52 protein-coding genes and 1 pseudogene are annotated in these 57,671 nt (G+C 62.5%); 24 read left to right on the forward strand and 29 right to left on the reverse strand.

The features are described 5' to 3' along the window. Positions 1–2 precede the first annotated feature (2 nt). The 7 genes from hslV to DK261_RS22330 all read left to right on the forward strand — a co-directional run bounded on the left by hslV (position 3) and on the right by DK261_RS22330 (position 7,669). Positions 3–455, forward strand: a complete 453-nt coding sequence (hslV, locus tag DK261_RS22300; RefSeq protein ID WP_256597595.1) for an ATP-dependent protease subunit HslV — start codon at positions 3–5, stop codon at positions 453–455. Positions 456–512: 57 nt separating this feature from the next. Then, positions 513–1,853: an ATP-dependent protease ATPase subunit HslU gene (hslU, locus tag DK261_RS22305; protein WP_009046589.1), complete on the forward strand. Its 1,341-nt coding sequence runs from the start codon at positions 513–515 to the stop codon at positions 1,851–1,853. Positions 1,854–1,932: 79 nt separating this feature from the next. Beyond that, positions 1,933–2,310 (forward strand): gamma-butyrobetaine hydroxylase-like domain-containing protein, encoded by a 378-nt coding sequence (locus tag DK261_RS22310; RefSeq protein ID WP_007925870.1) that lies wholly within the window; start codon positions 1,933–1,935, stop codon positions 2,308–2,310. A 258-nt stretch (positions 2,311–2,568) separates the two neighbouring features. Next, positions 2,569–4,248, forward strand: a complete 1,680-nt coding sequence (phaC, locus tag DK261_RS22315; protein WP_009046588.1) for a class II poly(R)-hydroxyalkanoic acid synthase — start codon at positions 2,569–2,571, stop codon at positions 4,246–4,248. Positions 4,249–4,344: 96 nt separating this feature from the next. Further along, positions 4,345–5,202: a poly(3-hydroxyalkanoate) depolymerase gene (gene phaZ / locus DK261_RS22320; protein ID WP_009046587.1), complete on the forward strand. Its 858-nt coding sequence runs from the start codon at positions 4,345–4,347 to the stop codon at positions 5,200–5,202. Positions 5,203–5,308: 106 nt separating this feature from the next. After that, positions 5,309–6,991 (forward strand): class II poly(R)-hydroxyalkanoic acid synthase, encoded by a 1,683-nt coding sequence (gene phaC, locus DK261_RS22325; protein ID WP_009046586.1) that lies wholly within the window; start codon positions 5,309–5,311, stop codon positions 6,989–6,991. 57 nt (positions 6,992–7,048) lie between these two features. Then, complete coding sequence (locus tag DK261_RS22330; protein ID WP_009046585.1) at positions 7,049–7,669, forward strand: TetR/AcrR family transcriptional regulator; 621 nt, start codon at positions 7,049–7,051, stop codon at positions 7,667–7,669. Between the two features lie 75 nt (positions 7,670–7,744). Here the strand turns inward: DK261_RS22330 and DK261_RS22335 are convergent, their stop codons facing one another. The 3 genes from DK261_RS22335 to DK261_RS22345 form a co-directional block, all read right to left on the reverse strand. Next, on the reverse strand, positions 7,745–8,572 hold the full coding sequence (locus DK261_RS22335) for a phasin family protein (protein ID WP_110176413.1): 828 nt from the start codon (positions 8,570–8,572) through the stop codon (positions 7,745–7,747). Between the two features lie 10 nt (positions 8,573–8,582). Then, positions 8,583–9,005 carry a phasin family protein gene (locus DK261_RS22340; RefSeq protein ID WP_009046583.1) on the reverse strand — a complete coding sequence of 141 codons (423 nt, stop codon included), beginning with the start codon at positions 9,003–9,005 and terminating at the stop codon, positions 8,583–8,585. Between the two features lie 208 nt (positions 9,006–9,213). Next, entirely contained in the window at positions 9,214–9,489 is a 276-nt protein-coding gene (locus DK261_RS22345; RefSeq protein WP_007925878.1) for a polyhydroxyalkanoic acid system family protein, read from the reverse strand. Between the two features lie 156 nt (positions 9,490–9,645). Between DK261_RS22345 and ubiE the strand changes: the two genes are divergently transcribed. From ubiE to DK261_RS33955, 11 genes and pseudogenes are all read left to right on the forward strand, one after another. Further along, entirely contained in the window at positions 9,646–10,416 is a 771-nt protein-coding gene (ubiE, locus tag DK261_RS22350; RefSeq protein WP_007925879.1) for a bifunctional demethylmenaquinone methyltransferase/2-methoxy-6-polyprenyl-1,4-benzoquinol methylase UbiE, read from the forward strand. Continuing rightward, a complete protein-coding gene (locus DK261_RS22355; RefSeq protein WP_009046582.1) occupies positions 10,416–11,039 on the forward strand; it encodes an SCP2 domain-containing protein in 624 nt (207 codons plus the stop codon). The genes ubiE and DK261_RS22355 overlap by 1 nt, the downstream gene beginning before the upstream one ends. After that, positions 11,036–12,640: a ubiquinone biosynthesis regulatory protein kinase UbiB gene (gene ubiB, locus DK261_RS22360; RefSeq protein WP_110176416.1), complete on the forward strand. Its 1,605-nt coding sequence runs from the start codon at positions 11,036–11,038 to the stop codon at positions 12,638–12,640. Before DK261_RS22355 ends, ubiB begins: the two co-directional genes overlap by 4 nt. A gap of 81 nt (positions 12,641–12,721) precedes the next feature. Next, entirely contained in the window at positions 12,722–13,114 is a 393-nt protein-coding gene (gene hisI, locus DK261_RS22365; protein WP_007925882.1) for a phosphoribosyl-AMP cyclohydrolase, read from the forward strand. 2 nt (positions 13,115–13,116) lie between these two features. After that, a complete protein-coding gene (locus DK261_RS22370) occupies positions 13,117–13,449 on the forward strand; it encodes a phosphoribosyl-ATP diphosphatase (RefSeq protein WP_007925883.1) in 333 nt (110 codons plus the stop codon). 25 nt (positions 13,450–13,474) lie between these two features. After that, entirely contained in the window at positions 13,475–13,753 is a 279-nt protein-coding gene (locus DK261_RS22375) for a twin-arginine translocase TatA/TatE family subunit (RefSeq protein ID WP_007925884.1), read from the forward strand. A gap of 10 nt (positions 13,754–13,763) precedes the next feature. Next, positions 13,764–14,204 (forward strand): Sec-independent protein translocase protein TatB, encoded by a 441-nt coding sequence (tatB, locus tag DK261_RS22380; protein ID WP_016704437.1) that lies wholly within the window; start codon positions 13,764–13,766, stop codon positions 14,202–14,204. Beyond that, on the forward strand, positions 14,201–14,995 hold the full coding sequence (gene tatC / locus DK261_RS22385; RefSeq protein WP_009046579.1) for a twin-arginine translocase subunit TatC: 795 nt from the start codon (positions 14,201–14,203) through the stop codon (positions 14,993–14,995). Before tatB ends, tatC begins: the two co-directional genes overlap by 4 nt. Then, positions 14,992–15,699 carry a 16S rRNA (uracil(1498)-N(3))-methyltransferase gene (locus tag DK261_RS22390; protein ID WP_016704436.1) on the forward strand — a complete coding sequence of 236 codons (708 nt, stop codon included), beginning with the start codon at positions 14,992–14,994 and terminating at the stop codon, positions 15,697–15,699. The genes tatC and DK261_RS22390 overlap by 4 nt, the downstream gene beginning before the upstream one ends. 167 nt (positions 15,700–15,866) lie before the next feature. Further along, positions 15,867–16,928 (forward strand): annotated as a pseudogene (locus DK261_RS33950) (methyl-accepting chemotaxis protein); the annotation flags it as partial. Between the two features lie 141 nt (positions 16,929–17,069). After that, complete coding sequence (locus DK261_RS33955) at positions 17,070–17,783, forward strand: methyl-accepting chemotaxis protein (RefSeq protein WP_371923112.1); 714 nt, start codon at positions 17,070–17,072, stop codon at positions 17,781–17,783. A gap of 119 nt (positions 17,784–17,902) precedes the next feature. Here DK261_RS33955 and DK261_RS22400 read toward each other — a convergent pair whose 3' ends face one another. The 19 genes from DK261_RS22400 to hutC form a co-directional block, all read right to left on the reverse strand. Further along, positions 17,903–18,637 (reverse strand): amino acid ABC transporter ATP-binding protein, encoded by a 735-nt coding sequence (locus DK261_RS22400; RefSeq protein WP_009046576.1) that lies wholly within the window; start codon positions 18,635–18,637, stop codon positions 17,903–17,905. Beyond that, positions 18,630–19,589 carry an amino acid ABC transporter permease gene (locus tag DK261_RS22405; protein WP_371923113.1) on the reverse strand — a complete coding sequence of 320 codons (960 nt, stop codon included), beginning with the start codon at positions 19,587–19,589 and terminating at the stop codon, positions 18,630–18,632. Before DK261_RS22405 ends, DK261_RS22400 begins: the two co-directional genes overlap by 8 nt. Before the next feature lie 152 nt (positions 19,590–19,741). Continuing rightward, positions 19,742–20,539 carry a transporter substrate-binding domain-containing protein gene (locus DK261_RS22410; RefSeq protein WP_016704434.1) on the reverse strand — a complete coding sequence of 266 codons (798 nt, stop codon included), beginning with the start codon at positions 20,537–20,539 and terminating at the stop codon, positions 19,742–19,744. A 234-nt stretch (positions 20,540–20,773) separates the two neighbouring features. After that, the gene (gene mdoH / locus DK261_RS22415) at positions 20,774–23,344 is read right to left on the reverse strand and encodes a glucans biosynthesis glucosyltransferase MdoH (protein ID WP_016704433.1); all 2,571 of its coding nucleotides are present in this window, start codon (positions 23,342–23,344) and stop codon (positions 20,774–20,776) included. Further along, entirely contained in the window at positions 23,337–25,130 is a 1,794-nt protein-coding gene (locus DK261_RS22420; RefSeq protein ID WP_028683785.1) for a glucan biosynthesis protein G, read from the reverse strand. Before DK261_RS22420 ends, mdoH begins: the two co-directional genes overlap by 8 nt. 277 nt (positions 25,131–25,407) lie before the next feature. Continuing rightward, positions 25,408–25,845, reverse strand: a complete 438-nt coding sequence (gene dtd / locus DK261_RS22425; RefSeq protein ID WP_016704431.1) for a D-aminoacyl-tRNA deacylase — start codon at positions 25,843–25,845, stop codon at positions 25,408–25,410. Then, positions 25,842–26,813, reverse strand: a complete 972-nt coding sequence (gene pip, locus DK261_RS22430; RefSeq protein ID WP_038582775.1) for a prolyl aminopeptidase — start codon at positions 26,811–26,813, stop codon at positions 25,842–25,844. The genes dtd and pip overlap by 4 nt, the downstream gene beginning before the upstream one ends. A gap of 255 nt (positions 26,814–27,068) precedes the next feature. Further along, complete coding sequence (gene hutG / locus DK261_RS22435) at positions 27,069–27,872, reverse strand: N-formylglutamate deformylase (RefSeq protein ID WP_038630409.1); 804 nt, start codon at positions 27,870–27,872, stop codon at positions 27,069–27,071. 10 nt (positions 27,873–27,882) lie between these two features. Continuing rightward, positions 27,883–29,088, reverse strand: a complete 1,206-nt coding sequence (gene hutI, locus DK261_RS22440; protein ID WP_110176420.1) for an imidazolonepropionase — start codon at positions 29,086–29,088, stop codon at positions 27,883–27,885. Between the two features lie 16 nt (positions 29,089–29,104). Next, positions 29,105–30,514 carry an amino acid permease gene (locus DK261_RS22445; RefSeq protein WP_009046568.1) on the reverse strand — a complete coding sequence of 470 codons (1,410 nt, stop codon included), beginning with the start codon at positions 30,512–30,514 and terminating at the stop codon, positions 29,105–29,107. A gap of 154 nt (positions 30,515–30,668) precedes the next feature. Further along, the gene (gene hutH, locus DK261_RS22450; RefSeq protein ID WP_110176422.1) at positions 30,669–32,201 is read right to left on the reverse strand and encodes a histidine ammonia-lyase; all 1,533 of its coding nucleotides are present in this window, start codon (positions 32,199–32,201) and stop codon (positions 30,669–30,671) included. Between the two features lie 158 nt (positions 32,202–32,359). After that, complete coding sequence (gene hutH / locus DK261_RS22455; protein ID WP_110176424.1) at positions 32,360–33,883, reverse strand: histidine ammonia-lyase; 1,524 nt, start codon at positions 33,881–33,883, stop codon at positions 32,360–32,362. A gap of 99 nt (positions 33,884–33,982) precedes the next feature. Further along, complete coding sequence (locus DK261_RS22460) at positions 33,983–34,813, reverse strand: glycine betaine/L-proline ABC transporter ATP-binding protein (protein ID WP_051519229.1); 831 nt, start codon at positions 34,811–34,813, stop codon at positions 33,983–33,985. Further along, the gene (locus tag DK261_RS22465) at positions 34,810–35,661 is read right to left on the reverse strand and encodes a proline/glycine betaine ABC transporter permease (RefSeq protein WP_009046564.1); all 852 of its coding nucleotides are present in this window, start codon (positions 35,659–35,661) and stop codon (positions 34,810–34,812) included. Before DK261_RS22465 ends, DK261_RS22460 begins: the two co-directional genes overlap by 4 nt. A 71-nt stretch (positions 35,662–35,732) precedes the next feature. After that, positions 35,733–36,701, reverse strand: coding sequence for an ABC transporter substrate-binding protein (locus DK261_RS22470; protein ID WP_009046563.1), 969 nt, complete (start codon positions 36,699–36,701; stop codon positions 35,733–35,735). A gap of 74 nt (positions 36,702–36,775) precedes the next feature. Continuing rightward, on the reverse strand, positions 36,776–38,239 hold the full coding sequence (locus tag DK261_RS22475) for a cytosine permease (RefSeq protein ID WP_025808238.1): 1,464 nt from the start codon (positions 38,237–38,239) through the stop codon (positions 36,776–36,778). A gap of 117 nt (positions 38,240–38,356) precedes the next feature. Further along, positions 38,357–40,039: a urocanate hydratase gene (hutU, locus tag DK261_RS22480; RefSeq protein WP_016704424.1), complete on the reverse strand. Its 1,683-nt coding sequence runs from the start codon at positions 40,037–40,039 to the stop codon at positions 38,357–38,359. A 482-nt stretch (positions 40,040–40,521) separates the two neighbouring features. Continuing rightward, positions 40,522–41,094: a HutD family protein gene (locus DK261_RS22485; RefSeq protein WP_009046560.1), complete on the reverse strand. Its 573-nt coding sequence runs from the start codon at positions 41,092–41,094 to the stop codon at positions 40,522–40,524. A gap of 9 nt (positions 41,095–41,103) precedes the next feature. Continuing rightward, positions 41,104–41,772 (reverse strand): histidine utilization repressor, encoded by a 669-nt coding sequence (gene hutC / locus DK261_RS22490; protein WP_231999351.1) that lies wholly within the window; start codon positions 41,770–41,772, stop codon positions 41,104–41,106. A gap of 188 nt (positions 41,773–41,960) precedes the next feature. On the opposite strand from hutC, the gene DK261_RS22495 reads away from it, so the two are divergent. Further along, positions 41,961–43,325 (forward strand): formimidoylglutamate deiminase, encoded by a 1,365-nt coding sequence (locus DK261_RS22495; RefSeq protein WP_101281684.1) that lies wholly within the window; start codon positions 41,961–41,963, stop codon positions 43,323–43,325. A gap of 42 nt (positions 43,326–43,367) precedes the next feature. Here DK261_RS22495 and DK261_RS22500 read toward each other — a convergent pair whose 3' ends face one another. Further along, on the reverse strand, positions 43,368–43,937 hold the full coding sequence (locus DK261_RS22500; RefSeq protein ID WP_009046557.1) for a lipocalin family protein: 570 nt from the start codon (positions 43,935–43,937) through the stop codon (positions 43,368–43,370). A gap of 35 nt (positions 43,938–43,972) precedes the next feature. After that, positions 43,973–44,227, reverse strand: a complete 255-nt coding sequence (locus DK261_RS22505; RefSeq protein WP_007925924.1) for a hypothetical protein — start codon at positions 44,225–44,227, stop codon at positions 43,973–43,975. A 283-nt stretch (positions 44,228–44,510) separates the two neighbouring features. On the opposite strand from DK261_RS22505, the gene DK261_RS22510 reads away from it, so the two are divergent. The 3 genes from DK261_RS22510 to DK261_RS22520 all read left to right on the forward strand — a co-directional run bounded on the left by DK261_RS22510 (position 44,511) and on the right by DK261_RS22520 (position 47,095). Next, positions 44,511–46,403 (forward strand): methyl-accepting chemotaxis protein, encoded by a 1,893-nt coding sequence (locus DK261_RS22510; RefSeq protein WP_218278184.1) that lies wholly within the window; start codon positions 44,511–44,513, stop codon positions 46,401–46,403. A gap of 90 nt (positions 46,404–46,493) precedes the next feature. Next, on the forward strand, positions 46,494–46,766 hold the full coding sequence (locus DK261_RS22515) for a type II toxin-antitoxin system Phd/YefM family antitoxin (RefSeq protein WP_110176428.1): 273 nt from the start codon (positions 46,494–46,496) through the stop codon (positions 46,764–46,766). Next, complete coding sequence (locus DK261_RS22520) at positions 46,763–47,095, forward strand: type II toxin-antitoxin system RelE/ParE family toxin (protein ID WP_009046554.1); 333 nt, start codon at positions 46,763–46,765, stop codon at positions 47,093–47,095. Before DK261_RS22515 ends, DK261_RS22520 begins: the two co-directional genes overlap by 4 nt. A 139-nt stretch (positions 47,096–47,234) precedes the next feature. On the opposite strand, the gene DK261_RS22525 is transcribed toward DK261_RS22520, so the two are convergent. The 3 genes from DK261_RS22525 to DK261_RS22535 form a co-directional block, all read right to left on the reverse strand. Beyond that, positions 47,235–47,837, reverse strand: coding sequence for a DUF924 family protein (locus DK261_RS22525; RefSeq protein ID WP_028683791.1), 603 nt, complete (start codon positions 47,835–47,837; stop codon positions 47,235–47,237). Positions 47,838–47,840: 3 nt separating this feature from the next. Further along, complete coding sequence (locus tag DK261_RS22530; protein ID WP_009046552.1) at positions 47,841–48,851, reverse strand: class 1 fructose-bisphosphatase; 1,011 nt, start codon at positions 48,849–48,851, stop codon at positions 47,841–47,843. Positions 48,852–49,049: 198 nt separating this feature from the next. Then, complete coding sequence (locus DK261_RS22535; RefSeq protein ID WP_009046551.1) at positions 49,050–51,500, reverse strand: glycogen/starch/alpha-glucan phosphorylase; 2,451 nt, start codon at positions 51,498–51,500, stop codon at positions 49,050–49,052. Between the two features lie 265 nt (positions 51,501–51,765). Between DK261_RS22535 and DK261_RS22540 the strand changes: the two genes are divergently transcribed. After that, positions 51,766–52,209: a YkgJ family cysteine cluster protein gene (locus DK261_RS22540; RefSeq protein WP_028683793.1), complete on the forward strand. Its 444-nt coding sequence runs from the start codon at positions 51,766–51,768 to the stop codon at positions 52,207–52,209. A 272-nt stretch (positions 52,210–52,481) separates the two neighbouring features. On the opposite strand, the gene typA is transcribed toward DK261_RS22540, so the two are convergent. Together typA and thiI are read right to left on the reverse strand one after the other, a co-directional pair. Next, a complete protein-coding gene (typA, locus tag DK261_RS22545; RefSeq protein ID WP_009046549.1) occupies positions 52,482–54,302 on the reverse strand; it encodes a translational GTPase TypA in 1,821 nt (606 codons plus the stop codon). Positions 54,303–54,441: 139 nt separating this feature from the next. Beyond that, positions 54,442–55,896 (reverse strand): tRNA uracil 4-sulfurtransferase ThiI, encoded by a 1,455-nt coding sequence (gene thiI, locus DK261_RS22550; protein WP_016702616.1) that lies wholly within the window; start codon positions 55,894–55,896, stop codon positions 54,442–54,444. A gap of 330 nt (positions 55,897–56,226) precedes the next feature. Between thiI and glnA the strand changes: the two genes are divergently transcribed. Continuing rightward, a complete protein-coding gene (gene glnA / locus DK261_RS22560; protein ID WP_007929953.1) occupies positions 56,227–57,633 on the forward strand; it encodes a glutamate--ammonia ligase in 1,407 nt (468 codons plus the stop codon). Positions 57,634–57,671: the final 38 nt, after the last annotated feature.

Below are 57,671 nucleotides of genomic sequence, written 5' to 3' on the forward strand. Positions count from 1 at the left end.
CCGTGATGAAAGGCAACGCGAAAAAGGTTCGTCGCCTGTATCACGGCCAGGTTATCGCCGGCTTTGCCGGGGCCACGGCTGACGCCTTCACCCTGTTCGAACGTTTCGAAGGCCAGCTTGAGAAACATCAGGGGCACCTGGTACGCGCCGCCGTCGAACTGGCCAAGGAATGGCGCACCGACCGCTCCCTCAGCCGTCTCGAAGCCATGCTCGCAGTCGCCAACAAGGACGCTTCCCTGATCATCACCGGCAACGGTGACGTGGTCGAGCCGGAAGACGGCCTGATCGCCATGGGCTCCGGCGGCGCCTATGCCCAGGCCGCAGCCAGCGCCCTGCTGAAGAAAACCGACCTGTCGGCCCGCGAAATCGTCGAAACCGCCTTGGGCATCGCCGGCGACATCTGCGTATTCACCAACCACACCCAGACCATTGAGGAGCAGGATCTCGCGGAATAAGCCTGTTTCGGCCATCGCGCCACGGCATTCATTCTTGCTTGAGGACCGCCAATTACTATGCCCATGACTCCCCGCGAAATCGTCCACGAACTCAACCGCCATATCATCGGCCAGGACGATGCCAAGCGCGCCGTCGCCATTGCACTGCGTAACCGCTGGCGCCGCATGCAGCTGCCTGAAGAGCTGCGTGTCGAAGTGACCCCGAAGAACATCCTGATGATCGGCCCGACCGGCGTCGGCAAGACCGAGATCGCCCGGCGCCTGGCCAAGCTGGCCAACGCTCCGTTCATCAAGGTCGAAGCGACCAAGTTCACCGAAGTCGGTTATGTCGGCCGTGACGTTGAGTCCATCATCCGCGACCTGGCCGATGCCGCGATCAAACTGTTCCGCGAACAGGAAATGACCCGCGTGCGCCACCGCGCCGAAGACGCTGCCGAAGAGCGCATCCTCGATGCCCTGCTGCCACCGGCGCGCATGGGTTTCAGCAACGAGGACGCCGCCCCGGCCCAGGACTCCAACACCCGCCAGCTGTTCCGCAAGCGCCTGCGCGAAGGCCAGCTGGACGACAAGGAAATCGAGATCGAAGTGGCTGAAGTCAGCGGCGTCGACATTTCCGCGCCACCGGGCATGGAAGAGATGACCAACCAGTTGCAGAGCCTCTTCGCCAATATGGGCAAGGGCCAGCGCAAGAACCGCAAGCTCAAGGTCAAGGACGCGCTCAAGCTGATCCGCGACGAAGAAGCCAGCCGCCTGGTCAACGATGAAGAACTCAAGGCCAAGGCCCTGGAAGCGGTCGAACAGCACGGCATCGTGTTCATCGACGAAATCGACAAGGTTGCCAAGCGTGGCAACTCCGGCGGCGTCGACGTCTCTCGCGAAGGCGTGCAGCGCGACCTGCTGCCGCTGATCGAAGGCTGCACCGTCAACACCAAGCTGGGCATGGTCAAGACCGACCACATCCTGTTCATCGCTTCCGGCGCGTTCCACCTGAGCAAGCCGAGCGACCTGGTGCCCGAGCTGCAAGGCCGCTTGCCGATCCGTGTCGAACTCAAGGCGCTGTCGCCGGAAGACTTCGAGCGCATTCTCAGCGAGCCTCACGCCTCCCTGACCGAGCAATACCGCGAGCTGCTGAAAACCGAAGGCCTGGTCATCGAGTTCCAGGCGGACGGTATCAAGCGCCTGGCGGAGATCGCCTGGCAGGTCAACGAGAAGACCGAGAACATCGGTGCCCGTCGCCTGCACACCCTGCTCGAGCGCTTGCTCGAAGAGGTGTCGTTCAGCGCCGGCGACCTGGCCAGCGCCCACAACGAAGAGCCGATCCGCATCGACGCCGCCTACGTCAACAGTCACCTGGGCGAATTGGCGCAGAACGAAGACCTGTCCCGTTATATCCTCTAAGCGACAAGCCATAAGCTTCAAGCTGCAAGTTGACCGTAGTCATCTTGTAGCTTGGGGCTTGCAGCTTTAAGCTGCCCCCATGACCAGACTTCCCACCGCCATCAACCTGCACAAAGCCTCGAAGACCCTGACGCTGACCTATGCGCCAGACGAGGTCTATCACCTGCCCGCCGAATTCCTGCGGGTGCACTCCCCCTCCGCCGAGGTCCAGGGCCACGGCAAACCCATCCTGCAATTTGGCAAGATCGGAGTCGGCCTGACCAAGGTCGAACCGGCGGGCCAGTACGCACTGAAATTGACCTTCGACGACGGGCATGACAGCGGCCTGTTCACCTGGGACTACCTGTACCAGTTGGCGGTGCGCCAGGACGATCTGTGGAAGGATTATCTTGCCGAACTTCAAGCCGCCGGAAAGTCCCGCGACCCGAATGAGTCTATCGTCAAGCTGATGCTCTAGATCAGACCTCTGACGCTTTAGAGGGCATTTTCTAGATTCATCTGTTTGAATGCTGGGCTGCATGGCCAACGATTGGCCTGCTTGCGAAAAAAATTAAACTCGGGTAACCAATGGAGCTGGCAAGTTCCCTGCAGTGTTCTCTGAACAAAAAAGCAGTAATGCAGAATCAACGGTCACCCGAGCAGTAGTACCTGGCATCTTTGCTGTGTGACTACACAGCAGGTCCGGTACTCGTCTCAGGACAATGGAGCGTCGTAGATGAGTAACAAGAATAACGATGACCTGAAACGCCAAGCCTCGGAAAACACTCTGGGCCTGAATCCTGTCATCGGTTTACGTCGGAAAGATCTGCTTACCTCTGCTCGTATGGTGCTGACCCAGGCCATCAAACAACCGCTGCACAGCGCCAAACATGTGGCCCATTTCGGCGTCGAACTGAAGAACGTGATGTTCGGCAAATCGACGCTGCAACCGGAGAGCGATGACCGTCGCTTCAACGATCCGGCCTGGAGCCAGAACCCGCTGTACAAGCGTTACCTGCAAACCTACCTGGCGTGGCGCAAGGAGCTTCACGACTGGATCGGCCACAGCAACCTCTCCGAACAGGACATCAGTCGCGCCCACTTCGTCATCAACCTGATGACCGAAGCCATGGCGCCGACCAACACCGCCGCCAACCCCGCGGCGGTCAAACGCTTCTTCGAGACCGGCGGCAAAAGCCTGCTCGATGGCCTCTCCCATCTGGCCAAGGACCTGGTGCACAACGGCGGCATGCCGAGCCAGGTCAACATGGACGCCTTCGAGATCGGCAAGAACCTGGGCACCAGTGAAGGCGCGGTGGTATTTCGCAACGACGTGCTGGAACTGATCCAGTACCGCCCGGTGACCGAGCAGGTGCACGAACGCCCGCTGCTGGTGGTCCCGCCACAGATCAACAAGTTCTACGTCTTCGACCTCAGCCCGGACAAGAGCCTGGCGCGTTTCTGCCTGCGCAACGGCGTGCAGACCTTTATCGTCAGTTGGCGCAACCCGACCAAGGCGCAGCGCGAGTGGGGCCTGTCGACCTACATCGAAGCGCTGAAAGAAGCGGTCGACGTGGTCACCGCCATCACCGGCAGCAAAGACGTGAACATGCTCGGCGCCTGCTCCGGTGGCATCACCTGCACAGCGCTGCTGGGGCACTACGCGGCCCTGGGCGAGAAGAAGGTCAACGCCCTGACCCTGCTGGTCAGCGTGCTCGATACCACCCTCGACACCCAGGTGGCGCTGTTCGTCGACGAGCAGACCCTGGAAGCCGCCAAGCGTCATTCCTATCAGGCTGGCGTGCTGGAAGGCCGCGACATGGCCAAGGTCTTCGCCTGGATGCGGCCCAACGACCTGATCTGGAACTACTGGGTGAACAACTACCTGCTGGGCAACGAGCCGCCGGTGTTCGACATCCTGTTCTGGAACAACGACACCACCCGGTTGCCCGCGGCCTTCCACGGCGACCTGATCGAAATGTTCAAAAACAATCCACTGATCCGCCCCAACGCACTGGAAGTGTGCGGTACGCCGATCGACCTGAAACAGGTCACCGCCGACATCTTCTCTCTGGCCGGCACCAACGATCACATCACCCCATGGAAGTCCTGCTACAAGTCGGCCCAACTGTTCGGCGGCAAGGTCGAATTCGTCCTCTCCAGCAGCGGGCATATCCAGAGCATCCTCAACCCGCCGGGCAACCCCAAGTCGCGCTACATGACCAGCGAAGAGATGCCGCCCAGCGCCGACGACTGGCAGGAAAACTCCACCAAGCACACTGACTCCTGGTGGCTGCACTGGCAGGCCTGGCAGGCGGAGCGCTCGGGCAAACTGAAAAAGACGCCGAGCATTCTCGGCAACAAGGCGTATCCAGCGGCCGAGGCGGCGCCGGGTACTTATGTCCATGAACGTTAACCGATAGCAAGCCTGCAGGATCGAGCCGCTTGCGCTGATGCTGCTGCGCAAGCGACTCTCTCTTGCAGGCAACGATTCCACCAACAGGGCCAAGGCATGCCTCAACCGTTCATCTTTCGCACCGTCGACCTGGATGGCCAGACCATCCGCACCGCGGTACGCCCAGGCAAGCCTCACTTGACACCCTTGCTGATTTTCAATGGTATCGGCGCCAACCTGGAGCTGGTGTTTCCATTCGTGCAGGCTCTGGACCCGGACCTGGAAGTCATCGCCTTCGACGTACCGGGCGTTGGTGGCTCCTCGACGCCGAGCCGACCCTACCGTTTTCCCGGACTGGCCAAACTGACCACGCGCATGCTCGATTACCTCGACTATGGGCAGGTCAATGTGGTGGGTGTGTCCTGGGGCGGGGCGCTGGCCCAGCAGTTCGCCTATGACTACCCCGAACGCTGCAAGAAACTGGTGCTGGCCGCCACCGCCGCAGGTGCCTTCATGGTGCCGGGCAAACCCAAGGTGCTGTGGATGATGGCCAGCCCGCGGCGCTATATCCAGCCCTCCCATGTGATCCGCATCGCCCCCCTGATTTATGGCGGCTCGTTCCGCCGCGATCCCAACCTCGCCGCCGAACATGCCAGCAAGGTCCGCTCGGCGGGCAAGCTGGGCTACTACTGGCAGCTGTTCGCTGGCCTCGGCTGGACCAGCATCCACTGGCTACACAAGATCCACCAGCCGACCCTGGTGCTGGCCGGCGACGACGACCCGCTGATCCCGCTGATCAACATGCGCATGCTGGCGTGGCGAATTCCCAACGCCCAGTTGCACATCATCGACGACGGGCATCTGTTCCTGATTACCCGGGCCGAAGCTGTCGCGCCGATCATCATGAAATTCCTCGAGGAGGAACGGCAGCGGGCAGTGATGCACCCGCATCCGACACCGTTCAGCGGTACGTAGCAAAAAGCGTCTGCCGACAGGATCGTCGCGCGCAGGATGGTTCAGGACCGACTATGGTGTTTGTCTTGGTGTGCTTGTTGATGGCTTGACGAAGGAGTGTTGAAGCATGCGAGACAAACCAACGGCGGGCTCGTTGCCCACGCCCGCCACCTACATCACAGCCCAGAGTGCCATCACCGGCCTGCGTGGCCGTGACTTGCTGTCGACCCTGCGCAGCGTGGCCACCTACGGCCTGCGCCACCCGGCGCACAGCGCCCGCCACGCCTTGGCACTGGGAGGCCAATTGGGCCGTGTCCTGCTGGGGGAAACGCTGCACAAACCCAACCCCCAGGACAGCCGGTTCTCCGATCCGACCTGGAGCCTGAACCCGTTTTACCGACGCGGCCTGCAGGCCTATCTCAGCTGGCAGAAACAGATCAGGAGCTGGATCGACGACAGCGGCATGAGCGAGGACGACCGGGCCCGCGCGCACTTTGCCTTCAACCTGCTCAACGATGCGGTGGCACCGTCCAACACCCTGCTCAATCCGCTGGCGATCAAGGAAATCTTCAACTCCGGCGGCAGCAGCGTGATCCGTGGCATCGGTCATCTGGTCGATGACCTGCTGCATAACGATGGCCTGCCCAGCCAGGTCACCAAACAGTCCTTCGAAGTCGGCAGGAACCTGGCCACTACCCCCGGTTCGGTGGTGTTTCGCAACGAACTGCTGGAACTGATCCAGTACAAGCCGATGAGCGAAAAACAGTACGCCCGGCCCCTGCTGGTCGTGCCGCCACAGATCAACAAGTTCTATATCTTCGACCTCAGCCCCACCAACAGCTTCGTGCAGTTCGCCCTGAAAAACGGCCTGCAGACCTTCATCATCAGCTGGCGCAACCCCGATGTCCGGCATCGCGAATGGGGCCTGTCGAGCTATGTCGAGGCCGTGGAGGAAGCCATGAACGTCTGCCGAGCGATCACCGGCAGTCGTGACGTGAACCTGATGGGGGCCTGTGCCGGCGGCCTGACCATTGCCGCCCTGCAAGGCCACCTGCAAGCCAAGCGACAACTGCGCCGGGTCTCCAGCTCCACCTACCTGGTCAGCCTGCTGGATAGTCAGTTGGACAGCCCGGCGACCCTGTTCGCCGACGAGCAGACCCTCGAGGCAGCCAAGCGCCGCTCCTATCAACGCGGCGTGCTCGACGGTCGCGACATGGCCAAGGTGTTCGCCTGGATGCGGCCCAACGACCTGATCTGGAATTACTGGGTCAACAATTACCTGCTGGGCAAGGAGCCGCCGGCGTTCGACATCCTCTACTGGAACAACGACAACACCCGGCTGCCGGCTGCCTTTCATGGCGATCTGCTGGATTTCTTCAAGCACAACCCGATGAGTCATCCCGGTGGCCTGGAAGTCTGCGGCACGCCAATCGACCTGCAAAAAGTCACGGTCGACAGTTTCAGCGTTGCCGGAATCAACGACCACATCACCCCCTGGGATGCGGTGTATCGCTCGACCCTGCTGCTGGGCGGCGAAAAGCGCTTCGTGCTGTCCAACAGCGGGCACGTGCAGAGCATCCTCAACCCGCCGAGCAACCCCAAGGCCAACTACGTCGAAAACGGCAAGCTCAGCAGCGACCCGCGGGCCTGGTACTACGACGCCAAGCACGTCGACGGCAGTTGGTGGACGCAATGGCTGGAATGGATCCAGCAGCGTTCCGGCGCCCAGCGCGAAACCCTGATGACCCTGGGCAACCAGAATTACCCACCGATGGAGGCGGCGCCTGGCACCTACGTGCGCGTCCGCTGAATTTCCCCGAGCCGCGGCCCGAGGGTCGCGGCCTGACTGAACAACCAAGAAGACTGGATGAAAACCCGCGACCGGATACTCGAATGTGCCCTGCAGCTGTTCAACCACAAGGGCGAACCCAATGTCTCGACCATGGAAGTTGCCAACGAAATGGGGATCAGCCCCGGCAACCTCTACTACCACTTTCACGGCAAGGAGCCGCTGGTCCTCGGGCTGTTCGAGCGTTTCCAGAATGAACTGACGCCCCTGCTAGATCCGCCCGCCGATGTGCACCTGGCGCCCGAAGACTACTGGCTGTTCCTGCACCTGATCGTCGAACGCCTGGCGCACTACCGCTTCCTGTTCCAGGACCTGTCCAACCTGGCCGGGCGCCTGCCGAAGCTGGCCAAGGGGATTCGCAACCTGCTCAACGCCCTGAAGCGCACCCTGGCCTCGCTGCTGGCCAGGCTCAAGGCTTCGGGGCAACTGGTCAGCGATACCCAGGCGCTGGGGCAACTGGTGGAACAGATCACCATGACCCTGCTGTTCTCGCTGGACTATCAGCGCATCCTCGATCGCGAGGGCGAGGTACGGGTGGTGGTCTACCAGATCATGATGCTGGTGGCTCCACACCTGTTGCCACCGGCGAAACTGGCCACCGAGCAGATGGCCCTGCGTTACCTCGACGAACACGATTGATCGGTGCCGCAAGAACCCCACAAACAAAAACGCCCGGCCTTTGCAGGCCGGGCGTTTTTGTATGTCCCGAAAAACTCAGGACTGGCTGGTTGGCGTCGCGGGTGCTGGCGCCGCAGCCGGGGTAACGACAGGGCTTGGCGCCACTGCGGAGTTCGCAGGGCTGACCGGTGCTGCCGGCTTGGCGACAACCGCTGGCTTCGGTGCTGCGGCCTTGGGTGCTGCCGGTTTTTTCACTGCTGGTTTTTTCGCCGCCGGTTTCGCCGCCGGTTTCGCAGCGGGCTTGGCCGCTGGTTTTGCCGCGGGCTTGGCGGCTACTGGCTTGGCGGCAGGTTTTGCAGCCGGCTTGGCCGCCGCAGTTTTGGCTGCCGGTTTCGCGGCAGGCTTGGCTGCTGCTTTGGCCGGAGCCTTGGCTGCCGGTTTGGCTGCTGCTTTAGCCAGAGGCTTGGCCGCCGGTTTGGCCGCTGCAGTCTTGGCCGCGATCGGAGCTACCTTGGCGCCTGTGAGTTTCTCGATCTGTTTGGTCAGGGTGTCGACCTTGCTGTGCAGCGCCTTGACTTCATTGCGGCTGGGCACGCCCAGACGCGAAATGGCACTGTTCAAGCGCTTGTCGAATGCACCTTCCAGCTCGTCCCACTTGCCCAGCGCGCGGTCCTTGACGCCACTGATGCGCGATTTTGCCGAGCTCGCGGAGTCCTTGGCGGCATCGACTTTCTTGCCGACAGCGCTTCTGGTGAGCTTCTCGGCTTTCTCGCCATCCTTGACCAGCGACTCGAAAAGCTTGCTGCCGTCAGTGTCGATTTTCGAGTACACGCCTAAACCAGCAAGCCAGATTTTACGGGAGTAGTCTTCGACCTTCCCGATCCACGAGCTGCCTTCTTTTTCAGTATTCTTTTTACCAGCCATCCCGTTCTCCTTAATGTTTACGCGCGACACGTTCGAGCAATGCCGTCAGCTCATCGAGCTTAGCAGAGAGTGTCTCAACGTCATGTTTAGACGGAATGCCGATGCGATTCAAGGCACTTGCGACGCGCGTGTCAAAAGCCCTCTCGACTTTATCCAGTTGCACTTCGACTTTGCCCCTGAGACTGGTGACATCGCTCTTCACGTTATCAATCTGACTGTTGGCGGCCTCAAGTTGTTCAGTCACAACTTTTTTGCCTTTCTTTTCAACAGATTGACCGGCTTTAACGAGCTCTTGAAAGTACTCGCTGCCTTCCTGACCGACCTTGGTGTAGGCACCCAGGCCTGCCAGCCAGATCTTGCGGGCATAGGATTTGACTTCGCTCAGAGTGGTTGATGCGACATCAACTTTTTTCTTCAGAATTGCTTTGGCCATGGTGCACCTCACGCGCAGAAGGTTTGAGGAACTGCCCGCAGGAAAGTGGGCTCAGGCACAAAGTAGTGAGAAAAATTAGAATCGGCACCCTAACCAATGTCATAAAAAAGGTGGCGGGTTATTGGAGATGACCGGCTCGCCAGCGATGTTTTTCCAGGCGTCATGACAACACCCAAATCACCGGCAAGCCGACTTCGGTGAAAGCGGCTCAGACCAGGGCTTTATCCAGCGCCTTTTCGATTTCCGACTTGATCATGCCGCTCATGGCGGACATCAACAGGCCCAGCTCGACATCGACCCTGATCGAATCGTCGCCCACCTGCACCGCACCTTTGACCCCCGAACGCTTGAGGTTCAGGGTATCGCCCGACCACTGCGGCTCCAGGCCATACTGATCGGCCAGTTTCTGCGCCAACTGGTCAGCCTTTTCGCGGGCTGCTTCCTTACCCAGGCCGTGGGCACGCTCAACACTTATACGGGCCATTGAATGACTCCTGCTTTATCGGGACTTGCCTATGAGCGTCTTGAGCTGCGCTGCGTCAAAACGCCCCGGCGCTTCACTATCTTACATTCAGCCTTGCCAAGACAAAGACCGCCACCGGGATTAGAATGTCCCGCATTCTCTTTTGGTGACAGCGATATGACTGATCAGCGCAAAGGCAGCGATGCCGAACCCACCACTCACTTCGGCTTCAAAAACGTTCCGGAAAGCCAGAAGGCGGAAAAAGTCGCTGAGGTGTTCCACTCCGTGGCCGCCAAGTACGACCTGATGAACGACGTACTGTCCGGTGGCATGCATCGCCTGTGGAAACGCTTCACGATCGAATTGTCCGGCGTTCGCCCTGGCAATCGCGTGCTGGACATCGCCGGCGGCACCGGCGACCTGACCCGCAAGTTCTCCCATCTGGTGGGCCCTACTGGCCAGGTGGTGCTGGCGGACATCAACGCCTCCATGCTCAAGGTCGGTCGCGACCGCCTGCTCGACAAGGGCGTGGCCGGCAACATCGAGTTCGTTCAGGCCGACGCGGAAAAGCTGCCGTTCCCGGACAACCATTTCGACGTCGTGACCATCGCCTTCGGCCTGCGCAACGTGACCCACAAGGAAGACGCCCTGCGCTCGATGCTGCGGGTGCTCAAGCCCGGTGGCCGCCTGCTGGTACTGGAGTTCTCCAAGCCGACCAACGCGCTGATGTCCAAGGTCTACGATGCCTACTCGTTCGCCTTCATGCCGCTGGCCGGCAAGCTGATCACCAACGACTCGGAAAGCTATCGCTACCTGGCCGAATCGATCCGCATGCACCCGAACCAGGAAACCCTGAAGTCGATGATGGTCGAGGCCGGCTTCGATCGCGTGACCTACCACAACATGACCGCGGGCATCGTCGCCCTGCACCGCGGCATCAAACCCTGATGTTGTTCAGCGGCCTGCTTGCCAGCGTCGAACACGGCCTCAACCGTGTACTGCGTCTCGACAGCACGGCTTTGCCACGCTTGCAGCATTTGAACGGCAAGGTCATCGCCGTCGATTGCCGCAGCCCGAGCGTGCAGCTGTTCGTCATTCCTGGCGATGAGGGCCTGACCCTCGCCGCGCATTGGACGGCCGACGCCGACTGCACCCTGCGGGCGCCGGCCTCGAGCCTGGTGCGCCTGGCCCTGAGCCAGGACAAGACCTCGGTGCTGCACAGCCCCGAAGTCGAGCTGGAAGGCGACAGCGGCGTGCTGCTGGAACTGGCGGCCATCCTCCAGGACCTCGAACTGGACTGGGAGTACGAACTCTCGCGCTGGCTCGGCCCGGTGGCCACCCAGCTGTTCAGCGGCCATTTACGCAGCCGCGCGCGCTGGTATCGCCAGGGTTTCGCCAGCCTGAACCAGAATCTCGCCGAATACCTGGCCGAAGAGTCGCGCACCCTGGTGGGCCAGCGCGAAGCCGAAGCCCGTTTCAGCGAACTGGACCGGGTCAAGCTCGACCTGGAACGCCTCGAGGCGCGCTTCGAGCGCCTTTCCCGATCCCTTGACCCAAGCGATAACGCATGAAGCTGCTTGCCGTCCGCCGTTTGTTGCGCATCCAGCGCGTCGTGATCCGCTACCGCCTCGATGACCTGCTGTTCGCCCTGCCCCTGCCCTGGTTCCTCCTGGCGCTGCGCTACGCCTTGCCCTGGCGCTGGTTCCCGCGCAAGCAACTGGAGCTGAGCCGCGGTGCGCGCCTGCGCCTGGCCTTGCAGGACCTGGGGCCGATCTTCATCAAGTTCGGACAGATTCTCTCGACCCGCCGCGATCTGCTGCCCGAAGACATCGCCGACGAGCTGATGCTGCTGCAGGACCGCGTGCCGCCCTTCGATTCGAAGAAGTCGGTGGCGCTGATCGAGGAGCAACTGGGCAAGAAGATCAGCGATGTGTTCAGCCGCTTCGATATCGAGCCCCTGGCCTCCGCTTCGGTGGCGCAAGTCCACGCCGCCCAGCTCAAGAGCGGCGAAGAAGTGGTGGTCAAGGTCATCCGCCCGGGCCTCAAGCCGGTCATCGCCCAGGACCTGGCCTGGCTGTTCATCCTTGCCCGCGCCGCCGAAAAGGTTTCGGCCGACGCCCGCCTGCTGCACCCGGTGGATGTGGTCAGCGATTACGAAAAAACCATCTACGACGAACTCGACCTGTTGCGCGAAGCGGCCAACGCCAGCCAGCTCAAGCGCAACTTCGAAGGCTCGCCGCTACTCTACGTGCCGCAGGTCTACTGGGACTGGTGCCGGCCGAAAGTGCTGGTCATGGAGCGCATCTACGGGATCCAGGTGACCGACCTGGCCACCCTGGCCGACCAGCGCACCGACATGAAAATGCTCGCCGAGCGCGGCGTGGAGATCTTCTTCACCCAGGTGTTCCGCGACAGCTTCTTCCACGCCGACATGCACCCGGGCAATATCTTCGTCAGCACCGTGCAGCCGTGGAGCCCGCAGTACATCGCCATCGACTGCGGCATCGTCGGCAGCCTGACCCCGGAAGACCAGGACTACCTGGCGCGCAACCTGTTCGCGTTCTTCAAGCGTGATTACCGGCGCGTGGCGCAGTTGCACATCGATTCGGGCTGGGTGCCGGCAGAGACCAAACTCAACGAATTCGAAGCGGCGATCCGTACCGTGTGCGAGCCGATCTTCGAAAAACCGTTAAAAGATATTTCCTTCGGCCAGGTGCTGATGCGCCTGTTCCAGACCGCTCGCCGCTTCAACATGGAAGTGCAGCCGCAACTGGTGCTGCTGCAAAAGACCCTGCTGAACATCGAAGGCCTGGGCCGCCAGCTGTACCCGGAGCTGGACCTGTGGAACACCGCCCAGCCGTTCCTCGAACGCTGGATGCGCGAGCGCGTCAGCCCCAAAGCCTTGCTGGGCAACCTGCACAGCCAGGTCGAACAACTGCCGCACCTGGCCAACATGACCCGCGACCTGCTCGAACGCATGTCCCAGCCCCATGCCCAGGACCCTTCGCCGCCCTGGAAACGGCGCAAGGACGACTGGTTCCTGCGCCTTCTCGGCGCGGCGCACCTGGCCGGTGGCGCGATCCTCGCGGCCGGCGGACCGCTGAACGAGCTGGGTCACTGGCCGGCCGGCATCATGATGGCCGTGGGCTTGTATCTGGTCGTGCGCCGATAGCCAGCCGGGCTAGCGGCTGGCACACTGTTTCTCATCGCCGAGGCTCGACGAGCGCGTCGGGCCCTGTTGTCGGAGTCGAAGATGAAAGATTGGCTGGACGAGATCAAATGGGACGCTGACGGCCTGGTGCCGGCCATCGCCCAGGATCACAAGACCGGGCGCGTGCTGATGATGGCCTGGATGAATCGCGAGGCGCTGAGCCTGACCGCTGCCGAAAACCGTGCCATCTACTGGTCACGTTCGCGTGGCAAGCTATGGCGCAAGGGAGAAGAGTCCGGGCATGTGCAAAAGCTTCATGAAATGCGCCTGGACTGCGATGCCGACGTCATCATCCTGATGGTCGAACAAATCGGCGACATTGCCTGCCACACAGGCCGCCAGAGCTGCTTCTACCGCGTTTATGAAAACGGCGACTGGAAAACGGTCGATCCGGTACTCAAAGACCCGCACGCGATCTATCAAGCAGGACACTGAACATGAGCGATACCCTGACCCGTCTGGCCCAGGTGCTGGAAGAGCGCAAAGGCGCCGCCGCCGACACTTCCTATGTCGCCAGCCTGTACCACAAGGGCCTGAACAAGATTCTGGAAAAAGTCGGCGAGGAATCGGTGGAAACCATCATTGCCGCCAAGGACGCCGCCCACAGCGGCGACTGCAGCGATGTGATCTACGAAACCGCCGACCTGTGGTTCCACACCATGGTCATGCTCGCCCAGCTGGGGCAGCATCCGCAGGCCGTTCTCGATGAACTGGACCGGCGCTTCGGTTTGTCTGGACACGCCGAGAAAGCCTCGCGTCCGTCCGCCTGAACATCATTTAGAGAGGAAACGCAGCATGGGCATTTTTGACTGGAAACACTGGATCGTCATCCTGGTTGTCGTGGTGCTGGTGTTCGGCACCAAGAAACTGAAAAACCTCGGCACCGATGTCGGCGAATCGATCAAGGGCTTTCGCAAGGCCATGAACGACGACGAAAAACCCGCCGAGCCTGGCGTGCCTCCGACCGCCCAGCCTGCTCCGCCGGTCCAGCCGCAAAGCGCTCCGCTGAACCAGCCGCACACCATCGACGTGCAGGCGCAAAAAGTCGAAGAGCCGACCCGCAAAGACTCGTGAGCACTGACTAATGTTTGGTATCAGCTTCTCTGAACTGCTGCTCGTCGGCCTGGTGGCCCTGCTGGTGCTCGGCCCCGAGCGTCTGCCGGGCGCCGCGCGCACGGCTGGCCTGTGGATCGGCCGCCTGAAGCGCAGCTTCAATGCGATCAAGCAGGAAGTTGAACGGGAAATCGGTGCCGATGAAATTCGTCGGCAACTGCACAACGAACACATTCTGTCGCTGGAACAGGAAGCGCGGAAAATCCTCAATCCGATCCAGCAACAGCCGACACCGGTCGAGCCCGTGGCCGAACAGAGCATTCATGCGCCCGCCGCGGCGCCTGAAGCGCCCGCCAGCGCGACCACGGCGAGCCCTACTGCCGCAACTGCACCGGCCGAACCGGCTGCGCCCGTGACAACGCCTGTCACGCCAGCCCCCCACGACCCTACTTTGCCGCCGCGAGCCCCATGAGCGATATTCCGGAAAACGACCAACATATGCCGCTGGTGTCGCACCTCACCGAGTTGCGCACCCGGTTGCTGCGCTGCGTGGCGGCGATCTTCCTGATCTTCGGCGGGCTGTTCGCCTTCACCCAGCAGATCTACACCATCGTCTCCACGCCGTTGCGCCAGTACCTGCCGGCGGGCGCAACGATGATTGCCACCGACGTGGCGTCGCCGTTCCTGACCCCGCTCAAGCTGACGATGATGGTCTCGCTGTTCCTGGCGATCCCGGTGATCCTGCACCAGATCTGGGGCTTCATCGCCCCCGGCCTGTACAAGCATGAAAAGCGCATCGCCGTACCACTGCTGGTCTCCAGCATCCTGCTGTTCTACATCGGCATGGCCTTCGCCTATTTCCTGGTGTTCCCGCTGATCTTCAAGTTCTTCGCCGCAGCCACCCCAGCCGGCGTGGAAATGATGACCGACATCACCAGCTACCTCGATTTCGTCATGACCCTGTTCTTCGCCTTCGGCGTGGCGTTCGAGATCCCGGTGGCGGTGGTGCTGCTGGTGTGGATCGGCGTGGTCGACGTCGCCTACCTGAAGAAGATCCGCCCGTACGTGATCATCGGCTGCTTCGTGGTCGGCATGATCCTGACCCCGCCGGACATCTTCTCCCAAACCCTGCTGGCGGTACCGATGTGGCTGCTGTTCGAGATCGGCATCCTGTTCGGCAGCCTGATCAGCAAGCGCGGCGACCATCCGGACGACCAGCCGGCGGAAGACCACAACGACCAGCCGCCAGCGACCCAAGCGTGAACCTGCTGCTGCTCGAGGAGGCCGACTTCATCGCGGCCGACCGGGTGATCCTGCGCGATCGCCGCCTGACCCACATGCAGGAAGTCCATCGGGCCGCGGTGGGCGACAGCCTGCGGGTCGGCCGTATCGGCGGGTTGATGGGCTCGGCCGAACTGCTGCGCCTGGAGCCTGGGGAAGCCGAACTGCAAGTCAGCCTCGACCAGCCACCGCCGACCAAGCTGCCCCTGACCCTGGTGCTGGCCCTGCCGCGCCCGAAAATGCTCCGCCGGGTGCTGCAAACCGTCGCGGCCATGGGCGTGCCCCGGCTGGTGCTGGTGAACAGCTACCGGGTCGAGAAAAGCTTCTGGCAAACGCCTTTCCTCGAACCCGAGGCGATTCGCGAGCAACTGATCCTCGGCCTGGAACAGGCCCGCGACAGCGTGCTGCCGGAAGTGGTCATCGAAAAGCGCTTCAAACCCTTCGTCGAAGACCGTCTGCCAGCGCTGGTCGAGGGCACCCTCGGCCTGGTCGGCCATCCTGGCCAGTACCCGGCCTGCCCCCGCGGCCTGGATGAGCCGGTGACCCTGGCCATCGGCCCGGAAGGCGGCTGGATCCCCTACGAAATCGACCTGCTGGGCAAGTCCGGCCTGCAACCGGTGCAACTCGGCGAACGCATCCTGCGGGTCGAAACCGCCGTCACCGCCCTTCTCGCCCGCCTCTTCTAACTAACCCCCACTCCCGTAGGAGCGAGGCTTGCCCGCAATAGCGCGGTGCCTGACACGGCGCCATCGCCGGCAAGCCTCGCTGCTGTTACACGGCTGCTTCAGATTTATCTGACGCAGCCGATAGGCTCTCTACAAAACCTATTTAATAGCCCAAGGGAGTTCGCGGCATGTACCGTTGGTTAGCCCAGAGTCTGGGAAATGTGAGCGTCAACCTCAAACTCGGCGTTGGCTTCGGTCTGGTGCTGCTACTGACCCTGCTGATCACCGCGACCGGCTGGCTGGGCCTGGGCAATGTGATCGAGCGCGGCGACAAGCTGGGCTATATCTCCAGCCTCAACGAGCTGACCAAGGACCTGCGCATCGCGCGCCTGGACTATGAAATGCGCCGTGGCGAGCAGGGACCGGGGGCCGTCAGCGAGCTGCTGAACCAGCTCGACGAAGGCCTGCAACGCGCACGCAAGATGCTGGAAATGCCTGAAAGCATCGCCATGATCGACCAGCAGATCGCCGCCGTCAGCGAGTACAAGCTGGCCTTCGCCGACATGACCCGCGCCACCGCCAGCCGCGAAGCCGCCCGCGCCAAACTGGGCGCCACCGCCGATAACGCCGTGGCCCGGGTGGCCGAAGTGGAGAAATCCATGCTGCAGGGCGACAGCGTGGCGCAGTTCAATAGCGTCATCGACCTGAGCAAACTGATCCAGCAGGCGCGCTTCCAGGTCCGCGGCTACACCTACAGCGGCAAGGCCGAGGCCGAACAGCCGGCGCTGGACGCCATCGACAACGCCCTGAACAACCTCGCCAGCCTGCCGGCCAAGCTGCCGGAACAGCACCTGGCCAACCTGCAACAGGCCACCGACGCCCTCAAGGGCTATCGCTCCGCCGTCAGCGAGTTTCGCGACTCCCAGGTGGCCAGCGCCGCCGCGCTCAAACGCATGGCGGCCCAGGGCGACCGCCTGATGGAAGTCAGCAAGCAACTGACCGCCGCGCAAACCCACAAACGCGACAGCGACGCCGCCCGGGCCAGAAGCACCCTGGCCATCGTCACCGCCCTGGCCCTGCTGTTCGGCCTGGTTGCTGCCTGGAGCATCACCCGGCAGATCGTCATCCCGCTGCGCCAGACCCTCAAGGTGGTCGAGCGTGTCGCCTCGGGCGATCTCAGCGAAAACCTGCAGGTCGAGCGTCGCGACGAGCTCGGCCAGCTGCAACGGGCCATGCAACGCATGACCCTGAGCCTGCGCGAGCTGATCGGCGGCATCAGCGATGGTGTCACCCAGATTGCCAGCGCCGCCGAGCAACTGTCGGCGGTGACCGAGCAGACCAGCGCCGGAGTCAACAGCCAGAAAGTCGAGACCGACCAGGTCGCCACCGCCATGAATGAAATGGCCGCCACGGTCCAGGAAGTCGCGCGCAACGCCGAGGAAGCCTCGGAAGCCGCGGTCGCCGCCGATCAGCAGGCCCGCGAGGGCGACAAGGTAGTTGGCGAGGCGATCGCACAGATCGAACGCCTGGCCGCCGAGGTCGGCAACTCAACCGCCGCCATGGGCCACCTGAAGCAGGAAAGCGACAAGATCGGCAGCGTGCTCGACGTGATCAAGTCGGTCGCCCAGCAGACCAACCTGCTGGCCCTCAACGCCGCCATCGAAGCCGCCCGCGCGGGCGAAGCCGGTCGCGGTTTCGCGGTGGTCGCCGACGAGGTGCGCAGCCTGGCGCAGCGCACCCAGAAGTCCACCGAAGAGATCGAGGAGCTGATCGTCGGCCTGCAGAACGGCACCCAGGAAGTGGCCAACATCATGGACAACAGCCGCAACCTGACCGACAGCAGCGTAGAGCTGACCCGCCGGGCCGGTGGCTCGCTGGAAAACATCACCCGCACCGTCTCGGCGATCCAGGCGATGAACCAGCAGATCGCCGCCGCGGCCGAGCAGCAGAGCGCGGTGGCCGAGGAAATCAACAGAAGCGTGCTGAACGTGCGCGACGTGTCCGAGCAGACCTCGGCAGCCAGTGAGGAAACAGCGGCCTCCAGCGTCGAGCTGGCGCGCCTGGGGACCCATCTGCAGACCCTGGTCGGGCGCTTCCGGGTTTGAGCCGAGCCGGTTTCGCTTGATATCGGGGTGAAACAATCGCGGGCAAGCCTCGCTCCTACAGATAAAGGTCATCTGTAGGAGCGAGGCTTGCCCGCGATGGGTTTCAGCCGGTGGAAAACCTACAGGACCTGACGCAGGAACGCCTGGGCCCGCGGGTCTTGGGGCGCATCGAAGAACGCCGCTGGCGAGGCGTCTTCCAGCAGTTTGCCGTGATCGAAGAACAGCACCCGATCCGCCACTTCCCGGGCAAAGCCCATTTCGTGGGTCACGCAGACCATGGTCATGCCTTCCAGGGCCAGGGTTTTCATCACGTCCAGCACTTCGCCGACCATTTCCGGGTCCAGCGCCGAAGTCGGCTCGTCGAACAGCATGACCTTGGGTTCCATGGCCAGCGCCCGGGCGATGGCGACGCGCTGTTGCTGGCCGCCGGAGAGCCGCGACGGGAACTCGTTGGCCTTCTGCGCGATACCGACCTTCTCCAGCAACGCCAGGGCCTTGGCCTCGCGCTCCTGCTTGCCGCGCTTGCGTACCACCTTCTGCGCCAGGCAGAGGTTTTCCAGCACGGTCATGTGCGGGAACAGGTTGAAATGCTGGAACACCATGCCGACTTCGCGGCGATAGGCATTCACATCGGTCTTCGGATCGGCCAGTTGCAGGCCGTCGATGCTCACCGAGCCGGAATCGAACTGTTCCAGGCCGTTGAGACAACGCAGGAAGGTCGACTTGCCGGAGCCGGACGGGCCGATCACCACCAGCACTTCGCCCTTGGCCACGTTAGTGGTGACGTTATCTACCGCGCGGACCACCTGGCCCCGGGTGTCGAAGACTTTTACCAGATCGCGGACTTCAATCACTTTGCGCGAGCCTCCGCTCAAGCCGGCTGGCCATCTTCGACAGCGGCAGGTTGATCAACAGGTACAGGGCCGCCACGCAGAACAGGATCTCGAACGGCGAAAACGAGGTGGTGATGACTTCACGTCCGCTCTTGAGCAGCTCGGTGATGGCGATCACCGACACCAGCGAGGTGTCTTTCACCAGGCTGATGAACTGCCCGGCCAGCGGCGGCAGCACCCGCTTGAAGGCCTGCGGCAGTACCACATGGCGCATCGACTGGCTGGCGTTCAGGCCCAGGGAGCGGGCCGCTTCATTCTGGCCACGGGCGATCGACTGCACGCCGGCGCGGACGATTTCCGCCACATAGGCACCGGTGAACAGCGACAGCGCGGCGATCCCGGCGAACTCACGGGACAGGTTCAGCACCGTACCGATGAAGAAATAGAAAATGAATATCTGCACCAGCAGCGGCGTGCCGCGCACCAGTTCGACGTAAATGGTCGACAGGTCCCGCAGGGTCGGGTTGTTCGACAGCCGGCAAAGCCCGGTCGCCAAGCCGATGAACAGCCCCAGCACCCCGGACACCAGCGACAGCCACAAGGTGGTCCACAGGCCCAGCAGCAGCGGCCCGGCCGCCCAGTGACGGGTCACGCCGATCACATCGCCTTCGGCCACATCGTCGCCACGGGCGACTTGCAGGCTGTTTTCGTCGACCGTCAGTCGTTGCTCGTCACCCGCGTCGTTGCGCAGCGTGACCTCGGCCTTGCCGCCTTTGCGCACCAGCTCGCTGACGGTGGAGATGTCCGCCGCCCGCTGCGACTCCTCAGCCTGGTAGGCGAAGTACTGCGGTACGCGGTTCCAGCGCCATTCGTAGGACATCAGCGAGGTGGCGTAATACAGCGCGCCGGCCAGGCCGATCAGCACCAGCACGGTCAGTACGTGCCAGGGCCATTGGGCTTTTTTATGTTTGATCACTTTGCAGGTTCCAGCCGTTTGCAGCGGGGAAGTTCGGTATCGCCGATCAGGACGCCATCGCGAGCCGGCTCGCTCCTACAGGGATTGCGTGAATCCGTAGGAGCGAGGCTTGCCCGCGAATGGGGCGACTCGGTCTGTCTGACCGAGTGTTATTCCATGTCCTTGAGCCACTCGGTGCTCTTGAACCACTTGTCATGGATACGATCGTAGGTGCCGTCTTCGTGGATCTGGTGCAGGAAGTTGTTGATGAAGTTGAGGCTGTCGTAGTCACCCTTCTTCAGGCCGAACGCCAGGGGCTCATAGGTGAACGGCTTGTCGAGGAACGTAAGCTTGCCGTTGCCGACCTTGCTCAGTGCCACCACGTTGTACGGGGCGTCGTAGATAAAGGCGTCGGCCTTGCCGTTGACCACGTCGAGCACGGCTTCCTGCTCGTTGTCGTAGCCGTGGTACTTGGCCTTGGCGATCAGCTTCTTGGCGACCATCTCGCCGGTGGTGCCCAGCTTGGAGGTGATGCGGTAGTCGGCGGTGTTCAGGTCTTTATAGGACTTGATGGTGCCTTCCAGTTCCTTGCGGATCAGCAGGGTCTGGCCGACCACGATGAAGGGTTCGCTGAAGTTCAGGCGCAGGTTGCGTTCCTGGGTCAGGGTCATGCCGCTGCCGATCATGTCGAACTTGTCGGTCAGCAGGGCCGGGATGATGCCGTCGTAGCCGGTGGAAACCAGCTCCAGCTTGACGCCCATGGCCTTGGTCATGGCCTTGAGGATATCGACCTCGAAACCGATGATCTCACCGCGCTTGTTGGTCATCTCGAACGGCATGTAGGTCGGGTCCATGCCGACTTTCAGCGTGCCGCGCTTGACCGCATCATCGATGGCGCCAGCCTGGGCTGCATTGACCGCCACCATTGCCGTGACGCCGAGCAGCAGCATCGAGAGATACTTCTTCATCTTCAAGTCCCCTGAACCCATTTTATTGTGAGGCGAACCCGCGACAGGTTTTCCCTGGAAAACCGACGGATACGGGCACCAGGAATGCCCGCTCGCAGCAATTCGGGGTGCGATGCTAACTCACCCGGCCGTTTGCACAAGGGTTTGACCAGGATTTGTTGTTACAGAGGGGACGACAAAAAGCAGATGCCACAAACAACAACGCCCTTGAGAGTGCTCTCAAGGGCGTTGTCATCAGGCCGGTTGGGCGATTGCCGTTTGCGGTCGCAACGGCAACAACGGTGCATGAGGGTCTTCATCCACCGATTGCCGCCAGGCGCTCAGCCAGTCGGCATGGCCTTCGCTCCAGACCTGCTCATGCAGGCGGGCCAGGGCCACCGGGTCGCTCAGCAGCGCCAGGCGCTCGCCATTATTCAGCGCCGCCGGCCCCACTTTCAGGGCATGGCGGACACGTTCGCTACGCAGCCACTCGATCGGCTCGGCCAGGCCGTGCCGGGACGTCGCCAGGGCACAGGCCAGGGCGTTCTGCTGCGGATCGACCACCGCCCGGATGAAGCCGTCGTTCAGCGCATGCCAACGGTTTTCATGGGTGTACTGGTCGGTGGACACCAGCTCCTGTGGCGGCGCGTATTCCTCGGGGATCAGGAACAGGCTTTCGTCACGGGACTTCAGGCCCAGGCCGACGCGGCTGGAAATCACCGACACCGGGATCGACAGCATCAGCGAACCGACGATCGGCACCAGCCACCAGAGGAAGCTCGGGTTCAGCCAGATCACCAGCAGCGCCCAGAAGAAGCCCAGCAAGGTCTGCGGACCATGGCGGCGCACCGCTTCGCTCCACGGCGTGGAATCGTCGTCACGTTGTGGCGAGTTCCAGGTCGCGGCCCAGCCAAGGAACGCGGCCAGCACGAAACGGGTGTGGAAGATCATCCGTACCGGCGCCAGCAGCATGGAGAACAGCATCTCCAGCAGCATCGACAGGGTCACCTTGAACTTGCCGCCAAACTCTTTCGCGCCCTTGGCCCAGATCAGGATGATGCTCAACAGTTTCGGCAGGAACAGCAGCACGATAGTGGTCGAGAACAGCGCGATCGCCTTGTCCGGATGCCATTGTGGCCACAGCGGATACAGCTGGCGCGGCTCCAGGAAGTACTGCGGCTCCATCAGGGTGTTGACCGCCAGCAGGGCCGTCGACAGCACCAGGAAGAAGAACCACAGCGGCGCCGACAGGTAGGACATCACCCCGGTGAGGAACACCGCACGGTGCACCGGGTGCATGCCCTTGACCAGGAACAGGCGGAAGTTCATCAGGTTACCGTGGCACCAGCGACGGTCACGCTTGAGCTCGTCCAGCAGGTTCGGCGGCAGCTCTTCGTAGCTGCCCGGCAGGTCGTAGGCAATCCACACGCCCCAGCCGGCGCGACGCATCAGCGCCGCTTCGACGAAGTCGTGGGACAGGATCGCACCGGCGAAGGCGCCTTTACCGGGCAACGGCGCCAGGGCGCAGTGCTCGATGAACGGCTTCATGCGGATGATCGCGTTGTGGCCCCAGTAGTGGGACTCGCCCAGCTGCCAGAAGTGCAGGCCGGCAGTGAACAGCGGGCCGTAGACGCGGGTGGCGAACTGCTGCATGCGCGCATACAGGGTGTCCATGCCCGAGGCTTTCGGCGCGGTCTGGATAATCCCCGCGTCCGGCGTGGCTTCCATCAGGCGCACCAGGCTGGTCAGGCATTCGCCGCTCATCACGCTGTCGGCGTCGAGCACCACCATGTACTTGTAGTCGCCGCCCCAACGACGGCAGAAGTCGTCGAGGTTACCGCTCTTGCGTTTCACCCGACGGCGACGGCGGCGATAGAAGATCTTGCCGAAACCCTTGGTTTCGCGGCAGACGTCCAGCCAGGCCTGCTGCTCGGCCACGCAGATATCGGTGTCGTTACTGTCGCTGAGCACGAAGAAGTCGAAGCGGTCCAGGTCACCGGTGGCCGCGACCGACTCGAAGGTCGCCCGCAGGCCGGCGAATACCCGCGGCACGTCTTCGTTGCAGATCGGCATCACCAGCGCGGTGCGTGCATCTTGCGGAATCGGCTCGTTGCCGGCGCTTTTACCGGAAATGCGGTATTTGTCATGCCCGGTGAGCAGCTCGAGGAAGCCCATCAGCGCGGTCCAGAAACCGGCCGAAACCCAGCAGAACAGGATGCCGAACATGATCAGGATGCTGGTCTGCAGGGCGTACGGCAGTACCTGGGTGGCGGTCTGCATCAATGGCTGATGCATGACTTCTTCCAGGTCGACGAACGACCAGCCCTGGTACGGCATGATGCCTTTCATGTACCAGCCGGCCACTATGGTCTGGCCGAGCATCAGCACCAGCAGGATGTAACGGCGGATCGAACCCACGGTGCGCCAGCGCGCCGCCGGGAGCACCCGCTCATCCTTCGGCGGTGCCGGCGGGTTGGTGCGCCCGGTCAGGCGCCGCCAGCCACGCACCAGGATATTGGTGCGCCAGGGCTCGGGAACCACCTTGGTCCGCCGGATCGGCGGCGTGGCCTTGAGGCACACGCGACCGCTGGCGTCGAGCGCCAGCATCTCGGCATCGATCAGCTCCTCGGCGGAACTCAGGGTCAGCCGGCGGCCCACCGAGGCCTGGGCGGCATCGGCAGGCGCGTCGAACGTCGAGGACGACAGGCGTTCGTGCAGTTCACTGAAGGACTTGCAGCCCGCGAGTTCCGCGCGCTGCTCATCGGTCATTGGCAGGTGCGCCAGATACTCGGCAAGAGTCTCTGGCTGTACTTGAGGGTTACTCATCGGCAGGCAACTGGTAGCTCCAGGTCTCGGTCAGGACTTGCTCGGTCGGGACAGATTCCGGTGTGGCTGGGGCCGCCTCGGCAGCAGCAGGCTGCTTGGCGTCTTTGTGGTTCTTGGCGTCCTTGGCCGGCTTGGCTTCGGCTTGCTTGGCATCCGCCTCTTTTTTCTCCTGCTGCTTGGCGGCGACTTTGTCGGCCTTGGCGATGGAGGCGCTGGAGGCTGGCGACACGGCCTTGGCCGGCTCGACAGGGGTGGCGTTCTTGACCAGGGCCGCACGCATCTCGGTGGATTTGCTCGGATCCTTGATCTTCATCCGCAGGGTCAGGCGCCAGCCCTTGGTTTCAGGGTTGTAGCGCACGCTGTTTTCCACCAGCTCGGCGTTGTCGCCGACGCTGACCTGGCTGCGCACCTCGGTGTCTTCCGGCAATGCCGCCAGGGATGGACCTTCGAAGTCCACCAGGTAGGCCACGCTGCCGTCCGGCTGGCGGATCAGGTTGGATTGCTTGACGTCACCGGTGGAACGCAGGGTCTGCTCGACCCAGGCGCTGTCTGGCGAATGCAGGGAAGCCTCGTCCATGGTCCAGTGCAGGCGATAGGCGAAATCGAACGCCTGGCCTGGCTCAGGCTGCTTTTCCGGGCTCCAGAACGCCACGATGTTGTCGTTGGTTTCGTCCGCGGTCGGGATCTCTACCAGATCGACGGTGCCTTTGCCCCAGTCGCCCTTCGGCTCGATCCAGGCGCTTGGGCGCTTGTCGTAGCGGTCGTCGAGGTCTTCGTAGTGGCTGAAGTCGCGGCCACGCTGCAGCAGGCCGAAACCACGCGGGTTCTCTACCGAGAAGTTGCTCACGGCCAGGTGTTTCGGGTTGTTCAGCGGACGCCAGATCCACTCGCCGTTGCCGGCATGGATCGACAGGCCGCTGGAGTCGTGCAGCTCGCGGCGGTAGTTGAGGACTTTCGACGGCTGGTTGGCGCCGAACAGGAACATGCTGGTCAGCGGGGCGATGCCCAGCTTGCCAACCTTGTCACGCAGGAACATCTTGGCCTTGACGTCGACGATGGTGTCGCTGCCCGGACGCAGGGTCAGGCGATAGGCGCCAGTGGCCCGCGGCGAGTCCAGCAGGGCGAAGATCACCAGGTGCTTGTCGGTCGGCTTGGGTTGCTGGATCCAGAATTCGGTAAAGCGCGGGAATTCCTCACCGGACGGCAGCGCGGTGTCGATGGCCAGGCCACGGGCCGACAGACCATAGACGTGACCCTTGCCAATGACGCGGAAGTAGCTCGCGCCGAGCATGGTCATGATTTCGTCCTGCTTGTCCGCCTTGTTGATCGGGTACAGGACACGGAAGCCCGCGTAACCGAGCTGTTCGGTGGCCTTGGGATCGAACTTGAGGTCGCCAAAATCGAAGCGAGTCGAGTCGTATTTGATCTCTTCGACGGTGTTCGCCGTGATTTCGTTGATTTTCACCGGCGTATCGAAGTGCATGCCCTGGTGATAGAAGGACAGCTTGAATGGGGTTTTCTGCTTGGCCCACTCGGCCTTTTCAGGCAGGAAGCGGATTTTCTGATAGTCCGCGAACTTCATCTCACGAAATTCGTTCGGCAGGTTACTGCGCGGAGCCTCGTACTTCTGCCCGGCCAGATCCTTAGCCTTGGCCGATACATCATCCAGATTGAATGCCCAGAGTTGGCCGGCGCTAAGCAGGCAGAGCAGTGCAGAGCCCGTCACCAGTGCGTTTCGTAACCGTTTGGCAGACAATTTTGGTGCATTACAGGGACTAACAATCACGAGCAACCCTCGCCGAAAACAGATCAAAAAACCAACGGCCAGCTATCTATATGCCAGGTTGGCGAGCATTGTTCCGACTCCGATGGGGCTAAATGATTCCCCAAACGGTCCCGAACAAGTCTCTACCTAAGTCAAAAACGGACCAACGAACGCTGATCCCCGTAGCGCGCGATTATCTAGTAGCCCGCGTTACAACGCATCAGGGGCGACCAAGTATTTATCGCGAAAAACGCCTATTTTCGGCCGCTTCCGGCCGAAAAAGATGTTTCAAGCACTTTCAGGTCTGTAACAGGAAGGTTACCGGGCCATCATTGACCAGATGGACCTGCATATCCGCCCCGAAGCGCCCTGATGCTACTTTGCCATGCAACTGTTGCGCCTTGCATAGCAGATAGTCAAAAAGTTCTTCGCCGAGGGCCGGCGGCGCCGCGGTGGAAAAGCTCGGGCGCAGGCCGTTCTTGGTATCCGCGGCCAGGGTGAACTGCGAGACCAGCAGCAAACCGCCGTCCACATCAGCCAGGGACTGGTTCATCTTGCCCTCGGCATCACTGAATACCCGATAGTTAAGCAGCTTGTGCAGCAGTTTGTCGGCACTGGCCCGAGTGTCCTCGGGCTCCACCGCTACCAGCACCAGCAAACCCTGGTCCACCGCACCGACGATTTCCCCCGCCACTTCGACCCGCGCGCCGCGCACGCGCTGCAACAGCCCCTTCATGCTTCTTCGGGCGGCAGGTCGAGCAGGCGCCGGGCCATCTGATTAGCGGCGCGCACCAGGGCATCGGTGATGCCCGGTTCGGACGCGGCGTGACCGGCATCGCGGATCACCTGCAGTTCGCTGTTCGGCCAGGCCTGGTGCAGCTCCCAGGCATTGTCCAGCGGGCAGATCACGTCGTAGCGGCCATGCACGATCACGCCCGGCAGGTGGGCAATCTTGCCCATGTCGCGAATCAGTTGGTTCGGCTCGAGGAACGCATGGTTGGTGAAGTAGTGGCATTCGATCCGGGCGATCGACAGCGCGCGCTGCGGCTCGGAGAAACGATCGACCACCAGCGGGTTCGGCCGCAGTGTGGCGGTACGCCCTTCCCAGATCGACCAGGCTTTGGCCGCATGCATCTGGGCGATCTGGTCGTTGCCGACGAGACGCTTGTGGAAGGCGCTGAGCAGGTCGTCGCGCTCGTCCAGCGGGATAGGCGCCACGTAGTCCTGCCAGTAGTCGGGGAACAGACGGCTGGCGCCTTCCTGGTAGAACCATTTGATTTCCTGCGGACGGCACAGAAAGATCCCCCGCAGAATCAGACCATGGACACGCTCAGGATGGGTTTGCGCATAGGCCAGGGCCAGGGTCGAACCCCAGGAGCCGCCGAACACCACCCATTTCTCGATGCCCAGGTGCAGGCGGATCCGCTCGAGGTCGGCGACCAGGTCCCAGGTGGTGTTGTTTTCCAGGCTGGCGTGCGGGGTGGAGCGCCCGCAGCCGCGCTGGTCGAAGGTGATGATGCGGTACAGGTTCGGGTCGAAGTAACGGCGACTCTGGGCATCGCACCCGGCTCCCGGGCCACCGTGGATGAACACCACCGGCAAGCCTTCCGGGGAACCGCTCTCATCGACATACAGCACATGGGGTTCGTCGACAGCCAGATCGTGCCGGGCATAGGGTTTGATCTGCGGGTACAAAGTCTGCATTGCGCGCTCCGTAAGGGGTCGAGGTCATCCCTGGGGGGACTTCAATTATTCTGCCGTCCGGCATCATAAACCCGAATTACGGAATGAGCATGTCCTTGGAAAAAATGCGGTTGTTCCCCCCGGAAAGCCAGGCGCACCTGTAGCCGCTGCCGAAGGCTGCGCTCGACTGCGCAGCAGGCGCAGGATCTTGAGATCGCTGAAGGCCTTCGGCCTTATCGCAGCCTGCGGCAGCGGCTACAGGGCTTCCTGTCGGCTTCAGCGCCCGTAGCGCTTCTGCCCCCAGGCCAGCAGCCCTTGCAGCAGCTGCTTGAGCACCACCTGGGTCGGCGCCGCCAGATCGTCGCGGTAGCGGAACGGCTCGAACTCTTCCATGTAGGTGCTCTGCGCCAGCTCCAGCTGCACGGCATGGATGTTCTCCGCCGGGTTGCCGTAATGCCGGGTGATATGGCCGCCCTTGAAACGGCCATTGAGCACATGGCTGTAGTCGGCATGACGGGCGCAGATCGCTTCCAGCTGGCTGGCCAGCTCGGCATCGCAGCTGGCGCCATTGAAGGTACCCAGGTTGAAGTCCGGCAGCTTGCCTTCGAACAGGTGCGGGATCAGCGAGCGGATCGAGTGCGCGTCGAACAGCAAGGCATAGCCGAACTCGGCCTTCAGCCGCGCCAGCTCCTGCTGCAGGGTGCTGTGATAAGGCGTCCAGACCTGCTCCAGATAAGTCGCCCGCTCCTGTTTCGACGGCTCCCGCCCCTCACGGAACAGCGGTACGCCATCGAACAGCGTGGCCGGGTACAACCCGGTGGTGGCGCCGACATATAAAGGCTTGTCGTCGGACGGGCGATTGAGGTCGATGACGAAACGCGAATACTCGGCCGCCAGGGTGCTGGCGCCCAGTTCCTCGGCGAACGCGTAGAGCCGCGGGATGTGCCAGTCGGTATCCGGCAGGCTTTGCGCCTCGGGGATCAGCCCGGCCTCGACCGCTGGCGTCAGGCGCAGGCCGGCGTGGGGCATGCTGATCAGCAGCGGCACCCGGCCTTGTTTGAAGTTCAGAACCTTATCCACAACCCTTCTCCTATAAATCCACTTCAACGCCGTGGCGCACGACGCGTTTTTCCAGGTCGCCGCCCAGCCAGTAGGCCAGGTCGGCGGGACGATCGATCTGCCAGGCGACGAAGTCCGCCACCTTGCCGGCCTCCAGCGAACCGTGGGTCCGCTCCATGCCCAGCGCGGTGGCCGCGTGCAGGGTCACGCCGGCCAGGGCCTCTTCCGGGGTCATGCGGAAACAGGTGCAGGCCATGTTCAGCATCAAGCGCAGGGAGAGCGCCGGCGAAGTGCCGGGGTTGAGGTCGCTGGCCACGGCGATCTTCACCCCGTGCTTGCGCAGCGCGTCCATCGGCGGCAGCTGGGTTTCGCGCAGGAAATAGAAGGCGCCCGGCAATAGCACGGCGACGGTGCCGGTCTTGGCCATGGCGATGGCGTCTTCCTCGGTCATGAACTCCAGGTGGTCGGCCGACAGCGCGTGATAACGCGCCGCCAGGCTGGAGCCATGCAGCGACGACAGCTGCTCGGCGTGCAGCTTCACCGGCAGGCCGAGCTTCTGTGCGGCAACGAACACCCGTTCCACCTGCTCCGGCGAGAACGCCAGGTATTCGCAGAACGCATCCACCGCGTCCACCAGGCCCTCGGCGGCCAGGGCCGGGAGCATTTCGCTGCAGATGTGCTCAATGTAGTCGTCCGAGCGCTCGGCGTATTCCGGCGGCAAGGCGTGGGCCGCCAGGCAGGTGCTGCGCACACTGACCGGCAGCTCGGCGCCCAGGCGCCGGATCACCCGCAGGATCTTGCGTTCGCTGGCCAGGTCCAGGCCGTAGCCGGACTTGATCTCGACGCTGGTCACGCCGTCGCGCAGCAGGCTTTTCAAGCGCTTGCGGGCACTGTCGAACAGTTCGTCCTCGCTCGCCGCGCGAGTGGCCCGCACGGTGCTAGCGATACCGCCACCGGCGGCGGCGATTTCCGCGTAGCTCACCCCTTGCAGGCGTTGCTCGAATTCGCCGCTGCGGTTGCCGCCAAACACCGTGTGGGTGTGGCAGTCGATCAGGCCCGGGGTGACCCAGGCCCCCGCCAGGTCATGCCGCTCGGCATAGTCGCCGGCCGGAACCTGGTCGCGCGGGCCGATCCACTCTATGAGCGCTCCTGACGTCACGATGGCGGCATCCTCGATGATCGAGTAAGCGCCTTGCGCCATGCTTGCGACGTGGCAGTGTTGCCAGAGAGTTTTCATCCGAGGCCTCCGTTAGTTATCGATGGGACAAAGAAGGGTCGCGGTGTACCTGGACCGCCTGACCGGCGGCCGGCTTGACCCACAACAGATAAGCGATCACCAGCAGCACGATCCACACCGCGCCCACCGCCAGCGCCGCCTGGGTCTCCGGGAAGTAACCCAGCACGCCGAAGACGAACAGCATGAACACGATGGCGGCTGCCGGCGCCCAGGGCCAGAACGGCACCGGGAATTTCAGTTGGGCGACCTGCTCGGCGCTCATCGAGCGACGCATGGCCACCTGGGTGACCAGGATCATCAGCCAGACCCAGACCGTGGCAAAGGTGGCGATCGAGGCAATCAGCAGGAACACGTTTTCCGGAATCAGGTAGTTCAGCAGCACACCGCCCAGCAGCGCGGCGCCCATGACCACCACGGTCATCCACGGCACGCCGTGTTTCGACAGCTGGGCAAAGCCCTTGGGCGCCTGCCCTTGCTGGGCCAGGCCGTACATCATGCGTCCGGCGCCGAAGATGTCGCTGTTGATTGCCGACACCGCCGCCGAGATCACCACGATATTGAGGATGGTCGCCGCCGAGCCGATGCCCAGGTTGTCGAAGATCTGCACGAACGGGCTGCCCTGGCTGCCGATCTGCGGCCATGGATAGATGGCCATCAGCACGAACAGGGTCAGCACATAGAACAGCAGGATGCGCATCGGCACCGCGTTGATCGCCTTGGGGATGACCCGCTGCGGGTCCTTGGCTTCACCGGCGGTGATACCGATGATCTCGATGCCGCCAAAGGCGAACATCACCACCGCGAACGAGGCGATCAGGCCGCCGATGCCGTTGGGCATGAAACCGCCGTGGGCCCAGAGGTTGGCCACCCCGGTGGCCTGCTCGCTGCTGGCCGAACCGATGCCGAACAGCATGATGCCGAAGCCGGCGAGGATCATCGCGACAATCGCACCGACTTTCAGCAGCGACAGCCAGAACTCCATCTCGCCGAAGACCTTGACGTTGCACAGGTTGAGGCCGCCGATCAGGAACACGATGCCGAGCACCCAGACCCAGCGCGCCACTTCCGGAAACCAGAAGCCCATATAGATGCCGAAGGCCGTGACGTCGGCCAGGCAGACGATGATCATTTCAAAGGCATAGGTCCAGCCGAGGATAAATCCCGGCAACGGCCCCAGGTAATTGCTGGCGTAGTGGCCGAACGAGCCGGACACCGGGTTGTGCACGGCCATCTCGCCCAGCGCGCGCATCACCATGAACACCGCGGCACCACCGATCAGGTAGGCCAGGAGGACCGCGGGACCGGCCATCTGGATGGCCGAGGCAGAACCATAGAACAGCCCGGTGCCGATCGCCGACCCCAGCGCCATGAAGCGAATATGTCGGGCGGACAGCCCGCGTTTCAATCCTTGAGCTTGCTGTTGCATTTCTCGTTCCTAATTATTTTTATCGGAGAAAACCGGAACCACCTGTAGCCGCTGCCGAGGTACGAGGCTGCGAAGCGGTCCGCAGGACCACCCTCGGGGGCTGCTGTGCAGCCCATCGCAGCCTCGTGCCTCGTCAGCGGCTACAGGCATGGGGTTACAGGCTCGGCAGCAACTTGGCCGGCAGCAGCTCATTCAGGCAACGGGATGCCAACAGTTCGCTCGCGGCGTTGATGTCCGGGGCGAAGAAGCGGTCCTTCTCGTAGAACGGCACTTTGCTACGCAGGGTAGCGCGGGCCTTTTCCAGCTTGGTCGAGGTCTTCAGGCCGTCACGCAGGTCCAGGCCCTGGCAGGCCGCCAGCCATTCCACGGCGAGGATGCCACGGGTGTTTTCGGCCATTTCCCACAGGCGCTTGCCAGCGGCGGGCGCCATGGACACATGGTCTTCCTGGTTGGCGGAAGTCGGCAGGCTGTCCACCGAGTGCGGATGGGACAGCGCCTTGTTTTCGCTGGCCAGGGCCGCGGCGGTCACCTGGGCGATCATGAAGCCGGAGTTGACCCCGCCATTGGCCACCAGGAACGGCGGCAGCTGGGACATGTGCTTGTCCATCATCAGCGAGATGCGGCGCTCGCTCAGGGAACCGATTTCGGCGATGGCCAGGGCCATGTTGTCGGCGGCCATGGCCACCGGCTCGGCGTGGAAGTTGCCACCGGAGATCACGTCGCCCTCGGCGGCGAACACCAGCGGGTTATCCGACACGGCGTTGGCTTCGACCACCAGCACCTCGGCGGCCTGGCGGAACTGGGTCAGGCAGGCGCCCATGACCTGTGGCTGGCAACGCAGGGAGTACGGGTCCTGCACCTTGTCGCAGTTCTGGTGCGACTTGGAGACTTCGCTGCTGTCGCCCAGCAGGTCGCGGTAAGCCGCGGCAGCGTCGATCTGGCCTTTCTGGCCACGGGCGGCATGAATCCGCGCATCGAACGGCGAACGCGAGCCCAGCACCGCCTCGACGGTCAGGCCGCCACAGGCCAGGGCGCCGGCGAACAGGTCTTCGCCTTCTAACAGGCCACGCAGGGCGAAAGCGGTGGACACCTGGGTGCCGTTGAGCAGCGCCAGGCCTTCCTTGGCCGCCAGGGTCAGCGGCTTGAGGCCGGCCACACTCAGCGCTTCGGTAGCGTTCAGCCATTGACCTTTATAACGGGCCTTGCCTTCACCCAGCAGCACCAGGGACATGTGCGCCAGCGGCGCGAGGTCGCCGGAAGCGCCCACCGAGCCCTTGAGCGGGATATGCGGGTAAACCTCGGCGTTGACCAGGGCGATCAGCGCGTCGATCACCTGGCGGCGGATACCGGAGAAGCCACGGCTCAGGCTGTTGACCTTGAGCACCATGATCAGGCGCACCAAGGCGTCGCTGATCGGCTCGCCGACACCGGCGGCATGGGACAGCACCAGGGAGCGCTGGAGGTTTTCCAGGTCTGCGCTGGCGATACGGGTCGAGGCCAGCAGGCCGAAACCGGTGTTGATGCCGTAGGCGGTGCGGTTCTCGGCGAGGATCTGCTCGACACAGGCGACGCTGGCGTCGATCTGCTTCGATGCACTGTCATCGAGGCTGAGGGTTACCGGCTGTTGGTAGACGGCACGCAGTTGGGCCAGGGTCAGTTGGCCGGGAATCAGATTTAGCGCAGTCACATTTATGCTCCTTTTGAGAGTTTGTTATTAACTACCAGTCGCTCCGGAAGCTTCCGTTGTCCGTCGCAGCCCGCCGTTTGTGAGCGAGTGGCGCCTTGGCACGCTGGTTTTTCGTGGAAACCGTTGTCGTGGAAAATTCCGTTCTTGCAGGGCGTTGCTCAGCGCACGCCCGGTAAAACCTCCTGCAGCAAGGCCGGAGCCTTGAGCAGCGCCGCCGCGCTGGCGATGTCCGGGGCCAGCCAGCGGTCCTGGTCATAGGCCGCAACCCGCTGGCGCAACAGCTTCCAGGCCGCATCGGTGCCGGCACCGAAACGCTGTTCCTTGAGAAATTCAAAGGCCTGGGCCGCCAGCAGGTATTCGATGGCGAGGATCTGGGTGCAGTTTTCCAGCACACGGGAAAGCTTCAGCGCGGCGTTGGTGCCCAGGCTCAGGTGGTCTTCCTGCAGGCCGGAGGTGACGTAGTTGTCGAGCACCGCCGGTTGCGCCAGCTGGCGGTTTTCCGCACACAGCGAGGCAGCGACGTACTGGACGATCATCATTCCGGAGTTGACCCCGGGGTTGCTCACCAGGAATGCCGGCAAACCGCTGACGTGGGGGTTGATCAAGCGATCCAGGCGCCGTTCGGCGATCGAGCCGATCTCGGCCATGGCGATCGCCAGCAGGTCCGCCGCCAATGCCACCGACTGGCCGTGGGGGTTGGCCTGGGACATCACCCGGTAGTTGTCCGGAGTGCCCAGCACCATCGGATTATCGGTGACGGAGTTGAGCTCGGTTTCGACCTGCTGCGTCGCGTGCGCCAACTGATCGCGGGCGGCGCCGTGAACCTGCGGGATGGAACGGATGCTCAGGGCATCCTGGGTGCGGATACCTTTGCTGGCGGCAATCACTTCGCTGCCGTCGAGCAAGGCGCGCAGGTTGATGCCGACCTGCTGCATGCCCGGGTGCGGCTTGAGCGCGATGATCTCGGCATCGAACGCGGCGATCTGCCCGCGCTGGGCCTCGAAGCTCATGGCGCCGATCACGTCGGCCCATTGCAGCAGGCGCGTGGCATCGGCCAGGGCCAGGCAGCTCAGGCCGGTCATGCACGGCGTGCCGTTGACCAGGCACAGACCGTCCTTGGCCCCCAGTTGCACCGGCTGCAGGCCTTCCGCCGCCAGCGCCTGCTCGGCCGATACGACCTGCCCGCGATAGCTGACCTGGCCGACACCAAGCAAGGCGATGCTGATATGCGCCATGTGGGTCAGGTAACCCACCGAGCCCTGGGACGGCACCTGCGGGGTGATGCCGCGATTGAGCAGGGCCAGCAGCGCCTCGACCACCCGGCGATGCAGGCCGGACTTGCCGTGGCTGTAGTTGACGACAGCCGCGCAGATGATCGCCCGGGTCTGCTCGTCGGCCAGCGGCGCGCCCACGCCACAGGCATGGCTGAGCAAGGTGTTGCGCGACAGCTGGCTCAGTTGTTCGTCCTGCAGCGAAACGTTGCACAGCGCGCCCAGGCCAGTGTTGATGCCATAGGCGCGTTCGCCGCTGACGACGATGCGCTGGACGATGGCCTGGGCATTCTCGATGCGCGCCCAGGCCTGGGCCGACAGCTCGAGCTGCGCGCCATGCCGGGCTACGGCGACCACATCCTGCCAACGCAGCGGGGCGTCGGCGATAACGATTTTTTCAGCCTGCGACATCTTCGACCTCACGGGTACCACCTGAACATTGATGCAGCTTTACCGCCGCATTCGCGGGCAAGCCTCGCTCCTACATAGGAAGAGGCCCGCCGCACGCCTTCAAACCACCGCCGCGCGCCGCTGCACGAAACGGTCGACGTACTCGTCCGCCGGCGAATGCAGGATCTCTTTCGGCGTGCCGACCTGGATCAGCCGGCCATCCTTGAGGATCGCGATGCGGTTGCCGATGCGCACGGCCTCGTCGAGGTCGTGGGTAATGAAGACGATGGTCTTGTGCAGGGTCTTTTGCAGCTCCAGCAACTGGTCCTGCATCTCGGCGCGGATCAGCGGGTCGAGGGCACTGAAGGCTTCGTCCATCAGGATGATGTCGGTGTCCGCCGCCAGGGCGCGGGCCAGGCCGACGCGCTGGCGCATGCCGCCGGACAGCTGGTGCGGGTACTTCGCCTCGTAGCCCTTGAGGCCCACGGTGTTGATCCAGTGCAGCGCGCGCTCGGCGCAGACGTCCTTGCTCTCGCCACGCACCTTGAGGCCGTAGGCAACGTTTTCCTGCACGGTCTTGTGCGGCAGCAGGCCGAAGCTCTGGAACACCATGCTGATCTTGTGCCGGCGAAATTCGCGCAGGGCTTCCATGTCGTATTGCAGGATGTCCACGCCGTCCACCAGGATCGCGCCGCTGGTCGGGTCGATCAGGCGGTTGAAGTGGCGCACCAGGGTCGACTTGCCGGAGCCGGACAGGCCCATGATCACGAATATCTCGCCAGTGCCGATGCTCAGCGACAGGTCGTTGACCCCGACCACGCAGCCGGTCTCGGCCAGCACCTGGTCCTTGGTCTTGTTCTGGCGAATCATGTTCAGCGCGTCGGCCGAACGGTTGCCGAAAATCTTGAAGACGTTCTTGACTTCGATCTTGCTCACGGTTGCGTTGTTCATTTGCTCACCTCATGGCGTGGACGACCATAGGCTTGGGTAATACGGTCGATGACCACGGCCAGAATCACGATCGCCAGGCCGGCTTCCAGGCCACGGCCGACGTTGAGGGTCTGGATGCCGACCAGCACGTCTTCGCCCAGGCCACGGGCACCGATCATCGAGGCGATCACCACCATCGACAGGGCCATCATGGTGGTCTGGTTGATCCCGGCCATGATGCTCGGCAGGGCCAGCGGCAGTTGCACGCCGAACAGTTGCTGCCAGCGGTTGGCGCCAAAGGCGTTGATCGCTTCCATGACCTCGCCGTCGACCTGGCGGATGCCCAGGTCGGTCAGGCGGATCAGCGGCGGCGCGGCGTAGATCACGGTGGCGAAGATCGCTGGCACCTTGCCCAGGCCGAACAGCATCAGCACCGGGATCAGGTACACGAAGCTCGGCATGGTCTGCATGATGTCCAAGAGCGGCATCAGCACCGAACGCAGGCGATTGCTGCGCGCCGAGAGGATGCCCAGGGGAATGCCGATCAGCACCGAAATGAAGGTCGCCACCAACATCAGCGCCAGGGTCTGCATCAGCTTGTCCCACAGGCCGACCGCGCCCACCAGGAACAGCAGGCCGACGATCACCGCGGTGGTCACCAGCTTGCGGGTCGAATGCCAGGCGATGCCGCCGACGATCGCCAGCATCAGCCACCAGGGCGCCAGGCGCAGCAGGCCTTCGAGGTTGACGATGGCCCACAGCAGGGTGTCGGAGATGTGGCGGAACACATCGCCGTAGTTGGTCACCAGCGAATCGACCCAACCGTTGACCCAGTCGGCGATGGAAAAGGTGAAGCTTTCAGGAAACATAGAGAGACTCTCGATCAAGTGGGTTGTGGCGAGGCTCCCGGCTGCGCTTCAGGCAGCCGGAAAGGCTCTACCTACAAGGCCGCGTCGATTTTCTTGGCTGCGTCGTCGCTCACCCATGCGTGCCAGACTTCAGGATGTTCCTTGAGAAAGATTTTCGCCAGTTTCGGCGACTCGATACGTTCCTTCGCCATGCGGCCCAGGTTCTGGTTCAGCAGGTCGATCGGCAGGTTGACCTTTTCCAGCACGGCCACCAGCTCAGGCGCTTGTTCGTGGAAGGTCTTGGACAGGCCGACCTTGATGGTCACGCTCTTGTCCACGCCTGGCTTCTCTTCCAGCTTCACCAGGTCGACCTGGCCCATCAGCGGGGTTGGCGACCAGTAGTAGAACAGGATCGGTTCGCCACGCTTGTAGCTCGACAGCACCGCGGCATCCAGCGCCGGGCCGGTGCCTGGGCGGAAGTTGGTGTAGCTGCTTTCCAGGCCGTAGCTTTTCAGCATCTCGCTGTTGTCCAGCTCGCAGGTCCAGCCGGCCGGGCAGTTATAGAAACGGCCTTTGCTCGGCTCTTCCGGGTCCTTGAACACGGCGGAATACTTGGCCAGGTCGGCGATGTTCTTCAGGTCCGGGGCCTTGGCTTCCAGCTTGCGCTTGGCATCGCCCTCGATCACGTAGCGCGGCACGTACCAGCCTTCGATGGCGCCCACCACCGGGGCGCCGACGCCGACCACCTTGCCGGCCTTCTCGGCCTTGTTCCAGACCTCGCTGCGGCCGACCCACTCCTCGGCGAAAACCTGGATGTCATTGCTGCTCAGGGCGTTCTCCATGGTGATGGAGTTGCCTGGCAGGCTGTCGGTCTTGCAGCCGTAGCCTTTTTCCAGGACCACTTGCAGCACGTCGGTCAGCAACATGCCGCTTTCCCAGTTCAGGCCGGCGAATTTCACCGGCTTGCCGGACTCGCACCAGCCGGCCGCCTGGGTAGCGCCGGCGCTGGCCAGCAGGCCCATGGAAAGCAAAGTGGTCAGCAGGGTCTTATTCATTTTCATTGTGTGACGCTCCCAATCATTGAAATGGATTACGGCAGTTAAGAGGCATCCAGCCCGTCCACGTCCAATCAGGTCTAGACCGCAGTAGCGCGGCCTGCCCCACTCAGCTTTTGTTCTGTGATCGAGTCCTGCTCTACCGGCAGGATCAGGCGATCGGGTACAGCGCCATGCCATTTTTTCGCGCAGACGTAATACAGCGCCGCGGGAACCACCAGGCCGACGATCCAGGAGATATCCACGCCACCCAGGGCTTCCACCAGCGGGCCGGTGTAGAACTTGGTGCCGATGAACGGCAGCTGCACCAGCACACCGATCACGTAGACGCTGATCCCGAGGATGTTCCAGCGGCCGTAGCGACCGTTCGGATCGGCCAGCGCCGGCACGTCATAGTGCTCGCGGGTGATGCAGTAGTAGTCCACCAGGTTGACCGCGCTCCACGGGGTGAAGAAGGCCAGCAGGAAGAGGATGAAAGACTTGAACGCACCGAGGAACGAGTGCTGGCCGAGCAAGGCGATCAGGGTCGCGGTGCCGACGATGACCAGCACGAACACCAGCCGTTGCAGGCGCGTCACTTCCAGGTGGCCACGGAAGCCACTGATGATGGTGGCGATGCACATGAAGCTGCCGTAGGAGTTCAGCGTCGAGATGGTGATCTTGCCGAAGGCGATGCTGAAGTACAGCAGCGCCGCAGTGGCACCGCTACCGCCCAGGCCGACGATGTAGGCCACTTCGTGACCGGCGAACTGCCCGTCGGCCATGGCTGCGGCGAACACGCCGAGCATCATCGCCACCTGCGCGCCGATCACTGAGCCTGCGCCAGCGGCGAGGAAGGTTTTCACCGAGGAGGTCTTGCTCGGCAGGTAGCGCGAATAGTCCGCCACGTAGGGGCCGAAGGCGATCTGCCAGGACGCGGCGAGCGACACCGCGAGCAGGAAACTGCTCCAGCTGAAGTGGCGGATTTCCAACAGCGCGCCAACGTCGGTCTGACTCATCAGGCGGCTGAACAGGTAAACGAAGGCGATCACGCCAATGACGCTGGCGGCGCGACCGATGAAATGGATCACCCGGTAGCCAAGCACCGTGACCAGCACGATGACGCTGGCGAAGATCAGGATCCCGACGCTGTCGCTGACCCCGAACAGCTGGCCCAGCGCCTGGCCGGAAAGCACGGTGCCGGTAGCCGTGAAGCCCAGGTACATCAGGCACACCAGGACAATCGGGATGGCCGCGCCATAGACGCCGAACTGGACCCGGCTGGAGATCATCTGCGGCAGGCCGAGCTTGGGCCCCTGCGCCGCGTGCAACGCCATCACACCGCCGCCCAGCAGTTGACCGATGAGCAGGCCGATCAACGACCAGAACACATCACCGCCCAGCACCACCGCCAGAGCGCCAGTGACGATGGCCGTGATCTGCAGGTTAGCCCCCAGCCACAGGGTGAACTGGCTGTAGAGCTTGCCGTGGCGTTCGGCTTCGGGGATGTAGTTGATCGAGCGCCGTTCGATCAGGGGTTTGGAGCTATCGCTGGCCGTGGACATCGTTATTGTTCTCCCGGGAGATTCTTGTCATGTCAAAGCTCTGCTACATGGACCGAGCCGCCGCACTACAGCGTGCGACGGCTCCTTCCCTGATCCTGGCGGCAATCCGCCGGGAGCTTACTTGCCAGTGATCATCGGCAGGTTCAGGCCCTGTTCCTTGGCGCAGTCGATGGCGATCTGGTAACCGGCATCGGCGTGACGCATGACACCGGTACCCGGGTCGTTATGCAGCACACGGGCGATACGCTCGGCCGCTTCGTCGGTACCGTCGCAGACGATCACCATCCCGGAGTGCTGGGAGAAGCCCATGCCGACGCCGCCGCCGTGGTGCAGGGAAACCCAGGTCGCACCGCTGGCGGTGTTCAGCAGGGCGTTGAGCAGCGGCCAGTCGGACACGGCGTCGGAACCGTCCTGCATCGATTCGGTTTCGCGGTTCGGGCTGGATACCGAACCGGAGTCCAGGTGGTCGCGGCCGATCACGATCGGCGCCGACAGCTCGCCGCTGCGCACCATTTCGTTGAACGCCAGGCCGAGCTTGGCGCGCAGGCCCAGGCCAACCCAGCAGATACGCGCCGGCAGGCCCTGGAAGCTGATGCGCTCGCGCGCCATGTCCAGCCAGTTGTGCAGGTGAGCGTCGTCCGGGATCAGTTCCTTGACCTTGGCGTCGGTCTTGTAGATGTCCTGCGGATCGCCCGACAGCGCGGCCCAGCGGAACGGACCGATGCCGCGACAGAACAGCGGACGGATATAGGCCGGTACGAAGCCAGGGAAGTCGAAGGCGTTCTCGACGCCCTCTTCCTGGGCCATCTGACGGATGTTGTTGCCGTAGTCGAAGGTCGGGATGCCCTGCTTCTGGAAGTCGAGCATGGCCTTGACGTGCACGGCCATCGATTGCTTGGCCGCCTTGACCACCGCCGCCGGCTCGGTCTTGGCGCGCTCGCGGTACTGCTCCCAGGTCCAGCCGGCCGGCAGGTAGCCGTTGAGCGGGTCGTGGGCGCTGGTCTGGTCGGTGACCATGTCCGGACGCACGCCGCGACGGACCATTTCCGGGAGGATTTCAGCCGCGTTGCCGCACAGGGCGATGGAGATCGCCTTGCCTTCGGCGGTGTACTTGGCGATACGCGCCAGGGCATCATCCAGGTCCTTGGCCTGCTCGTCGACATAGCGGGTCTTGAGGCGGAAATCGATGCTGCTCTGCTGGCATTCGATGTTCAGCGAGCAGGCGCCGGCCAGGGTCGCGGCCAGAGGCTGGGCGCCACCCATGCCGCCGAGGCCGGCGGTCAGGACCCAGCGGCCCTTGAGGTTATCGTTGTAATGCTGGCGACCGGCTTCGACGAAGGTTTCGTAGGTGCCCTGGACGATGCCCTGGCTGCCGATGTAGATCCAACTGCCGGCGGTCATCTGGCCGTACATGGCCAGGCCCTTGGCATCCAGTTCGTTGAAGTGTTCCCAGGTGGCCCAGTGCGGTACCAGGTTGGAGTTGGCGATCAGCACACGCGGTGCGTTGCTGTGGGTCTTGAACACGCCGACCGGCTTGCCGGATTGCACCAGCAGGGTCTCGTCGTCATTCAGGTTGGTCAGGCTCTCGACGATCTTGTCGTAGCACTCCCAGTTGCGCGCGGCGCGGCCGATGCCACCGTAAACCACCAGTTCTTTCGGGTTCTCGGCGACTTCCGGATCGAGGTTATTCATCAGCATGCGCAGCGGCGCTTCTGTCAGCCAGCTCTTGGCGGTCAGCTTGTTGCCGCGGGCAGCGCGAATTTCGACGTTCCGGTATTTCGTAGGTTTATTCTCAGTCACGAAAAAACTCCTCAGCGATCAATCCAAACCAACCCAGGCAGTGGGCGAGCGTGCCTGCGCGCAGGGCGCTGCGCAGCAAGCGAATCAGGGGACGCTGCGAAGAGTCTTCAGCGACTCATACGCATACGTCTTTACTTGTACATACAAGCATATGCAATCGAGCGGCCAACTCGTTGAATGCACCTTCAAGAAAATCTCTGGAAATGCTGGAGAGGCCCTTGGATCAAGGGTTTCAGCGTCGATTATTTTTTCGCGGGGAATGTGGCGAGAGATGTGAGCGCTGTTACTTCGGCTGAGCCTTGCGCCACGCTGGGGCGTTCGGTAACAAATTGGTGCGCGAGGGAAACAACATCAGGGAGGGAGAGAAACAGGAGGGTTTTGTAGCCGCTGCCGAAGGCTGCGATCGACTCCGAAGGAGACGCGCTCTTTGCAGGCCGGAAGGCTCTTCGAGCCTTATCGCAGCCTGCGGCAGCGGCTACAGGTCAGATGGCCGTCAGTTCGATCACGCAGCAAGCGCCGCTGACGCTGACTTCCCGCAGGCCGGGGTTATCGAGCAGTTGCAGGCAGTCATGGCGCTCCAGCAAGGCGGCGACACCACCACCCAGGTCGGCGCGCATTTCGTCGGCCACGCTGAATACCAGCACCGTGCTGGCCTGGGTGAAGAAACGCTGGCCACCCTGCAGCCATTGCAAGCGAGCGCTGTAGCGATCCGGCGCGTAAATCAGGTTGAAGTCGCGAATCGGCCCGTCGATCAGGGTGCAGGCGACCTGGCTGGCGCCACTGAAGGCAAAGGGGTCCAGCGGTAACAGTGCGCGGCTGTCCTGGCCGTCCACCGTCAGGGTCATGCCCGCGCCTTGCAGCACGGTGATGATGCGCTGGTAGCCGGTGAAGCTGGAAAAGCCGCCGGACTCGCCGATATCGGCGATCGACAGCCGCCAGCCGAAACCTTCCAGGCCGACGCCGGCGTCCCGGGTGATCTCTTCGGTGCTGCCGCCACCGTTCTTCCACGGCATGCGCGGGTAGTTGGCCGCGCGCAAAACGTTCAACTGAGTCATTGATGCCCCTTACTTATGAAACCGCCCTTCCAGGCTGTGACGAGAACCCGGGTGGATCAGGCGCGCGGCGGTCACCGGCTGGCGGCCGGACCAGGTCCGGCGGCGAATCAGCAGGCACGGCTCGCCGCGCTCGATCTGCAGCAACTTGCATTCTTCCGGCTCGGCCAGAATCGCCTCGACCACATGCTCGCCCTCGGTCAGCGGCGCGACCTGGTTCAGGTAGGCGTATGGGGTCTGCAGGGTGAAGTCCTGCTTGAGGTAGTCCGGCGCCACCAGCGCGTTGACGAAGCGGTCCTCGATCTGCACCGGGATATCGTTCTCGAAATGCACGATCAGCGAGTGGAAGACCCTCTGCCCTTCGCGCATTTCCAGGGCCACGGCGCGCTCGGAACCGGCCGTCTCTTCACCCAGGGTGATGACCTTGCAGGTGTGGCGATGGCCGCGCGAGGCGATCTCGTCGGCGATGTTGTGCACCTCGAACAAGGCTGACTGGCTCTTGGGTTCGGCGACGAAAGTCCCCACGCCCTGCATGCGCACCAGCATGCCTTCGGCGGTCATCTCGCGCAGGGCGCGGTTGATGGTCATGCGGCTGAAACCCAGCTGGCTGACCAGCTCGCTTTCCGAGGGCACACGGTAGTGCGGCGGCCAGTTTCCACTCTCGATCTGCTGAGTGATCATCTGCTTGACGCGGGCGTACAGGGGCGCCGGACTATCGCCCAGATGGGCGGCCAGCGGGGAGTTGGCGGGCGGAGTCGGCACGGGAAATCCTTGTTTGTCGAAGAAGGCCACTAGCTTGCCGGAGTTTACCGAGCAGGCAAACGTCTGTATATGTATATACAAATAACACACGACGGGGTGCTTGAACCATGTCCGCCTTCTTTGCCGAACGCGCACTGCTGCCTAACGGATGGGCCAACAACGTACGTCTCGAGGTCAGCGCCGATGGCCTGTTGACCCACATCCAGGCCGATGCCAGCGCAGAAGGCGCCGAACGGCTCCAGGGCCCGCTGCTGCCGGGCATGCCCAACCTGCACTCCCACGCCTTCCAGCGGGCGATGGCCGGGCTGGCGGAAGTGGCCGGCAACCCCAACGACAGCTTCTGGACCTGGCGCGACCTGATGTATCGCCTGGTGGGCAAGATCAGCCCGGACCAGCTGGGCATCATCGCCCGCCAGCTGTACATCGAAATGCTCAAGGCCGGTTACACCTCGGTCGCCGAATTCCATTACGTGCATCACGACACCAGCGGCCAGCCCTACGCCGACCCGGCCGAGCTGTCGCTGCGTATCAGCCAGGCCGCCAGCGCCGCCGGCATCGGCCTGACCCTGCTGCCGGTGCTGTACAGCCACTCCGGTTTCGGCGGCCAGGCGCCCAACGAAGGCCAGCGCCGCTTCATCAACAGCACGGAAAACTACCTCAAGCTGCAAAGCCGCCTGCAACCGCTGCTGGCCCGGCAACCGGCCCAGCAGCTGGGGCTGTGCTTCCACTCGTTGCGCGCAGTCACCCCGCAGCAGATCAGCGAGGTGCTGGCCACCAGCGACAAGCAGTGCCCGGTGCATATCCATATCGCCGAACAGCAGAAGGAAGTCGACGACTGCCTGACCTGGAGCGGACGCCGACCGCTGCAATGGCTGTATGAAAACACCGAGGTCGATCAGCGCTGGTGCCTGGTCCACGCCACCCACGCGAATGCCGAAGAAGTCAGCCTCATGGCGCAAAGCCGGGCCATCGCCGGCCTGTGCCTGACCACCGAGGCCAATCTCGGCGACGGGATTTTCCCGGCGGTGGATTTCCTTGCCCAGGGCGGGCGCATGGGCATCGGTTCCGACAGCCATGTATCGCTGAGCGTGGTGGAAGAATTGCGTTGGGCGGAATATGGCCAGCGCCTGCGTGATCAACGCCGCAACCGCCTGTATCGAAACGACCAGCCGATGGTTGGCCGGACTCTGTACGACGCCGCGCTGGATGGTGGCGCCCAGGCCCTGGGGCAGCCGATCGGCGCCCTGGAAGTGGGCAAGCGCGCCGACTGGCTGGTGCTCGACGGCAACGATCCTTACCTGGCCACCGCCGAGGGCGACGGCATCCTCAACCGCTGGCTGTTCGCCGGCGGTGATCGTCAGGTACGCGATGTGCTGGTCAACGGTCAGTGGGTGGTGCGCGACGGACGTCACGCAGGCGAGGAAGAAAGCAATCGGGCCTTTACCCGGGTGCTGCGCGACCTGCTCGGCTGAAGCCGTCACCGCGGGAGCCAGCGTGCTGGTTCCCGCATGGATTCACTTCGAGGTCTTGGCCATCGCCGAGTCCGACACACGCCAGATCAGGCGGGTGGTGTCATACCCTTGCTGACGCGCCCTGCTCAGCAGATCCTCGCGAACCGCCTCGCTGACATTCGGCCGGCGCGACAACAGCCACAGGTATCGACGATCCGGGTTGCCGACAATGGCGGTCTTGTAGTCGTCGCTCACGTACAGCACCCAGTAGTCGCCCTTGGCCAGGCCCGGTATCAAACGGGAAAACCAGGTATCGAACTCGACCCACAGCTTGTCGGTTTTATCCGGCGCCTGCGGCGTTGCCGTGCCCCGCACCTCTTCCCATTGCCAGTTGGCGGTCAGGCAGCGGTTGAGCACCGTCATATTGCCTTCGGGCAACAGGGTGTAGCGGGCTTCGGATTGCGCGCAGTTACGCTGGAAATACATCGGCAAACGCGCCAACTCGTACCAGGTCCCTTGGTAACGCTTGAGATCGACGTGATTCGCGGTCTTGGGCGCCAGTGAATCGTCCCGGGAAGTGGCGCAGCCGGCCAACAACAGGCCGGCCAGAAGAGTGACTAGCAAACGCATCATTATTTTTCTCCCGTGGGCACGTGGCCCCGGTTTTTTTACTTCAGGCCTTGCCCGGAAAACATCAACACTTTGTCACCGGCGTACTGCACGCTGATAAAGCTGTTCTTGTCGCCCCAGGTGCAGCTGGACATGCCCAGCGCGCCGGAACAGTCGGTCGGTTTGCCCAGCAGTTTTTCAACTTCGGCCTTGGGCATGCCGGCCGACAGCTTGGAATAGTTTTCCTGATTGATCTTGCCGCACGCAGCCAACAGCACGCAGAACGACAACAGAGCGAGAGAACGCAGGGACATGGTGAAACTCCTGGGCGGACGGGGGGATGGCATGCTGCCAACCAGAAGCTTAGAAGAGAAAAGCCCCATCTGGTTCCCCAGCCAGACGGCTATTTATTGTGACGCAGCGCCCAGCATTTCCTCCCGAATCAACCACTTTGCGACGGCCAAAGACATTTCGTCGGACAGGCTTCGACGCCCCTCATCTTTAGTGATGGCCAGTCGACATAAAAGCAGCGCAAAAGCCGCCGTTATGGCAAATTGACGCCCCCTCGCTGACCACCCTCTCGCGGTAGTTCACTTAATGACCAGAAACATGAAATTCAGCCATAAGATCCTGCTTGCCGCCGCTCTTGTGGTCGCCGTTGCGTTCGTCTGTTTTATCCTGTTCAACGACTATCGACAGCGCGAAGCCCTGCGCAGCAGCAACGAATCCTCCATGCAGGAACTCGGCAGCCTGACCAGCAGCAACATCCAGACCTGGCTGGAAAGCCGCATCCAGTTGCTGCACACCCTGGCCCAGCAGATCGCCGTGGACGGCAGCGGTGCCGACGGCCTGAAACGCAGCGTCGGCCTCCCCGCCTACGCCAGCAACTTCCAGCTCAGCTATTTCGGCGGCCAGGACGGTGCGATGTTCTCGGTCCCGGCGGGCAACCGCGCGCCCGATTACGATCCGCGCGCCCGCGGCTGGTACAAGGCGGCCAACGCGGCCCAGCAGACCATCGTCACCGAACCCTACATCGCCGCCTCTTCCGGCAAGCTGGTGATCACCGTCGCCACCCCGGTCCAGCACCAGGGCAGCTTCATCGGCGTCGCCGGGGCCGATATCGACCTGTCCAACGTCAGCGCCATCATCAACTCGCTGAACTTCGGCGGCCATGGCCAGGCGTTCATCGTCAGCGCCGGCGGCAAGATCCTGATCCACCCGGACAGCAAGCTGGTGCTCAAGAACCTCAGCGACGCCTACCCCAATGGCGCTCCGCAGGTCAGCCCGGGCCTGAAGGAAGTCGAGCTGGACGGCAAGACCCAGTTCATCTCCTTCACCCGGGTCAACGGTGTGCCGTCGGCGGACTGGTACGTGGCGCTGGTGCTGGACAAGGACACCGCGTTCTCGATGCTCAGCGAATTCCGCACCTCGGCGATCATTGCCATGCTGATCGCCGTGGTGATCATCATCAGCCTGCTGGGCATGCTGATCCGTGTACTGATGCAGCCGCTGCACCTGATGGGCCGCGCTATGCATGACATCGCCGAGGGCGAAGGCGACCTGACCAAGCGCCTGACCATCCATGGCCACGACGAATTCGGCACCCTGGGCGTGTCGTTCAACCGCTTCGTCGAACGGGTTCACGGCTCGATCCGCGAGGTCGCCTCGGCCACCGGCCAGGTCAACGAAGTCGCCCTGCGGGTGGTCAGTGCCTCGAACTCGTCGATGTTCAACTCCGACCAGCAGGCCTCGCGCACCAGCAGCGTCGCCGCGGCGATCAACCAGCTCGGCGCCGCCGCCCAGGAAATCGCCCAGAACGCCGCCCTGGCGTCGCAGCACTCCAGCGATGCGCGCAACCTGGCCAGCGAAGGCCAGGCCGTAGTGGACCAGACCATCGCCGCCATGCAGCAGCTGTCGGCGAAGATCAGCGACTCCTGCGGCAATATCGAGACGCTGAACAGCAACACGGTGAACATCGGGCAAATCCTCGAAGTCATCACCAGCATCTCCCAGCAGACCAACCTGTTGGCCCTCAACGCCGCCATCGAGGCCGCCCGCGCCGGTGAGGCCGGGCGTGGTTTCGCAGTGGTCGCCGATGAGGTGCGCAACCTCGCCCACCGCACCCAGGACTCGGCGCAGCAGGTGCAGAAGATGATCGAGGACCTGCAGGTCGGCGCCCGCCAGGCGGTGAACACCATGACCGAAAGCCAGCGCGAGAGCGAAAGCAGCGTCGGCATCGCCAACCAGGCCGGCCAGCGCCTGGGCAGCGTGACCCAGCGCATCGGTGAGATCGACGGCATGAACCAGTCCGTGGCCACCGCCACCGAGGAACAGACCGCCGTGGTGGAGTCGATCAACGTCGACATCACCGAGATCAACACCCTCCACCAGGAAGGCGTGGAAAACCTGCAGGCAACCCTGCGCGCCTGCGCCGACCTGGAGCAGCAAGCGGCGCGGTTGACGCATCTGGTGGGCAGTTTCCGTATTTAACGATCGGCAACACTCAACTCGTCTGGCGCGGCGCACACAGGACTGAATAAAGACTAAACTCAGTCCTGCTTCCCCAGACGAGATGCTCCCATGAAGCTTTCCTCTCAGATCAAACCGATCAGCTACCTGAAAAGCCACGCCGCCGAGATCGTCAAGACCATCACCGAAAGCCGTGAGCCCATGGTCATTACCCAGAATGGCGAGGCGAAACTGGTGGTCATGGATGTGAAAAGCTTCGAGCAGCAGGAAGAAACCATGGCGCTGCTGAAGATCCTCGCCCTCGGTAATCGCGAGATCGATGAAGGCCAATTCCGCGACGCGGAGGATGTGTTCGCCGAACTGGACCAGGCCGACCAGCCGTGACGTTCAAGGTAGTGCTTCTGCATTCAGCGGAAACCGACCTCATCGAGTTGCGTACCTACCTCACCCAGCGGTTCTCCACCGCCACCTGGCAAAGCAGCTACGGCAACCTGAAACAGGCCATTCGCCAACTGGCCACCCTGCCCTATGCCGGGGTGATTCCCGAAGAACTCGAACAACTGCATATCGGTCACTACCGACAGATACTCTCGGGAATGAATCGAATCATCTATGAAGTACGGGACGCCACCGTCTACATCCATGTCATCGCCGACACCCGCCGAGACCTGCAAAGCTTGCTGATGGCACGGTTGCTGCGCGCCAAGCGCTAAGTATTCATGGGGCTTGAGGCCCTATCGCGGGCAATCGAGCGTCGACCGGCCGCTCCTACAGAAGAACCTAGGCATCTGTAGGAGCGAGCGGGCGGCGATCCGACTTGCCCGCGATAGCGTTTGATGCTGCTCAGAAGATTTAGAAGCTGGAACCCGGCTCGCGTAGGAATGCCAGTTCCTCCGGCGTCGATTCACGCCCGAGAATCCGATTGCGATGGGGGAAGCGCCCGAAGCGGGCGATGATTTTCTGATGCCGTTCGGCGTAGTCCAGCTGGTCGGCGAACACCGGTCGATCTTCCGGCGGCTGTTCGTCGTGCAAGGCGGCGAACCTGGAGATCGCTTCGTTCTGCACCGCCAGGTTCTCGCAATGCTCGAACACCAGGTAGATGAAGCTACGCTGCATCGCGGGCAGTTGCCGGTCGAAATCCGCGGCGATGCCCTGGGCCACCAGTGCCTGGGCACGCAGGTCGCCGGCAAAGCTCTTGGGGATTTCGCGATACAGCATGCGTGGCAGCTGGTCGAGCAGCAGCACCAGGGCCAGCCAGCCTTGCGGGCGTTGCGCCCACTCGGTCAATCCACCGGCCAAGGCCTGTTCCACCAGATCCCCGAAACGCTCGCGCGCCTCGAGGTCCTGGCTGTCACGCTTGCCAAACCACAGCTTGCCCTTTTCAGCGACGATGTCCGCAGGTTTCTCAGCAGAGCCGAACCACCAGTCGAGCAGGGGCTGCCAGGGCGCGGCCATGGTTTATTCCTTGTGGTAGGCGGTGACGCGGGCGACTTCTTCCTTCGAGCCGAGGAACACCGCTACGCGCTGGTGCAGGCCTTCAGGCTGGATGTCGAGAATGCGCTGGTGGCCGTCGGTGGCGGCGCCGCCGGCCTGTTCAACCAGGAACGACATCGGGTTGGCTTCGTACATCAGGCGCAGTTTGCCCGGCTTCGATGGCTCGCGGCTGTCACGTGGGTACATGAACACGCCACCACGGGTCAGGATGCGGTGCACGTCGGCCACCATCGCGGCAACCCAGCGCATGTTGAAGTTCTTCTTCAGCGGACCTTCCTCGCCAGCCATCAGCTCGCTCACGTAGCGCGCGACCGGCGCTTCCCAGTGACGCTGGTTGGACATGTTGATGGCGAACTCCTGGGTGCTCTCAGGAATGGTCAGGTCTTCGTGGGTCAGCACGAAGCTGCCCATTTCACGGTCCAGGGTAAAGCCCTTGACGCCATCGCCCAGGGTCAGCACCAGCATGGTCTGCGGACCGTAGATGGCATAACCGGCGGCTACCTGCTGGGTGCCGGGTTGCAGGAAGGCCTTTTCGTTCAGGGCTTCGTTCTGGCTCAGGTGCTCGTTCGGGCAACGCAGCACGGAGAAGATGGTGCCGACCGGCGCGTTGATGTCGATGTTCGACGAACCGTCCAGCGGGTCGAACACCAGCAGGTAGGCGCCTTTCGGGTATTTGCCCGGGATCTGGTAGGCGTTGTCCATTTCCTCGGACGCCATGCCGGCCAGGTGGCCGCCCCATTCGTTGGCTTCGAGCAGGATCTCGTTGGAGAGCACGTCGAGCTTCTTCTGCACTTCGCCTTGGACGTTCTCAGTGCCCATGCTGCCCAGGACACCGCCCAGGGCGCCTTTGGACACGGCGTGGCTGATCTCCTTGCAGGCACGCGCCACCACTTCGATCAGGAAGCGCAGATCGGCAGGAGTGTTGTTGCTGCGGGTCTGCTCAATCAAATAGCGACTCAGGGTAACGCGGGACATGGAAGGCTCCGGAGGAATGGGGGGGCTAAAAAACCCGCGCAGTTTAGCGCGAGTCGGGGTGCATTTCCTCCTATGAGACGAGATCCTTCATAGAGAGTTCATGCGTGGGGTTGAGCGTAGCCCGAAATCCGACCCGTAGCCGCTGGCGCAGGCTGCGCTAGCCTGCGCCCTTTCGACACTAGGGGGCCGACGAGCAGCCTATTCCAGAGCCTTCCAGATCTCCGTGGCGTACTCACGAATGGTCCGGTCCGAAGAGAACCAGCCCATGCGCGCACTGTTGAGCACCGCCGAACGCCACCAATGATTGCTGTCGCGCCAGCGCTCCTCGACATGCAATTGGGCATTCCAGTAGGAATCGAAATCGGCGCATACATGGAAGCGGTCATAGTCGATCAGCGAATCGATAAGGCCGGTGTAGCGGGCCGGATCGTCCGGCGAGAACACCCCGCCACGAATTGCCTGCAGCACATCGTTGAGGCGATGGGAGGCGGCGATGTCCGGCACCGCGCTGAACTCGCCGTTGCGTTTGCGCGCCTCCACCTGCTGGGCGCTGAGGCCGAAGATGAACATGTGCTCGGCGCCGACCCGCTCGCACATCTCGACATTGGCGCCATCCAGGGTGCCGATGGTCAGGGCGCCGTTGAGGCCGAACTTCATGTTGCTGGTGCCCGAGGCCTCGAAGCCGGCAGTGGAGATCTGCTCCGACAGGTCCGCCGCCGGGATGATGCTTTCGGCCAGGCTGACGTTGTAGTTGGGCAGGAACACCACCTTGAGCAGGCCACGCACGGTCGGATCGTTATTCACCGTGCGGGCGATATCGTTGCTCAGCTTGATGATCAGCTTGGCCTGGTGATAACTGGCCGCGGCCTTGCCGGCGAAGATCTTCACCCGCGGCACCCAGTCGATTTCCGGCTCGGCACGGATCGCCTGGTACAGCGCCACGGTGTGCAACAGGTTGAGCAACTGGCGCTTGTACTCGTGGATCCGTTTGACCTGCACGTCGAACAGCGCCGCCGGATTGACCGCGATCCCCAGGCGCTCATGGATGATCGCCGCCAGTGCACGCTTGCTATGCAGGCGCTGCTCGGCGAACTGCTTGCGAAAGGACGACTTCTCGGCGAAGGGCTCGAGCTTGAGCAACAGCTCCTCGGGGTTGTCCAGCAGCTCCGGGCCGACGGCCTCGACCAGCATCGCCGTCAGCTTGGGGTTGGCCTGGTACAGCCAGCGGCGGAAGGTGATGCCGTTGGTCTTGTTGTTGATGCGTTCCGGATACAGCTTGTGCAGCTCGGAGAACACCGTGCTGCGCATCAGCTGGGTGTGCAGGCCGGACACGCCGTTGACGCTGTGGGAACCGAGAAACGCCAGGTTGCCCATGCGCACGCGGCGCCCGTTGTCTTCTTCGATCAGCGACACCGCGCGCAGCACGTCGAAGTCGTGGATGCCCTTGGCCCGCAGCGAATCGATGTGCTGGGCGTTGATCAGGTAAATGATCTGCATGTGCCGCGGCAGCATGCGTTCCATCAGGCCCACCGGCCAGGTTTCCAGGGCTTCGGGCAGCAGCGTGTGGTTGGTGTAGGCCAGGGTTTCGACAGTGATCTGCCAGGCCGCCTCCCAGGCGATGCCGTGCAGGTCCACCAACTGGCGCATCAGCTCGGCCACGGCGATCGATGGGTGCGTGTCGTTGAGCTGGATCGCCGCATGCTCGCCGAGGCTGAGCACCGAGTCGTGCATGTTCTTGTGCCGGCGCAGCAGGTCCTGCAAGGATGCGGAAACGAAGAAGTATTCCTGGCGCAGGCGCAGCTCCTGGCCGGCTTCGGTGCTGTCCGCCGGGTAGAGCACCCGCGAGATGCTCTCGGCGCGGGCCACCTCGGCCACCGCGCCGAGGTGATCGCCGGCATTGAAGCGTTCCAGGTGCAGGTCTTCCATGGCTCGCGCCCGCCACAGGCGCAGGGTGTTGACGCTGGCGCCGCGCCAGCCGACCACCGGCGTGTCGTAGGCCACCGCGCGCACGGTTTCCGCCGGCCACCAGACTTGCCGCGCATGGCCAGCCTCGTCGGTGACGGTCTCGACGCTGCCACCGAAGCCGATCGAATAGATCACTTCCGGACGCTCGAACTCCCAGGGGTTGCCGAAATCCAGCCAGTGCTCGGTCTGCTCCTGCTGCCAGCCATCGACTATGGCCTGGCGGAACAAGCCGTGCTCATAACGGATGCCGTAGCCGTGGCCGGCAATGCCCAGGGTCGACATGCTTTCCATGAAGCACGCCGCCAGCCGGCCGAGGCCACCATTGCCCAGCGCCGCGTCCGGCTCCAGCAGGCGGATGCGCTCCAGGTCGACGCCCAGATCGCTCAGGGCATCGCGCGCCACGTCCAGCAGCCCGAGGTTGCTCAGGCTGTCGTAGAGCAGGCGGCCGATGAGGAATTCCAGGGACAGGTAATAAACGCGCTTCTGGCCTTTGCGGTAGATCTGCCGCGTGTGGTCCATCCAGTGCTCGACCATGTGATCGCGCGCCGCCAGGGCGATGGCTTCGAACCAGTCATGGTCGAAAGCGTGGTCCGGGTCTTTGCCCACCGCGTAGGTGAGTTTGGTCAGGACGGCATCGCGAAAAGCGGCCACCTCAGCGTCACGAACTTGCAGTTCCTGAGTCATGAATACGACCTCGAGCGAGATAGACAGTGAGCATGGAATTGTCTGAGCCTAGTCGGTCTGACAGGAGCCAAAGTCTCTGGTTCGGCGCGTCGTGCAATTGACCGAACAGAGGCAGCGTCTCCCGCGGCAGCGGGTAAAAATGATGCAGATGCCGTGCCGACCCTCGCAATCCCCCCGGGCACGGTTAAATTCCGTTAAATGGTTGTTCAAAAATCCACCAGTACCGGTATGATCGCGCGCCCTGATACACACGCTGGAAGCAAGCCTGATGAAGTCCAACCTGATCGCCGCCGCGGAAATCGACCGACTCGATACCTGGGCCAAGTATTCCGCGCCCATGTGCGGCTCCTGCATGTCCAGCTGCTGCACCCTGCCGGTGGAGGTCAAGATCAAGGATCTGATCCGCATCGGCATCGTCGACGAATTCGAGCGCGGCGAGCCGGCGAAGAACATCGCCAAGCGCCTGCAGAAGGAAGGCATCGTCGAGCGCTACAACCAGAAGTCCGAGATCTTCACCCTGCAGCGCATGAGCAACAACGACTGCCTGTATCTGGATCGTAAGAGCCGCCTGTGCACCATTTATGACAAGCGCCCGGACACCTGCCGCAACCACCCGAAGATCGGCCCGCGCCCAGGCTATTGCGCGTACAAGCCCAAGCCGGTCGAGCGCCCGACCAACACCGGCAGCCGGACCCTGGAACGCTTCTGAGCCTCGACCTGCGCCTGCAACCCTGTTCCCCGCGTAACCCTGCCACCCTGTAGCCGCTGCCGAGCCTTGGCGAAGCTGCGAACGGCTGCAAAGCAGCCGCAGTACGGGCCACCGCAGAGTTTCAGATACACCGCTTGACGACCGCTACGCGGCCGATCGCAGCCTCGCTGGCGCTCGGCAGCGGCTACAGGAATCAGCTCATTTTCGCAGATCAAAAAAAACGCCCCCGGCCTTTCGACCGGGGGCGTTTTTATTCAGCCTGAACTAAAAGATCAGTTCTTGGCTTTCTTGGCAGCGCGGGTACGCTCGCCTTCGTCCAGGATCTTCTTGCGAAGACGGATGGACTTAGGAGTCACTTCACACAGCTCGTCGTCCTGGATGAATTCCAGAGCCTGTTCCAGGGTGAAACGAACCGGCGGAACCAGGGCGATGGTTTCGTCCTTGCCCGAAGCACGCATGTTGTCGAGCTTCTTGCCTTTGGTTGGGTTCACGCCCAGGTCGTTGTCACGGCTGTTCAGACCAACGATCTGACCGTTGTAGATTTCCTGGCCGTGCTCGACGAACAGCTTGCCGCGCGCCTGCAGGGTTTCCAGGGAGTAGGTCAGTGCCTTGCCGGTCTCGACCGAAACCAGTACGCCGTTCTGACGGCCGGACATGTGGCCGGACTTCATCGGAGCGTAGCGATCGAAGATCGAGGTCAGGATGCCTGCACCGTTGGTCAGGGTCAGGAACTGGTTACGGAAACCGATCAGACCACGGGCTGGAATGTTGTATTCCAGGCGTACACGGCCCTTGCCATCCGGAACCATGTTGCTCAGGTCGCCTTTACGCAGACCCATTTCTTCCATGACCTTGCCCTGGGATTCTTCAGGGATGTCGATGGTGACGTTTTCGAACGGTTCCTGCTTCACGCCGTCGACTTCACGGATGATCACTTCAGGACGGCCAACGCCCATTTCGAAACCTTCGCGACGCATGGTTTCGATCAGTACCGACAGGTGCAGCTCACCACGGCCGGAAACCTTGAACTTGTCGGCCGAGTCGCCTTCTTCAACGCGCAGTGCAACGTTGTACAGCAGCTCTTTGTCCAGACGTTCCTTGATGTTACGGCTGGTCACGAACTTGCCTTCTTTACCGCAGAATGGCGAGTCGTTGACCTGGAAGGTCATGGAAACGGTCGGCTCGTCGACGGTCAGCGGCTTCATCGCTTCGACAGCGGTCGGATCGCACAGGGTGTCGGAGATGAACAGCTCGTCGAAACCGCTGATGCAGACGATGTCGCCGGCAGCGGCTTCTTCAACGTCCACACGGTGCAGACCGTGGTGACCCATCAGCTTCAGGATACGGCCGTTGCGCTTCTTGCCTTCGGTGTCGATAGCGACGACCGGAGTGTTCGGCTTGACGCGACCGCGAGCGATACGACCAACGCCGATCACACCCAGGAAGCTGTTGTAGTCCAGAGCGGAGATCTGCATCTGGAACGGACCGTCACGGTCAACGGCTGGAGCCGGAACGTTGTCGACGATCGACTGGTACAGCGGGGTCATGTCTTCGGCCATGTCGGTGTGGTCCAGACCGGCAATGCCGTTCAGGGCCGAGGCGTAGACGACTTTGAAGTCCAGCTGTTCTTCGGTGGCACCCAGGTTGTCGAACAGGTCGAAGATCTGGTCCAGAACCCAGTCAGGACGCGCGCCTGGACGGTCGACCTTGTTAATTACCACGATCGGACGCAGGCCGGCTTCGAAAGCCTTCTTGGTCACGAAACGGGTTTGCGGCATAGGGCCGTCTTGGGCGTCGACCAGCAGCAGAACGGAGTCGACCATCGACATTACGCGCTCAACTTCGCCGCCGAAGTCGGCGTGGCCCGGGGTATCCACGATGTTGATGTGGTAGCCGTTCCAGTTGATGGCGGTGTTTTTGGCCAGGATGGTAATACCGCGCTCTTTTTCCTGGTCGTTGGAGTCCATCACGCGCTCGTCGTTGAGCTCGTTGCGCTCCAGGGTGCCGGATTGACGCAGGAGTTTGTCTACCAGGGTGGTTTTACCGTGGTCAACGTGAGCAATGATGGCGATGTTGCGTAGATTTTCGATCACTTGTGTATCTCGATCAGAGGATTCGGTGTGCTGACAACTGCTGGCAGCGATTAACAATAGAGTCCGGCAAGGCCGTTACAGCTTGACGGTGGCGTCGGGGGGCCGGTGACGCAAGCCACAGGCAAACAGCCCCGGGCACTTAGCTCGGTCTATAAACGCGCACATTGGCATGTCCCTCACTGAGCAGATGGTGAGCATGCAGGCGACTCATGACGCCTTTGTCGCAATACAGCAGGTACTGGCGAGTAGGGTCCAGTTCCTTGAAGCGTGCATTCAATGCATAGAACGGCAGCGCTTTTATCTCGATGCCAGCCAACTCCAGCGGGTCGTCTTCCTGAGCATCCGGATGACGGATGTCGATCACGATCTGGCCCGCCAGCGCCTCGCTGACTTCTTCGATCTGCAAATCCTGGCCCAGTTCGTCGATTACCCGATCGATCGGCACCAGTTTGGCCCGCTCGATCGCACGCTCGAGCACCGCCATGTCGAATTCTTTCTCTTCGTGCTCCACGCGATGGCGCTTGGCGTGGGTCTTGGGGTTCACCGAGATGACCCCGCAGTACTCCGGCATGTGCTTGGCGAAGTCGGCGGTGCCGATTTCGTTGGCCAGGTCGATGATGTCCTGCTTGTGGCTGGCGATCAGCGGACGCAGCACCAGCTTGTCGGTTACGCAGTCGATGACCGAGAGGTTCGGCAGGGTCTGGCTCGACACCTGGGAAATCGCCTCGCCGGTGACCAGCGCGTCGATGTGCAGGCGGTCGGCGATGCTCGACGCGGCACGCAACATCATACGCTTCAAAATGACGCCCATATGACTGTTGTCGACTTTGCCGAGGATTTCGCCGAGCACTTCCTCGAACGGCACGCTGACGAACAGCACGCGCTGGGAGCTGCCGTACTTCTTCCAGATATAGTGCGCGACTTCCATCACGCCCAATTCGTGGGCACGCCCGCCCAGGTTGAAGAAGCAGAAGTGGCTCATCAGGCCGCGACGCATGATCTGGTAGGCCGCCACCGTGGAATCGAAACCGCCGGACATCAAAACCAGGGTCTGTTCCAGGGCGCCCAGCGGATAACCGCCGATGCTGTTGTGCTGGCTGTGGATCACGAACAACCGTTGGTCGCGAATTTCCATCCGCACTTCGATTGCAGGCTCTTTGAGGGAAATTCCGGCGGCGCCGCACTGCCGACGCAGTTGGCTGCCGACGTATTTCTCCACATCCATGGAGCTGAATTCATGCTTGCCGGCGCGCTTGCAGCGCACGGCGAAAACTTTCCCCGCCAGGGCCTCGCCAAAGTGCTGCTTGCACTTGGCGACTATGTCGTCGAAGTCGCCCAGCGGGTATTCATCGACCTGCAGGAAATGCGCGATGCCCGGCATGCAGCTCAGGCGCTCGGTCATCTCCTTCAAGGCTTTCGGCTCGCTGACGGCGGTTTCCAGCTCGAGGTTGTCCCACACACCATTGACCACCACGGCCGGGTCCAGATCGCGGAGCACGGCACGGATGTTCTTGGCCAACTGACGGATGAAACGCGTCCGTACCGGGCGGCTCTTGATGGTGATTTCCGGGAAAACTTTAACGATTAGTTTCATGAAAACAGCGCGCGCTGGGCCAGCCGAAAAAGGGGGGCGCGGATTATAGCGGAAATTGCTCAAGGTTTAACCAATTAATGTGCACTCGGTTTTTCGTGCACCAAAACGGGTCGTCGCCAGATAAAAACGCGACATTGCGGTGCGTCAGTTTGCCAATCGGGCCCAAATAGCGCCCGGAATGCGTGAGTTTGGGGCATAAAACCCAACTCAGGGCACTGGCATGCAATTTGCTCCCTTGTGAGGCAGGTTGCCATGGCAGAGTATCTGCGCCGGCATCACCCACATTCTAAGGGCACACCAACACTCGCCCGAAGCCACCCGGAGGACACTATGTCGAAGTCGGTTCAACTCATCAAAGATCATGACGTCAAATGGATTGATCTGCGCTTCACTGACACCAAAGGCACTCAGCACCACGTGACCATGCCGGCCCGTGATGCGCTGGATGACGATTTCTTCGAAATCGGCAAAATGTTCGACGGCTCCTCCATCGCTGGCTGGAAAGGCATCGAAGCCTCCGACATGATCCTGATGCCGGTTGACGAAACCGCCGTCCTGGACCCGTTCACCGAAGAGCCGACCCTGATCCTGGTCTGCGACATCATCGAACCTTCGACCATGCAGGGCTACGATCGCGACCCACGCGCCATCGCCAAGCGTGCCGAGGAATACCTGAAGTCCACCGGTATCGGCGACACCGTATTCGTAGGCCCAGAGCCTGAGTTCTTCATCTTCGACGAAGTGAAGTTCAAGTCCGACATCTCCGGCTCCATGTTCAAGATCTTCTCCGAGCAAGGCTCGTGGATGTCCGACCAGGACGTGGAAGGCGGCAACAAAGGCCACCGGCCAGGCGTCAAAGGCGGCTACTTCCCGGTTCCTCCGTTCGACCACGACCACGAGATCCGTACCTCCATGTGTAATGCCATGGAAGAAATGGGCCTGGTCATCGAAGTTCACCACCACGAAGTGGCGACTGCCGGCCAGAACGAAATCGGCGTGAAGTTCAACACCCTGGTCAACAAGGGCGACGAAGTTCAGACCCTGAAGTACTGCGTACACAACGTGGCCGATGCCTACGGCCGCACCGCTACCTTCATGCCTAAGCCTCTGTACGGCGACAACGGCTCGGGTATGCACGTGCACATGTCCATCTCCAAGGATGGCAAGAACACCTTCGCTGGCGAAGGTTATGCCGGCCTGTCCGACACCGCCCTGTACTTCATCGGCGGCATCATCAAGCACGGTAAGGCGCTGAACGGTTTCACCAACCCTTCGACCAACTCCTACAAGCGTCTGGTACCAGGCTTCGAAGCTCCGGTAATGCTGGCCTACTCGGCTCGCAACCGTTCCGCTTCGATCCGTATCCCTTACGTGTCGAGCCCTAAAGCCCGCCGTATCGAAGCACGCTTCCCGGATCCGGCTGCCAACCCATACCTGGCCTTCGCTGCCCTGCTGATGGCTGGCCTGGACGGTATCCAGAACAAGATCCACCCTGGCGACGCGGCCGACAAAAACCTGTACGACCTGCCGCCTGAAGAGGCGAAAGAGATCCCACAAGTTTGCGGCAGCCTGAAAGAAGCCCTGGAAGAGCTGGACAAAGGTCGTGCGTTCCTGACCAAAGGCGGCGTTTTCAGCGACGACTTCATCGACGCTTACATCGCCCTGAAAAGCGAAGAAGAAATCAAGGTCCGTACCTTCGTACACCCACTGGAATACGAGCTGTACTACAGCTGCTGATCCGGTAGCGCCGCCCCACGCGGCGTGACAAGAAAAGG

Origin of the sequence: Pseudomonas sp. RW409 (assembly GCF_003184125.1) — a bacterium.
Lineage (GTDB): Bacteria > Pseudomonadota > Gammaproteobacteria > Pseudomonadales > Pseudomonadaceae > Aquipseudomonas > Aquipseudomonas chlororaphis_I.

What these genes read in the sequence shown, in the direction of transcription:
- hslU (WP_009046589.1), top strand. Translation starts at nt 513, where the DNA reads ATGCCCATGACTCCCCGCGAAATCGTCCACGAACTCAACCGCCATATC.
- DK261_RS22310 (WP_007925870.1), top strand. Translation starts at nt 1,933, where the DNA reads ATGACCAGACTTCCCACCGCCATCAACCTGCACAAAGCCTCGAAGACC.
- phaC (WP_009046588.1), top strand. Translation starts at nt 2,569, where the DNA reads ATGAGTAACAAGAATAACGATGACCTGAAACGCCAAGCCTCGGAAAAC.
- phaZ (WP_009046587.1), top strand. Translation starts at nt 4,345, where the DNA reads ATGCCTCAACCGTTCATCTTTCGCACCGTCGACCTGGATGGCCAGACC.
- phaC (WP_009046586.1), top strand. Translation starts at nt 5,309, where the DNA reads ATGCGAGACAAACCAACGGCGGGCTCGTTGCCCACGCCCGCCACCTAC.
- DK261_RS22330 (WP_009046585.1), top strand. Translation starts at nt 7,049, where the DNA reads ATGAAAACCCGCGACCGGATACTCGAATGTGCCCTGCAGCTGTTCAAC.
- DK261_RS22335 (WP_110176413.1), bottom strand. Translation starts at nt 8,572, where the DNA reads ATGGCTGGTAAAAAGAATACTGAAAAAGAAGGCAGCTCGTGGATCGGG.
- DK261_RS22340 (WP_009046583.1), bottom strand. Translation starts at nt 9,005, where the DNA reads ATGGCCAAAGCAATTCTGAAGAAAAAAGTTGATGTCGCATCAACCACT.
- DK261_RS22345 (WP_007925878.1), bottom strand. Translation starts at nt 9,489, where the DNA reads ATGGCCCGTATAAGTGTTGAGCGTGCCCACGGCCTGGGTAAGGAAGCA.
- ubiE (WP_007925879.1), top strand. Translation starts at nt 9,646, where the DNA reads ATGACTGATCAGCGCAAAGGCAGCGATGCCGAACCCACCACTCACTTC.
- DK261_RS22355 (WP_009046582.1), top strand. Translation starts at nt 10,416, where the DNA reads ATGTTGTTCAGCGGCCTGCTTGCCAGCGTCGAACACGGCCTCAACCGT.
- ubiB (WP_110176416.1), top strand. Translation starts at nt 11,036, where the DNA reads ATGAAGCTGCTTGCCGTCCGCCGTTTGTTGCGCATCCAGCGCGTCGTG.
- hisI (WP_007925882.1), top strand. Translation starts at nt 12,722, where the DNA reads ATGAAAGATTGGCTGGACGAGATCAAATGGGACGCTGACGGCCTGGTG.
- DK261_RS22370 (WP_007925883.1), top strand. Translation starts at nt 13,117, where the DNA reads ATGAGCGATACCCTGACCCGTCTGGCCCAGGTGCTGGAAGAGCGCAAA.
- DK261_RS22375 (WP_007925884.1), top strand. Translation starts at nt 13,475, where the DNA reads ATGGGCATTTTTGACTGGAAACACTGGATCGTCATCCTGGTTGTCGTG.
- tatB (WP_016704437.1), top strand. Translation starts at nt 13,764, where the DNA reads ATGTTTGGTATCAGCTTCTCTGAACTGCTGCTCGTCGGCCTGGTGGCC.
- tatC (WP_009046579.1), top strand. Translation starts at nt 14,201, where the DNA reads ATGAGCGATATTCCGGAAAACGACCAACATATGCCGCTGGTGTCGCAC.
- DK261_RS33955 (WP_371923112.1), top strand. Translation starts at nt 17,070, where the DNA reads ATGAATGAAATGGCCGCCACGGTCCAGGAAGTCGCGCGCAACGCCGAG.
- DK261_RS22410 (WP_016704434.1), bottom strand. Translation starts at nt 20,539, where the DNA reads ATGAAGAAGTATCTCTCGATGCTGCTGCTCGGCGTCACGGCAATGGTG.
- mdoH (WP_016704433.1), bottom strand. Translation starts at nt 23,344, where the DNA reads ATGAGTAACCCTCAAGTACAGCCAGAGACTCTTGCCGAGTATCTGGCG.
- dtd (WP_016704431.1), bottom strand. Translation starts at nt 25,845, where the DNA reads ATGAAGGGGCTGTTGCAGCGCGTGCGCGGCGCGCGGGTCGAAGTGGCG.
- pip (WP_038582775.1), bottom strand. Translation starts at nt 26,813, where the DNA reads ATGCAGACTTTGTACCCGCAGATCAAACCCTATGCCCGGCACGATCTG.
- hutI (WP_110176420.1), bottom strand. Translation starts at nt 29,088, where the DNA reads ATGAAAACTCTCTGGCAACACTGCCACGTCGCAAGCATGGCGCAAGGC.
- DK261_RS22445 (WP_009046568.1), bottom strand. Translation starts at nt 30,514, where the DNA reads ATGCAACAGCAAGCTCAAGGATTGAAACGCGGGCTGTCCGCCCGACAT.
- hutH (WP_110176424.1), bottom strand. Translation starts at nt 33,883, where the DNA reads ATGTCGCAGGCTGAAAAAATCGTTATCGCCGACGCCCCGCTGCGTTGG.
- DK261_RS22460 (WP_051519229.1), bottom strand. Translation starts at nt 34,813, where the DNA reads ATGAACAACGCAACCGTGAGCAAGATCGAAGTCAAGAACGTCTTCAAG.
- DK261_RS22465 (WP_009046564.1), bottom strand. Translation starts at nt 35,661, where the DNA reads ATGTTTCCTGAAAGCTTCACCTTTTCCATCGCCGACTGGGTCAACGGT.
- DK261_RS22470 (WP_009046563.1), bottom strand. Translation starts at nt 36,701, where the DNA reads ATGAAAATGAATAAGACCCTGCTGACCACTTTGCTTTCCATGGGCCTG.
- DK261_RS22475 (WP_025808238.1), bottom strand. Translation starts at nt 38,239, where the DNA reads ATGTCCACGGCCAGCGATAGCTCCAAACCCCTGATCGAACGGCGCTCG.
- DK261_RS22485 (WP_009046560.1), bottom strand. Translation starts at nt 41,094, where the DNA reads ATGACTCAGTTGAACGTTTTGCGCGCGGCCAACTACCCGCGCATGCCG.
- hutC (WP_231999351.1), bottom strand. Translation starts at nt 41,772, where the DNA reads ATGATCACTCAGCAGATCGAGAGTGGAAACTGGCCGCCGCACTACCGT.
- DK261_RS22495 (WP_101281684.1), top strand. Translation starts at nt 41,961, where the DNA reads ATGTCCGCCTTCTTTGCCGAACGCGCACTGCTGCCTAACGGATGGGCC.
- DK261_RS22500 (WP_009046557.1), bottom strand. Translation starts at nt 43,937, where the DNA reads ATGATGCGTTTGCTAGTCACTCTTCTGGCCGGCCTGTTGTTGGCCGGC.
- DK261_RS22505 (WP_007925924.1), bottom strand. Translation starts at nt 44,227, where the DNA reads ATGTCCCTGCGTTCTCTCGCTCTGTTGTCGTTCTGCGTGCTGTTGGCT.
- DK261_RS22510 (WP_218278184.1), top strand. Translation starts at nt 44,511, where the DNA reads ATGACCAGAAACATGAAATTCAGCCATAAGATCCTGCTTGCCGCCGCT.
- DK261_RS22515 (WP_110176428.1), top strand. Translation starts at nt 46,494, where the DNA reads ATGAAGCTTTCCTCTCAGATCAAACCGATCAGCTACCTGAAAAGCCAC.
- DK261_RS22525 (WP_028683791.1), bottom strand. Translation starts at nt 47,837, where the DNA reads ATGGCCGCGCCCTGGCAGCCCCTGCTCGACTGGTGGTTCGGCTCTGCT.
- DK261_RS22530 (WP_009046552.1), bottom strand. Translation starts at nt 48,851, where the DNA reads ATGTCCCGCGTTACCCTGAGTCGCTATTTGATTGAGCAGACCCGCAGC.
- DK261_RS22535 (WP_009046551.1), bottom strand. Translation starts at nt 51,500, where the DNA reads ATGACTCAGGAACTGCAAGTTCGTGACGCTGAGGTGGCCGCTTTTCGC.
- thiI (WP_016702616.1), bottom strand. Translation starts at nt 55,896, where the DNA reads ATGAAACTAATCGTTAAAGTTTTCCCGGAAATCACCATCAAGAGCCGC.
- glnA (WP_007929953.1), top strand. Translation starts at nt 56,227, where the DNA reads ATGTCGAAGTCGGTTCAACTCATCAAAGATCATGACGTCAAATGGATT.